We start from the raw sequence: 55,008 nt of genomic DNA on the forward strand, positions 1-55,008 counted from the left end.
GATCAACACGGCGTTCCAGACAATCGTCGGCGCCCTCTAGGGATCACTCACCACATAGGGGCGGCCCTGGCCGGTGACGCAACCTACCGTTGCCGCCGCCAGTGCCGCCCTCCTGTGTTTGCGAATGTCTGGGCTAATTCATTTAGGAGTCATCATGTTCGGTCTCATTTTGCCGCTGGTCAGGCGCGGCTCCAGCAAGCCACATTGTCCCCCGAGGTTCCGCGCCAATGAAGCAGGCGCGACTGCGGTGGAATACAGCCTGCTTCTAGCATTCATCGCCGCCGTGATCTTCGCTACGGTCGCCCTGATTGGCCCTGCGCTGCTGCCCGGATTTCAAACTGTCACTGCTGGATTGTAGGAGATTCCAATGGCAGCCAAAAGGAAACCGAAATCAGAGGCGGGGGCCGTCGCAGTTGAATTTGCGCTCATCATCCCCATCTTCCTGGTGCTGGTTCTCGGCATTATGGAATTCGGACGTGCCTTCAACATTCAGGTTTCGCTCTCTGAGGCCGCCCGCGAGGCCTCCCGCTATGCGGCAGTCAACTGTCCCAAGGCCGAGTACGACCCCGCAGATGCCAAGGCGGCTGCTCTGGCCGCCGCCCCTTCGGTGCCGCTCACTGTTAGCGACGTGAATATTCAGTACTCCGGCAGCGGCGTGTGCTCCGCGGTGAACAACGTTGTTGTGACCGTCAGTTACAACACTTCCTATATGACAGGCCTACCGGGACTGGTGCCCGGAATGCCGGCTGGCCTGAGTATCACGAGTAAAGGAGTTATGCGATGTGGAGGTTAGAGCAGGATGATCCCGAGCGCGGGGTTGTTGCACCGTTGACGGCGTTGCTACTCGTCGGCGTTCTGGGTATGACTGCCTTTGCTGTGGACGCAGCAACGATGTACTCAGAGCATTCACAGCTACAAAATGGGGCCGACGCCTCAGCTCTGGCCATAGCCCAGGCCTGCGCGGCTACTCCGCCAGGTCCCGATTGCTCAACTCCAAAGGCGGCTGCCGGCACAATGAGTAACGGCAACGCCTTGGACGGCCACAGCAACGCCCTCACGGCTACAGTGAGCGGCAGCGTTGTGGACGTGACCGTCCAGTCGCAGGATCCAGGGGGAAACAATCACTTTTCACTGGTATTCGCGCGGGTGCTGGGCATTGACATAGCCGACATTCGTGCGAGCGCCCGGGCCGAGTTCGGGCCGTATAGCGCAATCGACGGCGTTCCCCTGACCTTCTCGCAATGCGAATCCGACCCAACCTTCTTCAAAGGACTGCAATTCTTTCCCACCCACGGTTCAGGTCTCTCGCAGGATCCTGCCTACGCCTGTGAGCATCAGTCTTCGTCCGGGCATGAACTGCCTGGGGGTTTCGGTTGGTTGAAGGATCCCGATGGTGGCTGCAAGATGCACCTCGACATCAACGATCCTTGGGTGGAGGCCAAGCCGGGTAACAGCGTTGATTCAGCTTGCGACTCCCTGTTTGCCGATTGGAAGACTGAGCTGGAGGCCGGCGGGACGGTCGAGGTCCTCATTCCGATTTTCGACACGGCGTGTCCGAGCAAGGGCACCGGAACAGATCCTTGCGCGGACGCGCCTGCTGGCAAGTACTTCCGTATTGAGGCCTTCGCTCAGATTTCCATTCGGGGCTGGCATTTCAACGGCGGCGGAACCACATACTTCACGCCTGAGGCCGCGGCACTCAAGAAGGGGCTGAAGCTGAAAAACGATGACGAAGGTCTCTACGGAGAATTCGTCAAGAAAGTCACGCTTGCCGAGGCCGCAACTCTGGGCGGTCCGGGAACATACGGCGACATGGGCGTCCAACTGACCAAGTAGTCGAACAGGACTACTACCAAGCAATTCTCTAGCTAAGGAGAAAGAAGTGAAAACTCGCCTACTGGGAGGCATCGTCGCACTAGTGCTCGCCGTCGTTGGCAGCCTACTGCTCGTTTCATATGTACAGGGGGCAGAAGCCAGGGCACAAAAGGACCTGGCTCCGGTCGAAGTACTCGTAGTGCAAGCTCAGGTTCCCGAGGGGGCTGATCTTGAAAAGGTCAGGGCAGCAACGCAAGTGAAGACCCTGCCGGCGGCCTCAGTGCCGAACGGGGCGCTCAAGAACCTCGACGGCCAGGACGGCAAGGTCACCTCCGTTGCACTAATGCCGGGCGAAGTCGTGCTCGGCGGGCGCTTGGTGGAACCGTCCAGCCTCGCCGCCCCGGGGTCAGTTCCTGTCCCTGAAGGAATGCAGGAAGTCTCCGTCCAATTGGATGCACAGCGCGTTGTCGGTGGCCGGCTGTCGGCTGGTGACACGGTGGGCATAGTTCTGATGGCTGAAGGCACCGACGGGGCTCAAACTGCCCAGCAGGTGTTCCACCAAGTCCTCGTTACAAGCGTCCAGCGAGCCGAGTCCAAGTCCACCAACGGCACAGCTGAGCAGCAGGATCCGACCGCCAAGGCAAACACTCAGTTGCCCACCGGCGCCTTCATTGTGACCTTCGCTCGCACTGACATCGACGCGGCAAAGATTGCCTTCGCGGCGAAGTATGGCGATCTGTGGCTTACGAAGGAACCGGCTACTGCGACCGTGAGCGGGCCCCTGGTCATCAAGAATGCGGAGCTGTTCCGATGAGCCGCTTCGTAGTCATCACTCCCGACGCCGACTTCGGACACAGGGTTCGTCAAGCCACCTCTGGCATGCATGGGGGTGTTCAAGTCATTCAAGCCGACTACCTGCCGCCTAGTCCCGACGATGTCCTCAGGACGCTCTCGGGAGAGCTTGTTGAGGTGCTACTCCTCGGTCCAGGCCTCAACCTGGACACATCTATCGAAATGGCGAGTCTCTTCGATCTCCAATACCCCGAAGTCAGCGTGGTCCTTGTCACGAATGGGAGCGCAGACATTGCCCTTCCTGCCATGCGGGCGGGCATCAGGGACCTGCTGTCTCCAGACGCGGATGTGGATGCCATCAGGATAATGATGGAGCGGGCCAGCCTCGCTGCAGCAAGCCGGCGCCGAGGCCTTGGAGGCTCGGTGGAAGGGGGATCGCACAGTGGAAGAATCATCGCCGTCATGTCCCCAAAGGGCGGAGTCGGAAAGACCACTGTCTCAACGAATATCGCCGTCGGGTTGGCCAAGTTCGCCACAATGGGCGTAGTGGTAGTCGATCTGGACCTGCAGTTCGGCGACGTCGCTTCCGGGCTCATGCTTGAACCCGAGAAGACGATCGCTGATGCCGTGGTCGGTGCGGCAGCCCAGGACAGTATGGTCCTCAAGTCGTATTTGTCCGTGCACCCTGCTGGTATCTACGCGCTGTGTGCGCCGCTCAATCCCGCCCAAATTGAAAACATCTCCGCAGACCAGATAGGGCATCTTCTTGACCAGCTGGCCAACGAGTTTGAGTTCGTTGTGGTCGATACTGCTCCAGGCCTGGGAGATCACGTGCTCGCGACCCTTGACCGTGCAACAGACGCGGTATGGGTCTGCGGGATGGATATCCCCAGCATTCGCGGACTCAGGACCGGCTTGGGAATCTTGAATGAAGTTGGGCTGGTGCCTAGTAATCGACACGTCGTACTCAACTTCGCCGACAGGAAGAGCGGGCTTTCCCTGCAAGATGTCGAGGCCACAATCGGCTGTCCGGTGGACATCACCTTGCCGCGGTCCAGAACCCTGCCCTTCTCCACGAACAAAGGGGTCCCCCTCCTGCAAGAGGGGACAAAGGACCCCGCGACGAAGGGTCTCCGATCACTGGTTGAGCGCTTCCAGCCGGGTTGGGATTCCCGCCCGCATAAGAAACTTCACAGAAGGGCGGTAGTCTAATGAGCCTGTCAAAGCGACTAGCTGGCATCTCCGGGACAGAGGCGTCAACAGCGCGGAATACCTCCGGGACGGAACCCACAAATCCATCTCCGAACGCCCCTGTCTCTGAACCTGCAATGCGGCTTCGGAGCGTCACCGACGGCGACCCCTGGGCCGCCGCCAATACCAGTTCCAACACGTCCGTCCAGGAGGGTCTTGGTGCGCCGTCAGATGCCAGCCAAGCCATGACGGCCGTCAAGGAACGGGCCAGCGTTGCTCTTTATGAGCGAATGGGGTCGCGCATGACTGAATCGAGCATGGACGAACTGGAGCTTCACCAGTATGTGAGGGACGAGCTTCGTAGCATCATCGAAGAAGACGATATTCCCCTGTCCGCCGCGGAGCGAACACGCCTCGTCCAGGAAATCATTGACGATGTGATAGGACTCGGACCCCTTCAGAGGTTCCTGGAAGATGACAGTCTCACGGAAGTCATGGTCAATGGCCATGAAAGGATTTATGTCGAACGCGAAGGCAAGCTCCTTCTCACCAATGTCCGCTTCTCGTCCGAGGAGCACCTGCGAAAGATCATTGAGCGAATCGTTACTAAGGTCGGTCGCCGGATCGATGAATCATCTCCGCTCGTTGACGCCCGTTTGGCTGACGGTTCCCGTGTCAATGCCATCATCCCGCCTCTCGCTGTCGGCGGGTCATCTCTGACAATTCGTAAATTCGGCAAGACGCCGCTGACTATCAATAAGCTGATGTCCCTCGGCACAATCACTCCGGAAATGGCCGAACTACTACAGGCCTGCGTACGTGCACGGCTCAACATCATTGTGTCCGGCGGTACTGGAACGGGTAAGACGACGCTGCTGAACGTCCTCAGTTCCTTCATTCCTACCGACGAGCGAATTATCACGGTGGAAGACGCTGTTGAGCTTCAGTTGCAGCAGGACCACGTTGTGCGGTTGGAGAGCCGTCCCCGGAACATTGAGGGGAAGGGCGAAGTCCCTATCCGCGAACTAGTCCGCAACTCACTGCGTATGCGTCCGGACCGGATTGTGGTGGGAGAAGTTCGTGGCGGGGAATGTCTGGACATGCTTCAAGCCATGAACACTGGCCACGACGGATCTATTTCGACCGTACACGCCAACAGCCCTCGAGACGCCATATCTCGACTGGAGACCTTGGTCCTTATGGCCGGCATGGACCTTCCATTAAGGGCTATCAGGGAGCAGGTGGCGTCCGCCGTTAACCTCATCGTCCAAATTTCCCGCTTGCGGGATGGAACTCGGCGTATCACCCATGTCACTGAAGTCCAGGGCATGGAAGGGGAGATCGTCACGCTCCAGGATGCGTTCGTTTTCGATTACAGCGCAGGTGTGGACTCCGAAGGACGTTTCCTTGGCAAGCCCATACCCACTGGTGTTCGGCCGCGCTTCGTGGATCGCTTTGCCGAGCTCGGCATTCCGATTTCACCCGCAGTCTTCGGCGCAAGCTTCGGAGGAGGAGGTTACCGATGATCTCTTCAGGTCCTCTGTTCCTGGCCTTAGGACTGGGATTATGTTTCATCGCCGTCGGCATTGTCGTGGTGGTCTTGCCCGTGGGTCGCTCAGGCATTGCCCTCTCACGCAGACGGCCTGGTGCCGTAGAAAGCCCGAACGTCCTCACCAAAGTCGCAAACTCTGCTTCCGGCCTGATGGATCGGGCAGTCGGAGACAAGGCGAACTTCGGGCGGCGGGATGCGCTGGAGCAGGCTGGGATCAAGATGGGGCGAGCGGAGTTCAACCTGCTCATACTTTGCGCCTCCGTGCTGGCGGGGCTCATTGGTTTTCTCCTTGCGGGGATACTTGTGGGAATCCTCTTCCTGGTGCTGGGTCCCTTGGGAGCCATTATCATCGTCAAGATCTTGACGGGCCGCAGGAGGGCCAAGTTCGACCGGCAACTGGGCGATACGTTGCAAATGTTGTCCGGCGGCCTGCGAGCCGGACATAGTCTGCTTCGTTCCATCGACGCCGTCTCGATGGAAGCAGAGTCACCTACCTCTGAGGAATTTGCTCGCGTCATCGCCGAAAATCGTCTAGGGCGCGATCTGAAGGACTCTCTCGCCGACACCGCGCAACGGCTCCAGTGCGAAGACTTCGACTGGACCGCCCAAGCTATTGAAATTCATCGCGAAGTCGGAGGCGATCTTGCGGAGGTTCTCGATCACGTGGCCGGGACCATCAGGGAACGTGCCCAAATCAAGGGCCAGGTTAGGGCGCTGAGTGCGGAAGGACGGCTATCCGCCTATATCCTCATTGGGCTTCCCATCGGCATGTTCTTCTTTCTCCAATTCGCCAATCCGAGCTACCTCGGGGTTCTCTTCACGACTCTTCCCGGTTGGATTATGACGATTGTTGGGATCGTGGAACTCGCGCTCGGTTGGTTCTGGCTCAGCCGCGTTATCAAGATCAAGTTTTAGGGGGATGCAATGTCTATGATCGCATGGCTCTGTGTGGCTATGGTTGTTGTTCCCATCGCGGGACTTGTTTGGTCTCTCATTTCCGTCGACCGTGCCGGCCTCGCTGCCGTCAGATTGAACCTCACGAGGAGCAAGGGCGTCCAGACTGTTCGCCCAGCCGACTCGGAGCACTTCCGGTTTACCGAAATGGGAGAAAGGCTCGCTCCCAAGGGCTACACCTCCTGGCTTGACAAGCTTCTGGCTCGTGCAGGTCGGCCTGTGGGCATGCCACTTGCCCGCTTACTCGTCATCAAGCCTGCCTTGGCTCTTGTGGCCGCACTCCTCGGCTTGATGTTCGTTCTGGGCTCGCCCTCCGTCGGGAACTTCCTCTTGGCGCTATTCGTGACGGCACTTGCCTACATGATCCCTGACGTGCTGGTCCACAGCCGTGGTGCCACTCGGCAGAAGCAAATCGAGCTCGAGCTACCAAACATGCTTGATCAGCTGTTGATTTCCGTCGAAGCCGGACTCGGCTTTGAGGCTGCTATGTCAAGGGTCGGCAAGAACGGCAAAGGCCCCCTGGCTGCGGAAATCGTCCGCACCCTTCAGGACATGCAGGCAGGGCGAAGCCGTAAGGAATCCTACATAGCGATGTCACAACGCGTGGAAGTCCCGGACCTGCGTAGTTTCGTCCGGGCCATTGTTCAGGCTGATACCTATGGCATTGCTATCGCCTCAGTCCTCCGCGTCCAGGCGAAGCAGATGCGTATTAAGCGCCGGCAACGAGCCGAAGAGAAAGCCATGAAGCTTCCCGTGAAGGTCCTCTTTCCCTTGATCTTTTGCATCCTTCCGGCTTTGTTCATCGTAATCATCGGTCCGGCCGCTATTAATGTCGTGAGAAACTTCATGGGCAATTTTTAGCATGCCCCTCTAGACTGGGCCGCCCTCTTGGTACCCAGAGCCTTGGACGGCCCAAAGGGGCTCCCTTCCGGAACCCAGAGCCGGAAGGGAGCCGTCTAAAAACTCAATAGTTCCAACTCGAACTCCCGGCTTCGGTCTGGGAGTTCGAGGCGTTTAAGTGGGCTGATGTTGCGGGCGAAAAACGCAAGATAGACGCAGCGTTTCCTCAAGAAAAGCGCAGGTTCCCGAGACTTCACACAGGATGTGCCAAGGACCGGCCAGCGGAGTATTTGGCGTTGTTATGTTTTTTTACGAGCTGGTGCAGGACCAGCCCAATCCCCTCCCAACTCGCTCAGGAGTTTCAAATGCTTTCTCTCGTCGCAAATGTCCAGACTTTCGGGTTCTCGCTCTTGAACCGTCTTCGTGAAGAACGCGGTGCCACCGCCGTCGAATATGGCATCATGGTCGGCCTCATCGCCGTCGTCATCATCGTCGCCGTCACCCTCCTCGGCGGCACGCTTGACGACATGTTCACCCAGGTCCAGTGCTCCATCAGGGGCAAGGCGTACACAGCAGGTGCGTCGGCGGGCCTCGGTACCTGCGCGGCATAAGCACAGCGATCCGGATCGGCTGCCTACTCCCTTCACCCTCGCTCAGGAGTTTCAAATGCTTACGTTCTTCTCCAATATCGCATCCCACCTCCGCCGTGAGGAAACCGGCGCCACAGCGGTCGAATACGGCATCATGGTCGGCCTCATCGCCGTCGTAATCATCGTCGCCGTGACGCTCCTCGGAGGAACCTTGGACGACATGTTCACCCAGGTCCAATGCTCCATCAGCGGCAAGGTCTATACAGCGGGCGCGACGGCGGGTGCCGGTACCTGCGCTGCAGCTGGCAGCCCGTAGTACAAAACACGACACAAGCAGTCCGTCCTTTTGATGTGGCGGCAGGCAAATCTGCCGCCACATCTCGGAACAGCCAAACGCATTATTTGAAAGGCAGCACAATGCCCAGGGCATCAGAACGAGGAGCCGTAGCGGTCGAGTTTGCGATCCTGGCACCCCTCCTCGTCACGCTGCTACTGGGCATCATGGAGTTCGGCAATGCCTACAACGCCCAGATCTCCCTCACCAACGCGGCCCGCGAAGGGGTTCGCGTCATGGCCATCTCGAACGACAAGACGGCGGCGCGAACCGCAGCCAAAAACGCCGCCGTCTCACTCAACCCCAAGTTGACTGACGGGAACATCAGCTTCGGCGGGGCTTTTTGCGCGCCCGGTTCACAGATCGCGCTGACCATCAGCTACAACCTGCCCACCCTCACGGGAATCGCGGGCCCATTCACCATGACCGGTAAAGGAGTAATGCTATGCGGCGGCTAAGGGCTGACCATGGCTCCGAGCTCCCCGGTTCTGAACATGGCGGCATTGCAGTAATTGTCGCCCTCCTTATGGTTGTTCTCCTGGCTTTCGGTGCCATTGCAGTCGACGTCGGCACACTCTATGCCGAGCGCGCGCAGCTCCGGAATAGTGCAGATTCCGCCGCGCTGGCAATGGCGCAGAAATGCGCCAAGAACACCAACGACGTTGATTGCTCCACTAGCTCTGCGCTTGCCCGAAGCTTCGCCAACGGCAACGCCAACGATGGCCTGAGCAACATCAAGTCCATCTCCCTGGACAAAACCAATCGCTCAGTATCTGTCACCGCAGGAGCCCAGGAAGCGGGCAGGACCCCAAATGAAGTGTCCCTCTTCTTTGCCCGTGCTATGGGAATAGGCACGTCTGAAGTCACTGCACCATCCACCGTCCGTTGGGGAAGCCCCCTTGCCGGGCGTACCGCCTTCCCCCTCACTTTCTCCATCTGCCAGGTCAAAGACAACATAGGTGGAAGCCTGCAGCTCCTTCAGGACCACGGCCTAAACCAGAACGCCGATTGTATGTATGGACCCTCAGGGGCTGCAGTAGCAGGCGGTTTCGGTTGGTTGGTCCAGGACCCCGGAGTGTGCGGTGGGACCATCGACCTGTCTATCAACGAGGGCGGTAGCGACCCCGGCAACAACGCCCCCGGCAACTGCTCTACGATCTTGCAAAAGTGGGCAGATGAAATCAATGCCGGCCGTGACGTCACTGTCCTTCTTCCCATCTTCGACGCCGTCAGCGGTACGGGTAACGGCGCGAGCTACCACATGATTTCCTTCGCGGCCTTCAAGGTCAAGGGCTGGAAGTTCAGCGGTGGCAGCGACCTCCCCTATACCTTCCAAAACAAGGCTCCGCACGTCAGTTCGGCGTTGACGTGCGATGGCAACTGCCGCGGTATTATCGGCAGCTTCGTCAAGTACACCTCCTTGGCAGACGGCTACAGCCTCGGGCCAGTGGACCCCTACGGCGCCACCATCGTCCGTCTTTCGAACTAAACCTCACGCAAATTACAGGAGCAGCAATGAAGTCACGACTCGTGGCCGGCCTGGCGGCCGTTCTCTTGGCCGTCGTCGGCGCAGTAATGACTTTTTCCTACGCGCAAGGAGCCGACCAGCGGGCCGTCAAGGACCTGCAGCCCAAGGGCGTCCTCGTAGTTACCAAGGCCATCCCCGCAGGCACCCCGGTGGAATCGATGACGGCTTCCCTGGCTACCGAGCAGCTCCCTGGTACCGCCGTCGCAAAAACCGCCCTCGCCACGGTTGACGGCGAAGCTGGCAAGGTCGCCGCGGTCGATCTCGTGCCGGGCGAGCAGCTGGTGTCCGAAAGACTGGTTGCCCCTGCCGAGCTAAAGGCTCCCGGCGCGGTAGAGGTGCCGGCCGGCCTGCAAGAAGTTTCCTTTCAGGTGGAGCCGGTACGCGTGGTGGGCGGTCGACTCACTCCGGGTGACCACGTTGGCATCTTCATCTCCATGGAAAAGGGCGGCATCGAAGCCAAAGCCGACAAGGAAACTACGCAGCTTGCCATCAGGAAAGTCCTCGTGACGGCGGTCCAGCGTGCCCCCCAAGCGGCCGCTGCCCAGCCAACTCCCAGCGCCAGCCCAACTGACCCGGCAGCCAACCCCCAGGACACCACCCTCCCCACGGGATCCCTGCTCCTGACAGTCGCGGTCAAGGACACAGACGCCGCCAAGATCGTCTTCGCCTCCGAGTACGCCAGCATCTGGCTCAGCAAGGAACCCCTCGACGCCGCCGACAACGGCCGTGGCATCGTGACTCGACCGGATCTGTACAAATGAGCCGCTTCATCCTGATCACCCCTAACACCGATTTCGACTCCCGGCTTCGCCAGGCTGTGGCCGGCCTCTACGGCAACGTCCAGACCTACTTCACCAACATGCTTCCCGACGACCCCAGTGTGCTATTCGCCCAGCCGGATCCGGAGCAGCCGGAGGTCCTGATCCTTGGTCCAGAGGTTCCCGTGGAGGAAGCCCTTCGCCTGGCAATGGTCCTGGATGTCCAATTTCCTGAACTGAGTGTTGTCCTGGTCGGCGACCCGGATCCTTCCTTCGTCCTTCAGATCATGCGGACCGGCATTCGCGAGATCCTCAGCCCCTCAGCCGACCCAGCCCAGATCCGCGTTCTGCTGGAGCGGGCCTGCCAGTACCATGCGAGCCGTCGTCGCGTTCCCGCTGCCGCCCAGCCAGCAGCCGAAAGCCGCAAGGGCATGGTGATAGGCGTCTTCTCCCCCAAGGGCGGCGTGGGCAAGACGACCATTGCAACGAACATTGCGGTTGGGCTCGGCCAAATCGCGCCCATGAGCGTGGTGATCGTGGACCTGGATCTCCAGTTTGGCGACGTCGCGTCTGGCCTGTACCTGAACCCGGAACACACTGTCACCGACGCCGTCACCCCCGCCGCGAGCCGCGACACCCTCGTCCTCAAGGCCTTCCTTACTGTCCACCCCGCCAGCATCTATGCGCTCTGCGCGCCCAAGACCCCGGTGGACGCAGACAGCATCAGCGCAGATCAGATCACCCGTTTGCTGGAACAACTCGCCGACGAATTCCAGTACGTAGTGGTGGACACAGCCCCCGGCCTTCCCGAGGTCGGCCTGGCCGCCCTCGAGCAATGCACGGACGTGGTGTGGGTCAGCGGCATGGACGTTCCGGGGATTCGAGGTCTGCGTTCGGGCCTGGATGTTCTGCGACAACTAGAAATCCTGCCCGAAAGCCGGCACGTGGTGCTCAATATGGCGGACACGAAATTGGGACTCAGCGTCCAGGATGTGGAAGCGACCATTGGCGCACCGGTGGATATTAGCATTCCACGCTCCCGCGCGGTGGCACTGTCCACCAATCGGGGCGTTCCGCTGCTTCAGGAGTCGCCGAAGGATCCCGCAGTCAAGAGCCTCCAAGGCCTGGTCCAGCGCTTCAACCCTGCCTGGCGCTCCACAACCCAACGAAAACTACACCGACGGGTGGTCATCTAGTGAAGCTCTCCGAGAGAATCCATGCGGTGCAGGAAAAGGCCCACCCCGCGCCTACCGTACCTACAACGGCGCCTTCCCAGGCGTCCGCCGTCGGGGTTCTGGAGCGGCAGCCGGAGCATGGCGCCTTCCCCGGTGCCGGCTTCCCGACGTCGGCCTTCCCCAATCCGGAGGAGCAGTCAAAGACCAAAGCGGCCAGGCCGATCGATGCCTTCGCGACGCTCAAAGAGCGTGCTGCAACAGCATTGTTCGAGCGGATGGGCACCCGGTTCAGTGATTCCGCCGTTACGGAGCAGGAGCTCAGGACGGCGGCCCGGGAAGAGCTGAGCCGCTTCATCGACGCCGAACAGGTCCCTCTCTCCCCCGAAGAACGGGTGCGACTGGTCCAGGACGTGGCAGATGACGTGCTCGGGTACGGCCCGCTGCAGCGGCTGCTGGATGATAACGACGTCACTGAAATCATGGTGAACCGCATGGACCAGATCTATGTGGAGCGCAAAGGAAAGCTCACCCTCAGCGATTCCAGGTTCAGCTCCGAGGAACACCTCCGCAAGGTCATTGAGCGCATCGTCTCCAAGGTGGGACGCCGCATCGATGAGTCCTCGCCGCTGGTGGATGCGCGCCTGGAAGACGGCTCGCGTGTCAACGCCGTCATTCCGCCGCTGGCCGTGGGTGGATCCTCGCTGACGATCAGGAAGTTCAGCAAGACGCCACTCACGGTCCGCAACCTGATCGACTTTGGCACGCTGACTCCGGAGATGGCCGAACTTCTCAACGCCTGCGTCAAAGCCAAGCTCAACATCATCGTCTCGGGCGGTACCGGCACCGGCAAGACCACCCTCCTTAACGTCCTCTCCTCCTTCCTTCCCACCAATGAACGCATTGTCACCATCGAAGACGCGGTGGAACTGCAGATCCAGCAGGAGCACGTAGTGCGGTTGGAGAGCCGGCCGCCGAACACGGAAGGCAAGGGCGAGGTCACCATTCGCGAATTGCTCCGGAACTCGCTGCGTATGCGCCCAGACCGCATCGTGGTAGGTGAGGTCCGTGGTGGCGAGTCCCTGGACATGCTCCAAGCCATGAACACCGGCCATGATGGCTCGCTCTCGACGGTCCACTCCAACTCGCCCCGCGACGCCGTCGCCCGTCTGGAGACCCTGGTGCTCATGGCTGGCATGGACCTGCCGCTGCGCGCCATCCGGGAGCAGATCGCGTCCGCCGTGAACCTGATCGTCCAGATCTCGCGCCTGCGGGACGGTACCCGCCGCATCACGCATGTTACCGAAGTGCAGGGCATGGAGGGCGACGTCGTCACCCTCCAGGATGCTTTCGTCTTCGACTACTCCGCCGGCGTTGATGCCCACGGCCGCTTCCTTGGAAAACCTGTTGCCACTGGCATCCGTCCCCGCTTCATCGACCGCTTCGAAGACCTCGGCATCCACGTGTCGCCGGCAGTCTTCGCCACGCCACCATCAGCCGCACAAGCACCCGCCGGAAAGGCGTGAACCCTGATGCTCCTCGTTATCGCTCTCGCGCTTTCCCTCTCGGCCGCGGTCCTGCTGGGGTTCGCCTTTCTCGTTCCGGGAACCCCTGACGTTCCGCTAGACCGCCGACGGCCCTTTGAATTGGATCCGCCGTCGAAGCTGACACAACTGGCCGGTTCCACCGTCGGGGCCTTAGACCGCTTCCTCTCTGCCCGGACGCTCCGCCTGTTCAACCAGGAGGCACTGGAGCAGGCCGGACTGAAGATGCGGCAAGCGGAGTTCATGGTCCTCGTGCTGGCGGGTGCCGTCGTCGGGGCCCTTGCGGGCCTGCTTGTGGCCGGGATCCCCCTGGCCCTGATCCTGTTCGTGCTCTCCCCATTCGTGGCGCGCATTGTGCTGAATGTCCGAGCCGGAAAACGGCGGTCCAAATTCGATGAGCAGCTTGGCGACACACTTCAGCTGCTCGCAGGGGGTCTTCGCGCGGGTCACAGTATCCTTCGAGCCATCGACGCCGCTGCGGCCGAATCCCAGAGCCCCACGTCGGAGGAGATGCGGCGCGTCATTACGGAGACCAGCCTGGGCCGCGACATGCTGGCCTCGTTGAATGACACAGCTGAACGCATGAAGAACGAGGACTTTGTCTGGATTGGCCAAGCCATCCAAATTAACCGTGAAGTCGGTGGCAACCTCGCCGAAGTGCTTGATCAGGTCAATGAAACCATTCGCGAGCGCAGTGAGATCAAGGGACACATCAAGGCCCTTGCAGCCGAAGGCAAATTCTCCGCCTACATCCTCATCGCGCTGCCCATCGGCATCGTCGTCATGCTCATGACGGTCAACCCGGGATACATGAATGTAATGTTCACGCATCCGCTTGGATGGATCATGATCGGAGCTTCTGTTGTCCTCATGGCCATCGGAAGTCTCTGGATGCGCAAAATCATCAACCTGAAGTTCTGAGCCGATCATGAATCCGCTGATTCTCGCCTCCCTCCTCCTGGTATCCGTTCCAGTGGGCTATCTGGGATGGGCCATCCTGACCGTCGACCGCAAAACCCGCAGCGCGGCCCAGGACCTGCTCGCGCTTGGTCGTCCCGTCGTCGAGGTCAAGGAGCAGAAGTCCGGCGGCATCTTCGAGAAGATCGGCTATGCGCTCACTCCGCCCGCTTACGCCCGGAAACTGGACCGGCTGCTGTCGCTGGCAGGGCGTCCTCCCGCGTTTCCCCTGGGGCGCGTCCTCGCCGCCAAGCCAGTCCTCGGGGTGATCGGCGCCGTGCTCGGCCTGCTGATCAACACCGCCAGTCCGCAGCCGATCATCAAGCTCGTTGGCCTGTTTGTCATCGTCCTGGGATACTTCCTGCCGGACCTTCTGATGTACAGCAAGGGAAGCGAGCGCCAGAAGGCCATGCAGCTCGAACTGGCGAACACCCTGGACCAGATGCTCATCTCGGTCGAGGCAGGGCTGGGCTTCGAAGGTGCCATGGCAAGGGCAGGTGAAAACGGGAAGGGTCCCCTAGCGGAGGAGATCGTCCGCACCCTGCAGGATATGCAAGTGGGCAGGAGTCGCAAGGAGTCTTACCTGGCCCTCGCGGAGCGCACCAGCATTCCCGAGCTGCGAAGCTTTGTGCAAGCCATCGTGCAAGCCGACACCTATGGCATCGCCATCAGCCGCGTGCTTAGGGTCCAGGCAAAGGTCATGAGGGTCAAGCGGCGGCAGCGTGCCGAGGAGAAGGCGATGAAGCTTCCAGTGACGATCCTTTTTCCCCTGCTGTTCTTCATCTTTCCGGTCCTGTTCATAGCAATCCTGGGGCCGGCAGTCATCAACACCATCATGACTTTCAGTGGCCAGTGATGAACGCCGCACAGTTCGGGACCCGGGTAAACGCGAGGAATCGCCAGGCCATCAAGGTACGCTCAAGGTTTGCACAGGATCGGCTCGAGATCGGCAATTTCGGGAAAACAGAAAGTAGCCTTAAGCCATGTCCAATTCAGGCTCCAGCGAAGTTAACGACAGCGTCGACCAGAGCGTCGCGTCGATGACGACTGACAGCGCTGTGTTGCCTGACACCCAGGCAACCGAACTGCCACTTCTTGACCTTGCCGCATTCCAGATCCTCGAAGACCAGCTCGACAATCCCCTGATTGCCCGTAGCTTTGCCCGGGACTTCACCAAGCTGTGGGAGAAGCGGTACCGGACCCTGGCCGCGGCCATCGAGCTGGAGGACATCCCCGCCGCCGTAGATGCAGTGCTAAGCCTCAAGACCTCGTCCACGATGGTTGGTGGCGTCCGTCTTGCGGCCCTCGCTTCCCGCTTGGAGGACCTCATCCGGACACGCGACCTGCACGAAGCGATCCCCCTCCTTGCCTCGATCTCCGGCTGCGGAGATGCGACAGTGGAACAACTTCAGTCCAGCTACGTCCTTCGGAACGACTAGGTTCTAGTCCAGCCTCTTCGGTGCCAGCCTGTAGCCCACGCCGCGCACGGTCTGCAGGAATCGCGGTGAATTTGGATCTTCCCGGAGCTTTCGCCGAAGATTCCCGATATGCGTCTCGACTGCCCGCTCGTCGGCTTCGCTGATGTACGAATCCTGGTCGTAGAACTCTCCGCGGGCCGCCCGTACAAGATCGGCCTTGGTCCTCACTGCGCCCTTGGCACGAAGAAGATCGAACAAGAGGTCGAACTCACTCCGGGTAAGGGTCAGTACGTCCCCGCGAAGCGCCACCATGCGCGACTTGTAGTTCAGGGCAAGCCCGTTGTGCTTGAGTACCCCATCCTCAGCGTTGGAAGGGGCTGCCGGGCTGGAAGGTGCCACCGGAGCCGGGGTTTCCGGCTCGGGCTTGGCCCCAGAGACCCCGTTCCTTGGCCTCCTCATCATCGCAGTCACCCTTGCACGGAGTTCGCGCGGCAGGAACGGTTTGGTCATGTAATCATCCGCCCCTGTGAGGAAGGCGGTCAGGGTGTCTGGCTCGTCATTGCGAGCAGTCAGCATGACCACATACGCATCGCTGAATTGGCGGATACGGCGGAGAACCTCGTAGCCGTCCATGTCCGGGAGCCCGACGTCCAGGGTGATAATGCTTGCCTTTTGATGGCGCACGACCTCGACGCCGTCGCGCCCTGTCGAGGCCGAATGAACCTCAAAACCCGCGTCCTTCAGGACTGCATGCACGAGGTTTCGGACATCTTCGTCGTCCTCGATAACTACAGCGACCCCAGTCTCACTCATGGCTATCCTTATGTCCGGTGAAAACCACCGCATTGCCCAGCGCAAATGCGGGAAGCATCATCAGAATACCTAGGCTACAAGCCATAGGATCATTTAGCACCTACAATGCGAAATATGCTCCTAACTGAAGCTGCAAGTCAAATGTGCCATGCCTGCCATATTCCGTAATCCGAGGAGCATAATTGTTGCATGCGTTCGTGGTCTCAGAAATGGGCGAAACGGTACGGAGCTTCCAATTAATCGATGCAAGGGAGCGCCGTGGCTGAACAAGTACTGATGCGGGGGGCAGGCAGGTTCTTTAGGCGGCTCGGCCCCCGGGCTCAGGTAGCTCTTTGCGAGCTTCCGCTGACTCTGATTGTTGGTGGAGTGGTTATTGCCGCACCCGCTATTTGGCCCAGCGTGCTCCAGAATCCAATGTTCATCTCGGGCATTATCCTGCACGGAATCCTCTTCCTGTGCTGCCTGCTGATCCCGTGGGAACGGTTGGCTCCCCACTACACCATGGTCATCCCCATTCTGGACCTGTTTGGGATTTTCCTGACGAGAAATGGCGCCTATCCCATAATTCCCGGCTTGAGCCTGCTGGCAATCTTCCCAGTGATTTGGCTGGCAGCATCCGGTATGCTCGCCCGCACGGGCCTGATCCTGAGCCTGCTAGGGCCGTTCCTTATTTCACTCCCGCCTTTTATAGCGCATCTTCCGAATCCCACCGGCTCCGACATCTCCGGCATCCTGCTCTTGCCCCTCATGATGTTTGCAGTGGCGCTTTCCATCCGTTTTGCCAGCGCAAGCGCCAGGCTGCAGCAACGCCGGGTTAAACAGCGGGACGTTGCGCTGAGGCAATTGTTGACGGCAAGTCGCGAACGGGAAAGGCTCCTGAAAACCATTCTGGACGCCACCGACGTCGGAATTGTGGCTGTTGATCCGAACGGCAAGATCATTCGGACGAATAACCAACATAAGATCTATCAGCAAATGGCAGGCAGTGAAGAGAGCTCTGTGGATGGTGACCGGGAACTAATGGTCTTCAGCCCAGACCGGAAAAGTCCCCTTCCCCCCGAGAAAAGGCCAATCCGCCGCGCCATCAGGGGTGAGACTTTTGCGGACTATCTCGTATGGATTGCCTCCGGCCATGAACAAAGGGCATTGTCCACTGCCGCCCGCAGCATGACCGACGACGACGGGCGGTTCAGCGGTGCGGTGGTGGTCTACAGTGACATCACCAACGTAGTCGAAGCCCTCACCGCCAAGGACGAGCTGGTGTCCAACGTCTCCCACGAATTCGGCTCACCCTTGACCTCCATTCTGGGAAACCTGGACCTGGTGCTGAACGGTTCCGAGAACCTGTCTCCGGAGACGTTGCGGCACCTTGAAGTGGCCATGCGTAACGCCGAGCGGCTGCGAGCCCTGGTGTCAGACCTGCTGCTCTCGGCGGCGGCGGTCGAGAGTGTCCATCCAAGGCGAACGGACATGGCAGGCCTGGTGCAAAACAGTATGGTCAGCGCCCAGGCCCAAGCCGAGGCGGCGAACGTGGACCTCGTGGCCGACGTTCCTGCGCCCCTCTGGGCCAACGCGGATCCACTGAGGATAGGGCAGGCACTCGACAATCTGGTCTCAAACGCGATTAAGTACTCCCCCGGCGGCGGAGTCGTGAAAGTCAGCGCTCGCAGAACGGACGGCTGGGTACGCCTCGAGGTTGCCGATACCGGTATGGGAATGACTCCGGAGGAATCGTCCAGGATCTTCACCCGTTTCTTCCGGACCACTGCCGCGCGTGAGGCGGCCATTCCCGGCGTCGGCCTGGGCCTGTCCATCACGCGAAACATCGTAGAGCGCCATGGCGGAACTATTGCGTGCAGCAGCCTGCCCGGCAAAGGCAGCACCTTTACGCTCACGCTTCCCGTGGATGGGGAGAACGGCGAGTCCTGAGGATCGGATGCCCGCTGAGCAGCGCCTACTCCCTCAGCGCCCGGGTCAGCTCGGCACGGGCCAAAAGCTCGCCGTCGGAGGGGTAAGCAACTTCCTCAAGGATCAGCGGATGCGGCGCAGCCAGCACTGACTTCGCGTCTCGCACCCCGGCAGCGAGGCGCTCCGAAAGCCACTGGGGCTCCTCCAAACGCTCGCCCACGCGAAGGGCAGATCCAATCAGCGCGCGCACCATGTTGTGGCAGAAGGCATCGGCCTGGACCGTCACGTCGATGATGCCGTCAGAACCGCGGGAGAACTCGAAACGCTGGAGATCCCGTAGGGTTGTCGAACCCTCTCGAGGCTTGCAGAAGGCACGGAAATCGCGCAGGCCCAGCAAAGTGGCAGCACCTTCGTTGAGCAGCTCGACCTCAACGTGGTTCTTGTGCCACAGAGTGAGGTGCCGCAGGACCGGGTCCCACAGTTCAGGACCGTCCGCAATCCGGTAGCTGTAACGGCGCCAGAGCGCGGAGAACCGTGCGTCAAAACCCTCGGGTGCCACGGCGGCTTCGTGCACCTCGATGGCACCGGAGTTCACTCCGAGTACGCGGCTCAGCGCACCGCGCAACCGGCGGAGAAGCGCGACGGCGGGGTCCACTTCGCGTCCGCGGGCAAGGGTTTCCCACTCCTCGGGGCGGAGGTCCAGGTGCACAACTTGCCCGCGCGCGTGAACGCCGGCGTCAGTGCGCCCGGCCACCGTCACTCGAAGGGGGCGTCGCAGGATGAGTTCAAGGGCAGCTTCCAGGGATCCCTGGATCGTGAGGAGTCCGGGCTGCACGGCCCAGCCGCTAAAGGGGCCGCCGTCGTAGGACAAATCGAGGCGGATACGCAAAAACCCGCCGCCCCCCAAAATGGGGGCAGCGGGTTCCTGGTGGTTCATAGACTCAAGTCTATGTGAAGGATCTAGCGAATTACTTCGCGTCCTTGGGGGACTCTCCAGCAGCTTCCTCAGCGGCCGGAGCTTCCTCAGCCTCAGCCTCGGCGGGAGCCTCAGCTTCAGCTTCTGCAGCTTCGGTCTCTGCGGCTTCGGTCTCTGCGGCTTCAGCCTCAACGACCTCTTCCTCAGCCACAGGAGCGGCAGCCGGAGCAGCCTTCTCGGTAGCGGCGGTAGCCTCAGCCACAACAGCCTGCTTCGGGGAAACGGGCTCCAGGACCAGCTCGATGACAGCCATGGGAGCGTTGTCGCCCTTGCGGTTGCCGATCTTGGTGATGCGGGTATAGCCGCCATCGCGGTTGGCAACAGCGCCGGCGATGTCCGTGAACAGCTCGTGGACGATGCCCTTGTCACTGATCAGGCCCAGGACGCGGCGGCGGGAAGCGAGGTCGCCACGCTTGGCGAAGGTGACCAGGCGCTCTGCGTACGGCTTCAGGCGCTTGGCCTTGGTAACCGTGGTGGTGATGCGCTTGTGCTCGAAGAGCGATGCTGCCAGGTTCGCGAGCATCAGGCGCTCGTGAGCCGGACCGCCTCCGAGGCGCGGACCCTTAGTGGGGGTAGGCATAGTTATTTCTCCTGTTGTGAAGGCCGTCCTTGTCCCGGCGGGGACCAGGAGGCCAAGATCTGCTTGTTAGAGCTCGTCGTCGCTGAACGCGGCGTCGTCCTCTTCGATGGCTGCGGCGCGGGCTGCCAGGTCGAAACCGGGAGGGGAGTCCTTGAGGGACAGACCCAGTTCAACCAGCTTGGCCTTGACCTCATCGATGGACTTCGCACCGAAGTTACGGATGTCCATCAGGTCAGCCTCGGAGCGGGCAACGAGTTCACCCACGGTGTGGATGCCCTCACGCTTGAGGCAGTTGTAGGAACGGACCGTAAGGTCCAGATCCTCGATCGGCAGGGCCATGTCGGCTGCCAGGGCAGCGTCCGTTGGCGACGGGCCAATCTCGATACCTTCAGCTGCGGTGTTCAGCTCACGGGCCAGACCGAACAGTTCCACCAGGGTGGTGCCTGCGGAGGCCACTGCATCGCGCGGAGCGATGGCCGGCTTGGTCTCGACATCGACAATCAGCTTGTCGAAGTCGGTGCGCTGCTCAACACGGGTGGCTTCCACGCGGAAAGTCACCTTCAGCACCGGCGAGTAGATCGAGTCCACCGGAATGCGGCCGATCTCGGAGTCGCCGGATTTGTTCTGAGCTGCCGAAACGTAGCCGCGGCCGCGCTCGATGGTCAGTTCGAGTTCGAACTTGCCCTTCGAGTTCAGCGTGGCAATGTGCAGATCCGGGTTGTGGAATTCGACGCCGGCCGGCGGAGCGATGTCCGCGGCGGTGACGACTCCGGGGCCCTGCTTGCGCAGGTAAGCAACAACCGGCTCGTCGTGCTCAGAGGACACGGAGAGGTTCTTGATGTTCAGGATGATCTCGGTGACATCTTCCTTGACACCCGGAACCGTGGTGAACTCGTGCAGCACACCATCGATCCGGATGCTGGTTACGGCAGCACCGGGGATGGAGGAGAGCAGGGTACGGCGGAGGGAGTTGCCGAGGGTGTAACCGAAACCCGGCTCCAGCGGTTCGATGATGAAACGGGAGCGGTTCTCGGATACAACTTCTTCAGACAGGGTGGGGCGCTGTGCAATGAGCACTTAGGTTTCCTTTCAGCGAGCATCCGCTATATGACGCAACACAGGTGGTGGAAATCGGCATTGGCTTCCAGCCGGAGCAGCCGGGCCCGGCCAGGGACAGTAAAACTGTCCAGGCAGGCCCGGCCACTCAGGCACGGAAAGTCAATTAGACGCGGCGGCGCTTCGGCGGGCGGCAACCGTTGTGGGCGCTGGGGGTGACGTCCTGGATGGAGCCAACCTCGAGGCCAGCGGCCTGCAGCGAACGGATTGCGGTCTCGCGTCCGGATCCCGGGCCCTTGACGAAAACGTCAACCTTGCGCAGACCGTGCTCCTGGGCGCGCTTTGCAGCAGCCTCGGCAGCCATCTGGGCAGCGAAGGGGGTGGACTTACGGGAGCCTTTGAAGCCAACCTCACCGGCGGAAGCCCAGGAGATTACAGCACCGGTCGGGTCCGTGATGGACACGATGGTGTTGTTAAAGGTGCTCTTGATGTGCGCCTGGCCCAGCGCAATATTCTTCTTATCCTTGCGACGCGGCTTACGTACCGCTCCACGAGTCTTCGGGGGCATTATTTCTCCTACAGAAAGTTATCGGGGGAAAACCGAGCTAATCCCGGGGGATTAACGTCCGGCCTTCTTCTTGCCGGCGACGGTCCGCTTCGGACCCTTACGGGTACGTGCGTTGGTCTTCGTACGCTGACCGCGTACGGGCAGGCCCTTGCGGTGGCGCAGGCCTTCGTAGCTGCCGATCTCGACCTTGCGGCGGATGTCAGCGGCTACCTCGCGGCGAAGGTCACCCTCAACCTTGTAGTTGCCTTCAATGTAGTCACGCAGCTGGACCAGCTCGGCGTCGCTCAGGTCCTTGACGCGGATGTCAGGGCTGATGCCAGTGGCAGCCAGGGTTTCGTGTGCACGGGTCTTGCCCACGCCGTAGATGTAAGTAAGCGCAATTTCCAACCGCTTTTCGCGGGGAATGTCTACGCCAGCGAGACGAGCCATAGTGGCGGTACTCCTTGAATAAACCGGAGGTCGTAGGCAGTACACCCACACTTTCAGTGTGGCCCCAGCCTCCGACCGGGGGTTCGCTGTCCGGGCTCTATGTTGCTCAATGTCCCAGCGCAGCTTGTGCTGCCTTTATTTGCTTGCGTGGGCACAGCCCAGGTTTGCCCTTTCGGGCACTGATTCCCGGAAGGGGAATTAGCCCTGGCGCTGCTTGTGGCGCGGGTTCTCGCAGATCACCATGACCCGGCCATTACGGCGGATCACTTTGCACTTGTCGCAGATCTGCTTGACGCTCGGCTTGACCTTCATGGCATTCCTTTGCGTGTTGCAGTTGATCTGCTGGACCGGCTGAGGCATCCGCCTGAGCCGCCCAGCAATTACTTGTAGCGGTAGACGATACGACCACGGGTGAGGTCGTACGGGCTCAGCTCCACCACTACGCGGTCCTCAGGAAGAATCCTGATGTAGTGCTGACGCATCTTCCCAGAGATGTGTGCGAGAACGACGTGCTTGTTGGTCAGCTCAACACGAAACATCGCGTTGGGCAGCGCCTCAGTCACTACGCCCTCGATCTCAATGACCCCGTCCTTCTTGGCCATATCCTCCGCTAACTGTTGTTTGCCGCTTCCCTCCGGTTGGCACCGGGAAGTCAGCGGACGTTTTTTGTTTGTTTGGTCGCAGCGCTCCGTCGGAACGCCCACCGATTTGAAGATCGGTTAAATGGGCGTGGCAGGGCAGACAACCAACAGACAACACTACGCCACTTAGGCGAGAAAGTTAAATCCGCTCATGCTAACGCACGGGGTCGAGGGAAGTCACACCCTGTCGCCTGTCGGGCTGTTGAAGGCGGGAAACTCCCCGGCAGGCGTTGTGACGCTCACAGCTGCGGCGATACCGTTTCGAATCGCGGCCTCGACGGCCTCGGCCGCCGCGCTTTGCAGCGTGATGAGGCTCACCTGGCGTGCCTGGTTGCTGCTGCGATCAAGGACGACGGCGCCCGTCGCCAGCGCGAAGATCGTGTCGCCGTCGGCGAGCGTGTGGGAGGGATTCAGGGCCCGGGCGATCCCGGCGTGGGCCGCGCTTGCCGTCCGTTTGCACTCAGCAACATCCAGTACAGCATTGGTGGCGATGACGACGAGCGTTGTGTTCAGGTCCGGCGCTGCTCCCGGCGCTGCCGGTTCGTCTGAAACCCTCGGCGCGCTCGGTCGTTCCTCCCCAACGGCCCCCTCACCTCGCAAGCTCGGAGAGGGAACCCCGCCGTCGTGGGCCCAGCTTAGACGCGCGCTGCCGGGTTTCGCACTCACTGGCAACTTGGACTCGCTGCCTTCGAGCTGTTCCGCAGGGCGCCCATCAAACACAGGAAACCCCAGGGCATTGACGACGGCGAGGGCTCCGATGATCACTGGGCCCTCTTTCGAAACTGTGTCCAGGAAGATGGAGGCTGTGCCCACTCCCCCTTTGAACTGGCCCCGTCCTATGAGCGCTCCGGTGCCGGCCCCTACGTTGCCGCGATCGACGTCGTGCCCTTCCGGCTGATCGGCGGCGGCGACGGCGGCTGCATAGCCCATCGCCTCATCAGGACGGGCCGCAAAGTCTCCTCCGCGTCCGAGGTCGAAGATGGCGGCGGCTGGGACGATCGGCACCACGCCGCCCGTGACGGGAAAACCCCGCCCCTGTTCCTCGCACCAGCGCTGGACTCCGTGTGCCGTGAGCAGGCCGTAGGCGCTGCCTCCGGTGAGTACGACGGCGTCGACCGTTGGAACCAGCGTGGTGGGGTCGAGGGCGTCGGTTTCGTGTGTCCCAGGCCCTCCCCCGCGGACGTCGACGGAGCCAACCGTGCCGGGGGGTGGCAGGACCACCGACACCCCGCTCAGCCAGCCGTCGTCGGACTTCTGCGCGTGCCCAACCCGGATGCCTGGCACATCAGTGATCGATCCCATGCGTACATTGTGCCTGCGCAGGCACCCTCAGGACACGGACTACATTCCAGGACACGCAGAATCCCTGGAGACATCGGGATTCCGGTGTCTCCAGGGATTCTGCGTATCGCTGGGCCAGAGGCGCGTCTCCTCGACGTGCTACGGAATGGGAACGGGTACGACGCCGAGAGGCGCCAGCTCCGCTGCCCCGCCGTCGGGGGCGGACAGCACCCAGATACCCTTTTCGTGGACGGCGACCGAATGCTCCCACTGGCAGGAGCGCTTGCCGTCCGTGGTCACCACCGTCCAGTCGTCTTCCAGGACGGTGGTCTCGATGCTCCCGAGAACCAGCATCGGTTCGATGGCCAGGCAGAGGCCCGGACGGATCTTCGGGCCGCGGTGGTTGGTCCGGTAATTCAGGACGTCGGGGGCCATGTGCATCTCCGAACCGATGCCGTGCCCCACGTAGTCCTCGAGGATGCCGAGCTTCTTGCCGGGAACGGAGGAGACGTAGTCGTCGATTGCGTTGCCGATGTCGCCCACGAACTTGCCCTTGGCAAGGGCTGCGATACCGTGCCACATGGCCGCCTTGGTGACGTCGGAAAGCCTCTGGTCCTCGGGGTTTGCCGTGCCCACGATCACGGTACGGGCGGAATCCGAGTGCCAGCCATCCACGATGGCACCGCCGTCGATGGAAATGATGTCCCCGTCCTGGAGGACCTTGTCCCCGGGGATGCCGTGGACAACCTCTTCATTGACCGAGGTGCAGATTGTCGCCGGGAAGCCGTGGTAGCCCAGGAAGTTGGACTTGGCCCCCGCCTCATTCAGCACGCCAGCAAACACGGCGTCGAGCTCCCGTGTGGTCACGCCAGGAGCAGCCGCACTGACGGCGGTATCCAGGGCACGGTTCAGCACCAGTCCAGCCTCGTGCATCTTGCGCATCTGGGCATTGTTCTTGTATTCGATCCTGGGCTGGCCGAACGCCATCTGGTTCCTCTCGTGGTGCCGCGGCGGCGGCGGTTTCTTACGCCGTTCGAATGATCAAACGGCGAAGGCTCCTCCCGGTGGACCGGGAGGAGCCTCGTTGCAGTGCCGGCTGCCTAGACAGTCTGCCTGGCTTCAATGGCCTTGAGTACACGCTCGGTAACCTCGTCGATGGCTCCGATGCCATCGACCTGGGTGAGGATGCCGCGCTCGGCATACTTCGCCACAACTGCTTCGGTCTGCTCGTGGTACAGGTCCAGGCGGTGGCGGATGACGGCTTCGTTGTCGTCAGAGCGCCCCGTTTCCTTCGCACGGCCGAGGAGCCGGGCGACGAGTTCCTCGTCATCGGCGGTCAGCTGCAGCACGACGTCGAGCTTCTCGTCGTCGGCGGCGAGGATCTGGTCCAGGTACTCCACCTGTGCGGTGGTGCGAGGGTAGCCGTCCAGGAGGAAGCCCCTTTCGACGTCCTCCTCACTGAGGCGGTCCCGCACCATGTTGTTGGTGACGCTGTCCGGGACGAAGTCGCCGGCGTCCATGTACTTCTTGGCTTCAATGCCAAGAGGCGTCTCACCCTTGACGTTGGCACGGAAAATATCGCCGGTGGAGATGGCGACTACGCCCAGGCGTTCGGAAATCCGCTCGGCCTGGGTTCCTTTACCCGAGCCCGGGGGTCCAATGATCAACATTCTCGTCATCGCAAAAGCCCTTCGTAGTGACGTTGTTGTAGCTGCGCATCGATCTGCTTGACGGTTTCCAGCCCGACGCCGACCATGATCAGGATTGACGTCCCACCGAACGGGAAGTTCTGGTTGGCGTTGATCAGGACGAGCGCGACCAGCGGGATCAACGCCACGAAGCCCAGGTAGAGGGCTCCAGGCAGGGTGATCCTGGAAAGCACATACTGCAGGTAGTCCGCGGTCGGTTTACCCGCCCGGATGCCCGGAATAAACCCTCCGTACTTCTTCATGTTGTCCGAGACCTCTTCAGGGTTGAAGGTGATCGCGACATAGAAGTAGGTGAAGAAAACAATCATGGCGAAGTAGAGCGCCATGTAGATGGGGTGGTCGCCACGGGTGAGGTTGTTGTTGATCCACTCGACCCACGGCTGCAGCGGCTCCCCCGCGCGCGGCTGGTTGAACTGGGAAATCAGCGCCGGGAGGTACAGCATCGAGGAAGCGAAGATGACGGGAACGACGCCGGCCATGTTCACCTTGATGGGAATGTAGGTGCTGGTGCCGCCCACGGTCCGCCGGCCGATCATGCGCTTGGCGTACTGCACCGGGATGCGACGCTGCGACTGCTCGACGAACACAACGAGCGCAACCGTAACGAGGCCGATCGCCAGTACTGTGAAGAAGGTTCCCGGGCCCCTGGAGGTCCAGATGGCACCCAGGGAGGTCGGGAAGCCTGCGGCGATCGAGGTGAAGATGAGCAGGGACATGCCGTTGCCCACACCCTTTTCGGTCACGAGTTCACCCATCCACATGATGAGGCCGGTACCGGCCGTCAGCGTGATGATGATCAGGATGGTGGTGATGACGCTAGTGTCCGGAATGATGGCCAGCTGGCAGTTGGGCAACAACTGGCCGGACCTTGCCAGGGACACAAGGGTAGTCGCGTTCAGGAGGCCCAGTGCGATGGTGAGATACCGGGTGTACTGTGTCAGCTTGGACTGCCCCGAGGCGCCCTCTTCGTAGAGCTGCTGGAACCGCGGAATGACCACGCGGAGCAGCTGCACGATGATGCTGGCCGTGATGTACGGCATGATACCCAGGGCGAAAATAGACACCTGCAACAGGGCACCGCCGCTGAACAGGTTCACCAGCTGGTACAGGCCCTCTTGAGTACTGCCACTACGCAAGCATTGCTGGACGTTCTGGTAATTCACACCAGGCGAGGGGATGAAGGCTCCCAAGCGGAAGATGGTGATGATTCCCAGCGTGAACAACAACTTGCGCCGCAGATCAGGCGTCCGAAACGCACGGCCAAACGCGCTAAGCAAGCGTCCTCCTGAGTGAAAAAGTGAATGGGTGTTTTTTGGGCTGTTTACACCCGACATCCGAGTCTAACGGTTGGATGCGCCAAGCGAACAATCGACGGCGGCGCCCCGCGCGCCGGGCGGCTGGAATAAAACGCCCGGCGGATGCGAAAAACTCCCGGTGCGGAAGACCATAGGTCCCCCCGCACCGGGAGCTTTTCGTGCAACAGGTCAGAGCCCGCTGCCCCTAAAGGGCAGTGGTGCTACCGCCTGCGGCTGCGATCTTCTCTGCGGCACTGGCCGAGAATGCGTGGGCGGTGACGTCAACCTTGACGGTGATGTCGCCGGTGCCCAGCACCTTGACGGGCTGGTTCTTGCGAACGGCGCCCTTCTCAACCAGGGATTCGACGCTGACAGCGCCACCTTCCGGGTAGAGCTCGTTGAGCCTGTCCAGGTTCACAACCTGGAACTCAACCCGGAACGGGTTCTTGAAGCCGCGCAGCTTCGGCAGGCGCATGTGCAGCGGCAGCTGGCCGCCGGCAAAGCCAGCCTTCACCTGGTAGCGGGCCTTCGTACCCTTGGTACCGCGACCGGCGGTCTTACCCTTGGAGCCTTCACCACGACCAACACGGGTCTTGGTGGTCTTGGCACCCTGGGCGGGACGCAGGTGGTGGACCTTCAGGGCGTTCTGCTTCTCAGCCTGCTCGCCCTTGGACTCGGTCTTGTTCTCTGCCATTAGTTCGCCTCCTCTACCTTCACGAGGTGCGGAACCGTGTTGAGCATGCCCACGGTCACGGCGTCGGCGGTACGGACAACGGTGTGTCCGATGCGCTTCAGGCCGAGGGACCGAAGGGTCTCGCGCTGGTTCTGCTTGGCGCCGATGACGCCCTTAATCTGGGTGATCTCCAACGTGGCGTCGGAGGGAGTCAGGTTCTTGGCCATGACTTACACACCTGCCTTCTGGTTCTGGAGTGCGCGCACCAGGGCAATCGGAGCAATCTCGTCCAGCGGCAGGCCACGGCGGGCTGCCACGGAAACGGGCTCTTCCAGCCGCTTCAGTGCGTCAACAGTCGCGTGGACGATGTTGATGGCGTTGGAGGAACCGAGCGACTTGGAGAGGACGTCGTGGATACCGACGCACTCCAGTACGGCGCGGACCGGACCACCGGCGATAACACCGGTACCGGGGGAAGCCGGGCGCAGCATGACAACGCCTGCTGCGGCCTCACCCTGCACACGGTGCGGGATGCTGTTGCCAACGCGGGGAACACGGAAGAAGGACTTCTTGGCTTCTTCAACGCCCTTTGCGATAGCTGCGGGAACTTCCTTTGCCTTGCCGTAGCCCACGCCGACCAGACCGTTGCCGTCACCGACGACGACCAGTGCGGTGAAGCTGAAGCGACGACCACCCTTGACCACCTTGGCGACGCGGTTGATGGATACAACGCGCTCGACGAACTGGCTCTTCTCGGCGTCACGACCGCCGTCGCGGCCACCACGGCCACCACGGTCACCGCGGCCCTGGCCGCGCTCGCCCCGCTCGCCGCGACGTCCGCCGCGGCGGTCGTCGGTGGCAGCGGTCTCAGTTGCTTCAGCAGCTGCAGCTTCAGTCACCTGAATGTCCTTTTCGTTATTCTCAACGGTCACAGTGCCAGCCCACCTTCGCGAGCACCGTCAGCGACGGCGGCGATGCGGCCGTGGTACTTGTTACCACCGCGGTCGAAGACAACAGCTTCGATGCCGGCAGCCTTGGCACGCTCGGCGACCAGTTCACCAACGCGCTTGGCCTTGGCGGTCTTGTCGCCGTCCAGTGCGCGCAGGTCCGCTTCCAGGGTGGAAGCGTAGGCCACGGTTACGCCCTTGCTGTCATCGACAACCTGGACGAATACGTGGCGTGCCGAACGGTTGACGACCAGGCGAGGACGTACAGCCGTACCGACGATGCGCTTGCGGATGCGAAGCTGGCGACGGCTGCGGGCAGCCGACTTGCTCTTGTTCGAACGCTTCTTGTTAATGGCGATGGCCATGATTACTTACCAGCCTTTCCGACCTTGCGGCGGATGACTTCGCCGGCGTAACGGATGCCCTTGCCCTTGTACGGGTCGGGCTTGCGCAGCTTGCGAATGTTGGCTGCAACCTCGCCGACCTGCTGCTTGTCAATGCCGGAGACGGAGAGCTTGGTGGGGCCCTCAACGGCAAAGGTGATGCCTTCCGGTGCGGTTACGTTGACCGGGTGGCTGTAGCCCAGAGCGAACTCCAGGTCCGAGCCCTTGGCCTGGACACGGTAACCGGTACCGACGATCTCGAGCTTCTTCTCGTAGCCCTTGGTCACGCCCTCGATCATGTTCGAGATCAGGGTGCGGGTCAGGCCGTGGAGCGAACGCGAAGTGCGCTCGTCGTTCGGGCGGGTAACGCTGAGGGTGCTCTCTTCAAGAGAGACCTCGATCGGGCTGGCAACAGTGTGGCTCAGCTCGCCCTTGGAACCCTTGACGCTGACGACGGAGCCGTCGAGCTTGACCTCAACGCCGGCGGGAACGGTGATGGGGAGACGTCCAATACGTGACATTATTCTCTTCCTTTCCCGTTACCAGACGTACGCGAGGACTTCGCCGCCCACGCCCTTCTTGCCGGCCTGCTTATCAGTCAGGAGGCCGGAAGAGGTGGACAGGATTGCGATACCCAGGCCACCCAGCACGTGAGGCAGGTTAGTGGACTTCGCGTAAACGCGGAGACCCGGCTTGGAGATACGGCGGACGCCAGCGATGGAACGCTCGCGGTTCGGACCGAACTTCAGCTCGATGGTCAGCTTCTTGCCGACCTCGGCGTCCTCTTCCTTCCAGCTGGCGATGTAGCCTTCTGCCTTCAGGATGTCAGCGACGCGCGCCTTGAGCTTGCTGTACGGCATGGTCACGGAGTCGTGGTATGCCGAGTTTGCGTTGCGCAGACGAGTAAGCATGTCTGCGACAGGATCTGTCATAGTCATTTGGGCTCTAGCCCTTCCTCGTAACGGTTTCCCGTTCCGGGCTCCTCACCGGCAAGCCGGTGAGACCTGGAACTGGACCTTTTACGTAGTTAGTTTTCGGTCTTGAACGGGAAACCAAGCGCCTTGAGCAGCGCGCGGCCTTCGTCGTCGGTCTTGGCAGTGGTGACGACCGTGATGTCCATACCGCGAACGCGGTCGATCTTGTCCTGGTCGATCTCGTGGAACATAACCTGCTCGGTCAGACCGAAGGTGTAGTTGCCGTTGCCATCGAACTGCTTGCCGTTGAGGCCGCGGAAGTCACGGATACGCGGCAGTGCCAGCGTGACCAGACGGTCCACGAATTCCCACATACGGTCGCCACGCAGGGTAGCGTGTGCACCGATCGGCATGCCTTCACGCAGCTTGAACTGTGCGATCGACTTGCGGGCCTTGGTTACCTGCGGCTTCTGGCCGGTGATCTGGGTGAGGTCGCGGACGGCGCCGTCGATCAGCTTGGAGTCCTTGGCGGCATCTCCAACACCCATGTTCACAACAACCTTGACCAGGCGGGGAACCTGGTTCACGTTCTCGTAGTTGAACTCGTCCTGCAGGGACTTCTTGATGGTCTCTGCGTACTTCGTCTTCAGACGCGGAACGATCTTCACTGGAGTCTCGAGAGTCTCAGTCATCAGATGTCCTTCCCGGTGGCCTTGGACACACGGACGCGGACGGTCTTCTGGACGCCGTCCTTCTCAACGGTGTCGAGGCGGAAACCGACGCGGGTCGGCTTCTTGGTCGACGGGTCAACCAAAGCAACGTTGGAGAGGTGGATCGGGGCCTCAACGACCTCAATGCCGCCGGTCTTGGTGCCGCGCTGCGACTGACCGACCTTGGTGTGCTTGGTAACGCGGTTGATACCCTCAACCAACACGCGGTTGGCGTCCGGGAAAACGCGAAGAACCTTGCCCTGCTTGCCGCGGTCGCCGCCGCGTTCCTGCTTGGCGCCGGTGATGACCTGAACGAGGTCACCCTTCTTGATCTTAGCCATGGACTAAAGCACCTCCGGGGCCAACGAAACGATCTTCATGAACTTCTTGTCACGGAGTTCACGGCCAACCGGGCCGAAGATACGGGTACCGCGGGGGTCACCGTCGTTCTTCAGGATCACAGCTGCGTTCTCGTCAAACTTGATGTAGGAACCATCCGCACGACGGCGTTCCTTCTTGGTACGGACGACGACAGCCTTGACGACGTCGCCCTTCTTTACGTTGCCGCCCGGGATTGCATCCTTGACGGTTGCGACGATGACGTCGCCAATGCCTGCGTAACGACGGCCGGATCCACCGAGAACGCGAATGGTAAGGATTTCCTTAGCACCCGTGTTGTCGGCGACCTTCAGTCGCGACTCCTGCTGAATCAATTTTTACTCCTTGCGTCGCGCTGGTTCTCAGACCGAAAACATGCATACGGAATGAGCCTTGCGGAACGGTTGATCGGGGTGTCTCTCGACCTGCCTGGATTTTGCCAGTGCAGGCCTAAACGCCCGTGCCAAAAACATCAGCTTCCCTTGCCGGGGAAACCGGCGCGGGGCAGTATGCCGTGGCACGATTGTTTACGAGGTGGTTGACGGCACACATAAGGCGCCATACAAACTCAATATCCTAGCATGTTTTGCCCGCTCCCCCATACCACGGACGACGGCGTGAGGGAAAGCAGGAAACCCCCGCTCCGAAAGGAGCGGGGGTTTCCGATAGCTGGCAGCAGATGCTACTTGGCCTTCTCGATGATCTCCACGAGCCGCCAGTTCTTGGTGGCGGACAGCGGGCGGGTCTCGGCGATCAGAACGAGGTCGCCGATGCCGGCGGTGTTCTGCTCGTCGTGAGCCTTGACCTTGGAGGTGCGGCGAATGACCTTGCCGTAAAGTGCGTGCTTCACGCGGTCTTCAACCTGGACAACGATGGTCTTTTCCATCTTGTCCGAGACCACGTAGCCGCGACGCGTCTTACGGTAACCACGCTGCTTAGCGCCGGCCTCTACTGCAGACACAGTTTCGGTCACCTTGGATTCCTTCTGTTCGCTCACTTGGCGTCCTCTCCAGCCTCAGTCTCGGCCGGTTCGGCCTTGGCTTCTGCCTTCTTGGACTTCTTCTCTTCCTTGGCTTCCACAACCGGTGCGGCAACCTCGGCACGAATGCCCAGCTCGCGCTCACGGAGAACGGTGTAGATGCGTGCGATGTCCTTCTTTACCGCGCGCAGGCGACCGTGGTTCTCCAGCTGGCCGGTGGCGGACTGGAAACGCAGGTTGAACAGCTCTTCCTTGGACTTGCGGAGTTCTTCAACGAGACGCTCGTTGTCGAAAGTGTCCAGCTGTGCGGGTGCGAGATCCTTCGACCCTACTGCCATTTCTATTCACCACCTTCGCGACGCACAATGCGTGCCTTCAACGGCAGCTTGTGGATCGCCAGGCGCAGTGCCTCGCGAGCTACCTCTTCATTGACACCGGAGAGTTCGAAGAGAACCCGGCCCGGCTTGACGTTTGCAACCCACCACTCCGGCGAACCCTTACCGGAACCCATGCGGGTTTCGGCAGGCTTCTTGGTCAGCGGACGGTCCGGGTAGATGTTGATCCAGACCTTACCGCCACGCTTGATGTGGCGGGTCATTGCAATACGGGCGGATTCGATCTGACGGTTCGTCACGTATGCCGGGCTCAGGGCCTGGATACCGTACTCACCGAAAGTGACCTTGGTGCCACCCGTAGCAGCGCCGGAACGACCCGGGTGGTGCTGCTTACGGTGCTTGACTCGACGTGGGATAAGCATTTAAGCCTCTCCTCCTTCTGCTGCGGGAGCAGCAGCTTCAGCTGCCGGAGCCTCAGCAGCAGCGGGTGCTGCTTCAGCGGCCGGACGGTCGGTACGACGGCGGCGGTCACCACGGTCGGCTCCACCCGGGCGGCCCGGACGGTCGCCGGCACCGCGGCCACGGGACGGAGCAGCAGCCTGCTGCTGAGCCAGTTCCTTGGAGGTGACGTCACCCTTGTAGATCCAGACCTTCACGCCGATACGGCCGAAGGTGGTCTTGGCCTCGTAGAAGCCGTAGTCGATGTTCGCGCGGAGGGTGTGCAGGGGCACACGGCCTTCGCGGTAGAACTCCGAGCGGGACATTTCTGCGCCACCCAGTCGACCCGAGCAAGCAACACGGATACCCTTGGCACCCGCACGCTGTGCGGACTGCATGGCCTTCTTCATCGCGCGGCGGAAAGCCACGCGGGAAGTCAGCTGCTCTGCGATGCCCTGGGCTACCAGCTGTGCTTCCATCTCGGGGTTCTTGACCTCGAGGATGTTCAGCTGGACCTGCTTGCCGGTCAGCTTTTCGAGCTCGCCGCGGATGCGGTCTGCCTCGGCGCCGCGGCGGCCGATAACGATACCCGGACGTGCCGTGTGGATGTCCACGCGGACGCGGTCACGGGTGCGCTCGATCTCGACCTTGGCGATGCCGGCGCGCTCCATGCCGGTGGACATGAGCTGGCGGATCTTGACGTCCTCGCGAACGTAGTCCTTGTAGCGCTGTCCGGGCTTGTTGCTGTCAGCAAACCAGTGCGAAACGTGATCGGTGGTAATGCCGAGTCGGAACCCGTGCGGGTTTACTTTCTGTCCCACTTAGCGAGCCTCCTCTTTCTCCGGGGTAGCGACTACCACGGTGATGTGGCTGGTCCGCTTCTTGATGCGGTAGGCGCGGCCCTGGGCACGCGGCTGGAACCGCTTCATGGTCGGGCCTTCATCAACGAATGCTTCGCTGATGATGAGGTCTCCCTCGTCAAAGGCAACGCCGTCGCGGTCTGCGAGAACGCGGGCGTTGGCCATTGCCGACTGAACTACCTTGAATACCGGCTCCGAAGCTGCCTGCTGGGCAAACTTCAGAATTGCCAGAGCCTCATTCGCTTGCTTACCACGAACAAGGTTGACGACGCGCCGGGCCTTCATAGGCGTTACGCGGATGTGACGCGCAATAGCCTTGGCTTCCATTGCTTTCCTTCTCTCGTCTATGCCGTAGAACGAGCGCCTAGCGGCGCTTGCCCTTACGGTCGTCCTTGACATGGCCGCGGAATGTCCGCGTGGGAGCGAATTCGCCGAGCTTGTGCCCGACCATCGACTCAGTGACAAACACCGGAATGTGCTTGCGTCCGTCGTGAACGGCGATCGTGTGACCGAGCATGTCGGGGATGATCATCGAACGGCGGGACCAGGTCTTGATGACGTTCTTGGTGCCCTTTTCGTTTTCCCTGGCGACCTTCACAAAGAGGTGCTGGTCAACGAAAGGACCTTTTTTCAGGCTGCGTGGCATGTGTCCAGGCTCCTATCGCTTGTTCTTGCCAGTACGACGGCGACGAACAATAAGCTTGTCGCTCTCTTTGTTGGGTCGGCGGGTGCGGCCCTCGGCCTTGCCGTTGGGGTTGACCGGGTGACGTCCACCGGAGGTCTTGCCTTCACCACCACCGTGCGGGTGGTCGACCGGGTTCATGGCGACACCGCGGACGGTCGGGCGAACGCCCTTCCAGCGCATACGGCCGGCCTTGCCCCAGTTGATGTTCGACTGCTCGGCGTTGCCGACCTCGCCGACGGTTGCGCGGCAGCGCACATCGACGTTGCGGACTTCACCGGAGGGCAGGCGCAGCTGGGCGAAACGGCCTTCCTTTGCGACGAGCTGAACCGAAGCACCTGCGGAACGGGCCATCTTGGCGCCGCCACCCGGACGCAGTTCAACTGCGTGGATAACGGTACCGACGGGGATGTTGCGCAGCGGCAGGTTGTTGCCCGGCTTGATGTCAGCGTTGGGGCCAGCCTCAACGAAGTCACCCTGGGACAGCTTGTTCGGGGCGATGATGTAACGCTTGGTGCCATCAACGTAGTGCAGGAGGGCGATGCGAGCCGTGCGGTTCGGATCGTACTCGATTTCGGCAACGCGGGCGTTCACGCCGTCCTTGTCGTGACGACGGAAGTCGATCAGACGGTACTGGCGCTTGTGGCCACCACCCTTGTGACGGGTGGTGATCTTACCGGTGTTGTTACGGCCGCCGGTCTTGTGCAGCGGACGCAGCAGAGACTTTTCCGGAGTCGACCGCGTGATTTCGGTGAAGTCGGCTACGCTCGAGCCACGACGGCCCGGGGTAGTCGGCTTGTAATTACGGATTCCCATTATTCATTTCCTCGTTAAAGTGGTCTCCGCTACGCGAGCGGACCGCCGAAGATGTCGATAGTGCCTTCCTTCAGGGTGACAATCGCACGCTTGGTGCTCTTGCGCTGTCCCCATCCGAACTTGGTGCGCTTGCGCTTACCGGCACGGTTGATGGTGTTGATCGATTCGACCTTGACGGAGAAGATCTTCTCCACGGCCAGCTTGATCTCGGTCTTGTTCGAGCGGGGGTCCACCAGGAAGGTGTACTTGCCCTCGTCGATCAGGCCGTAGCTCTTTTCCGAAACGACGGGTGCAAGCACGACGTCGCGCGGGTCTTTGATGGTGGCTGCACTCACTTGGCATCCTCCTCGTTCTTAGCCTTGTCAGCGACGAACGCTTCGAAAGCAGCCTTGGTGAAGACCACGTCGTCCGAAATCAGCACGTCGTAGGTGTTCAGCTGGTCTGCGTACAGAACGTGAATATCTGCGAGGTTGCGCACGGACAGTGCTGCAACATCGTTGGCGCGCTCGATGACAACGAGCAGGTTCTTGCGCTCGGAGACTCCGCGCAGCGTTGCAAGTGCTTCCTTGGCGGACGGCTTGGAGCCGGCAACCAGTTCGGCGACAACGTGGATGCGGCCGTTGCGGGCGCGGTCAGACAGGGCACCGCGGAGGGCGGCGGCCTTCATCTTCTTGGGGGTCCGCTGGCTGTAGTCACGCGGTGTCGGGCCGTGGACAACGCCACCACCGGTCATGTGAGGAGCACGGATGGAACCCTGACGGGCGCGGCCGGTGCCCTTCTGCTTGAACGGCTTGCGGCCGGCACCGGAAACTTCGGCGCGGGTCTTGGTCTTGTGGGTACCCTGGCGTGCAGCAGCAAGCTGTGCGACGACGACCTGGTGCAGCAGCGGCACGTTGGTCTGGACGTCGAAAATCTCTGCAGGCAGGTCAACCTGGACGGTGTTAGCCATTGAACTAGGCTCCCTTCACGGCGTTGCGTACGAGTACGACCGAGCCGCGGGCGCCGGGAACGGCACCCTTGATAAGGAGCAGCGACTTCTCGACGTCAACAGCGTGAACGGTGAGGTTCAGCGTGGTGTGACGCTCAGCGCCCATGCGGCCGGCCATTTTCAGACCCTTGAAGACGCGGCTCGGGGTGGATGCGCCACCGATGGAGCCAGGCTTACGGTGGTTCTTGTGGGCACCGTGGGAGGCACCAACACCGGAGAAGCCGTGACGCTTCATAACACCGGCGAAGCCCTTACCCTTGGTGGTGCCGACGACGTCGATCTTCTGGCCGGCTTCGAAGAGCTCTACAGAGAGTTCCTGGCCCAGCTCGTAGGATGCGGCGTCTGCAGTGCGCAGTTCGACGACGTGGCGGCGAGGAGTGACGCCTGCCTTCTCAAAGTGACCAGCCAGCGGCTTGGTGACCTTGCGGGGGTCGATCTGGCCGTAGCCGATCTGAACGGCCACATAGCCATCAGCCTCAGCGTTGCGCAGCTGGGTGACGACGTTGGAGTCAGCCTGGACGACGGTGACAGGAATGAGCTTGTTGTTCTCGTCCCAGACCTGGGTCATGCCGAGCTTCGTGCCCAGCAGGCCCTTTACGTTACGGGTTGCGGTCATAGTCTCTCAGCACCTCCCTAAAGCTTGATTTCGATGTTCACGTCTGCCGGCAGGTCGAGACGCATGAGCGAGTCAACAGCCTTGGGCGTGGGGTCGATGATGTCGATCAGACGCTTGTGAGTACGCATTTCGAAGTGCTCACGGCTGTCCTTGTACTTGTGGGGAGAGCGGATAACGCAGTACACGTTCTTCTCCGTCGGCAGCGGCACGGGGCCCACTACCGTTGCGCCTGCGCGCGTGACCGTCTCAACGATCTTCCGCGCTGAAACATCAATGACCTCGTGGTCATATGACTTCAGCCGGATGCGGATTTTTTGTCCCGCCATGTCGCCTGACTCTCTTTCAGTCTGTGCTTCCCTTGATTAGGGCTGCCCTGTTCACTTACGTGTTGCATGTGGCTGCCGAGGCATTTGAAGTAGGACTACCACCCGCCGCACAAGCTGAATCCGGATGATCCCGGGTTCCTCAACCTGTCGACGTAACCGACCCCCGCGGTCGGGCGTGTCGCGCTTCGCACACGCACGGATCCGCATTTCCTTGGGGCTGGGTTATGTTTGGGCTCCAGCTTGGACCCTGACACCCGGCATTATCCGGATCGGGACGCGAAGAAGCGCTTGAACAACTCATCTAGTATGCCGGATATTGTGCCCAGAAGCGAATCGGCTTGTCGCCAGGCCGTTGCCATCGTCCTGCAGCGACTGGAGGATAGGAGCATGACTCTCCAGTCTGCGTCCGCCGCGGAGGATCTGGCCCGCCGTCTCCGACCCGGCTTCACCCTCGGCGTCGCAGCCGCAGCCTTCCAAATCGAGGGGGCGCTGGCCGCAGATGGCCGCGGTCCCTCCAGTTGGGACGCCTTCGCGGAGAAGCCCGGGGCGATCGTCGACGGCGACTCCCCCGCCGTCGCCTGCGACCATTACAATCGGACCGACGAAGACATCGCCCTTATGCGGGAACTGGGCGTGGACTCGTACCGCTTCTCACTGTCGTGGCCGCGGATCCAGCCCGACGGCAAGGGCACCATCAATTCCCAGGGGCTGGACTTCTATGACCAGCTGATCGACAAGCTCCTGGCGGCCGGCATCTCGCCGATGGTGACGCTGTTCCATTGGGATACACCCCTTCCGCTTGAGCACGACGGCGGCTGGCTGAGGCGACCTACGGCGGAACGGTTTGCCGGGTATGCGGCAGCTGTGGGGGACCGTTTTGGCGACAGGGTGACCCACTGGGTCACGTTGAATGAGCCGGTTTCGGTGGCGCTGCAGGGCTATGCGCTTGGCGTTCATGCGCCCGGCCATCGCCTGCTCTTCGACGCACTTCCCGCAGCACACCACCAACTGCTCGGCCACGGCCTTGCTGTCCAGGCCCTCAGGGCCGCCGGAGTGACGGGCGCCGTCGGGGTTTCCAATTTGCACTCCCCCGTACGCCCCGCCAGCAACAGGTTCATGGACGGGCTTATGGGGCAGGCCTTCGATCTGATCCTCAACCGCGTCTATGCGGATCCCATCCTGCTGGGCCGCTACCCGAAGCCCCCAGTACAGGTGAAACCATGGTTCCGTGCGTTAGGAAACGTACCCGATTCGGACCTCCAGACGATCCATCAGCCGCTGGACTTCTACGGCCTCAACTACTACTACCCGATTAAGGTCGCGTCCGGCAGCGGAGAGGGCGACGCTCCCAGTGGCCAGGCGTCGATCATGGCTCGGCTGCCGTTCCATTTGGCGGCGTTCCCGGAGTACGAATCCACCGGCTTCGGCTGGCCTGTGGCACCGGAGCACCTGGGGATCCTCCTGCGGGAACTGAAGGACCGCTATGGCGACGCACTGCCACCGATCCATATCACTGAGAGCGGGGCCAGCTTCCCCGAGCCCGGCCATGTCTCCGGACCACTGCACGACTCAAACCGGATCGACTACCTCGCTTCGCACCTTGAACAGGCGCTTCGGGCCACGGCCCCGGGCGGCCTGGCACACGACGTCGAACTCCTCGGCTACTACGTCTGGACGCTCATGGACAACTTCGAATGGGCCGCCGGGTACTCCCAGCGCTTCGGCCTGGTCCACGTGGACTTCGACACCCTGGAGCGGACACCCAAAAAGTCGTTCTACTGGTATCAGGCCCTGGCAAAGGCGCGCCGGCACTGACGCGTCACCCTGCTAAATCACTTGTTCTTGTTTGCCCGGTTGATCCGCTTGGCGCGATCGATCTCGTGGCGGAAGTACTTTCTGCCCCACACGACCGCACCCACTCCAGCCGCGACAATGGTCAGGAAAATCAGGAACTCCATCTGCTTTGCTCCTTTCGTCGAAAGCAACAGTATCAGGCACTTTCAAGAACGATCGACAGCGCTTCCTCGGCAAAAAAAGAAGAACCCCACCGCAGCGATGGGGTTCTTCTGTGGATAGCTGCAGCCGACATGCGGCCATTAGCCTCCCGATCTACAAGCAGGTGCTACTTGACGATCTTGGTAACACGTCCCGAACCAACGGTGCGGCCACCTTCACGGATTGCGAAGCCGAGGCCCTCTTCCATAGCGATCGGCTGGATGAGCTCAACGCTCATCTCAGTGTTGTCGCCAGGCATAACCATTTCGGTGCCTTCCGGCAGCGTGATAACGCCGGTGACGTCCGTGGTACGGAAATAGAACTGCGGGCGGTAGTTCGAGTAGAACGGGTTGTGACGGCCGCCTTCGTCCTTGGACAGGATGTAGACGTTAGCCTCGAAGTCGGTGTGCGGGGTGATGGAACCCGGCTTGACAACAACCTGGCCACGCTCGACGTCGTCGCGCTTCAGACCGCGAAGCAGCAGGCCACAGTTCTCGCCAGCCCAAGCTTCGTCGAGCTGCTTGTGGAACATCTCGATACCGGTAACGGTGGTCTTCTGGATCGGGCGGATACCGACGATCTCAACCTCAGAGTTGATGGCGAGGGTGCCACGCTCGGCGCGGCCCGTAACAACGGTTCCACGGCCGGTGATGGTGAAGACGTCCTCGATCGGCATCAGGAACGGCTTGTCGCGGTCACGTACGGGGTCCGGAACGGACTCGTCGACAGCTTCCATCAGTTCCTCGATGGACTTGACCCACTCAGCGTCGCCTTCCAGGGCCTTGAGGCCCGAAACGCGGATGACCGGGGCGTTGTCGCCATCGAAGCCCTGCGAGCTCAGGAGCTCGCGAACTTCCATTTCGACGAGGTCGAGGAGTTCCTCGTCCTCAACCATGTCAGCCTTGTTCAGCGCGACCAGCAGGTAGGGGACACCAACCTGGCGGGCGAGCAGAACGTGCTCGCGGGTCTGGGCCATCGGGCCGTCAGTTGCGGCAACCACCAGGATTGCGCCGTCCATCTGGGCAGCACCGGTGATCATGTTCTTGATGTAGTCAGCGTGACCCGGAGCGTCTACGTGTGCGTAGTGGCGCTTCTCAGTCTGGTACTCCACGTGGGAGATGTTGATGGTAATACCGCGCTGACGCTCTTCGGGAGCAGAGTCGATGGACGCGAAGTCACGCTTCTCGTTGAGAGTGGGGTACTTGTCGTACAGCACCTTGGAAATGGCGGCCGTCAGCGTCGTCTTACCGTGGTCAACGTGACCAATGGTGCCGATGTTGACGTGCGGCTTAGTCCGCTCGAACTTTGCCTTTGCCACAGGTTCCTCCTAGAACGTTTTCAAATGACTTACCCTTCGACCGCGCTTGTCGCGGCAGAAACTCCAGTAAGTCTACTTGGGGGCTTGGTTTTGATGAAATTGCAGATTCAGGAACCAATAGTAGTCCCTAGAGCCTGGTCGTACAGGGGACGGGGAGCGGCCTCAACCGCTGCCCTGCCCCTGCACAGAATGCTTTCCCGATACCGGAAATGCACTCAGGTTTTTCCGAGGGAGAATTACTCGCCGCGGGTCTTCTGGATGATCTCGTCGGCTACTGCCTTCGGGACCTCCGCGTAGCTCTCGAAGGTCATCGAGTACACAGCGCGGCCCTGGGTCTTCGACCGCAGGTCGCCGATGTAACCGAACATCTCGGACAGCGGCACGTTCGCCTTGACGACCTTCACGCCAGCGGCATCCTCCATCGATTGGATCATGCCACGGCGGGAGTTCAGGTCGCCGATAACGTCACCCATGTATTCCTCAGGGGTGCGGACCTCAACGGCCATCAGCGGCTCAAGGAGAACAGGGTTGGCCTTGCGGGCACCTTCCTTGAACACCTGGGAGCCGGCGATCTTGAACGCCATTTCAGAAGAGTCAACGTCGTGGTAGGCGCCGTCAATGAGGCTTGCCTTGACGCCGACCATCGGGTAGCCGGCCAGGATGCCGAACTGCATGGCGTCCTGGATACCAGCGTCAACGGAAGGGATGTATTCACGCGGAATACGGCCACCGGTGACCTTGTTCTCGAACTCGTAGAAGGTGCCGTCCGTGGTTTCCAGGGGCTCGAAGGAGACCTGGACCTTTGCGAACTGACCGGAACCACCAGTCTGCTTCTTGTGGGTGTAGTCGACCTTCTCCACAGCTCGCTTGATGGTTTCGCGGTAGGCAACCTGCGGCTTGCCGACGTTTGCCTCGACCTTGAATTCGCGGCGCATACGGTCAACGAGGATGTCCAGGTGAAGTTCACCCATACCCGCGATGACGGTCTGGCCGGTCTCTTCGTTAAGGGACACCTGGAAGGTGGGGTCCTCAGCGGAGAGCTTCTGGATGGCCGTGGAGAGCTTCTCCTGGTCACCCTTGGTCTTCGGTTCGATTGCGACGGAGATCACGGGCTCGGGGAAGCTCATGGACTCCAGCACGATCTGGTGGGCCGGATCGCACAGGGTGTCACCCGTGGTGGTGTCCTTCAGGCCAATGGCGGCGTAGATGTGGCCGGCAGTTGCGTCGTCAACAGGCATTTCCTTGTTGGCGTGCATCTGGAACAGCTTGCCGATGCGCTCCTTCTTGCCCTTGGTGGAGTTGACAACCTGGGTGCCGGCGGAAACCTGTCCGGAGTACACACGGATGAAGGTGAGCGTACCGAAGAACGGGTGCGTTGCAACCTTGAAGGCGAGAGCGGAGAACGGCTCCTCAGCACTGGGCTTGCGGGTCAGTTCCTTCTCTTCGTCGCGGGGATCGTGACCGATCATGGCGGGGACGTCCAGCGGGTTCGGCAGGTAGTCCACAACGGCGTCAAGCATCGGCTGTACACCGCGGTTCTTGAAGGCAGAGCCACAGAACACGGGGTAAAGCTCGGAGTTGATGGTCATCTTGCGGATGCCGGCCTTGAGCTCCTCGAGGGTGAGCTCTTCACCTTCGAGGTACTTCTCCATGAACTCCTCGGAAGCCTCGGCAACAGTCTCAACGAGCTGTGCGCGGTACTCCTCGGCCTTCTCCTTGAGGTCGGCGGGGATCTCCTGGACCTCGTAGGAAGCACCCATGGTGACGTCACCCTTAGCGTCGCCGGGCCAGACCAGGGCGCGCATTTCGAGGAGGTCGACGACGCCGACGAAGTCGTTCTCGGAACCGATCGGCAACTGCATGACCAGCGGCTTGGCTCCGAGGCGGGAGATGATGGTGTCTACGGTGAAGTAGAAGTCAGCACCGAGCTTGTCCATCTTGTTGACGAAGCAGATACGCGGAACGTTGTACTTGTCAGCCTGGCGCCACACAGTCTCAGACTGCGGCTCCACGCCTTCCTTGCCGTCGAACACGGCGACGGCACCGTCGAGGACGCGCAGGGAGCGCTCAACCTCAACGGTAAAGTCCACGTGACCCGGGGTGTCGATGATGTTGATCTGGTTCTTGTTCCAGAAACAGGTCACGGCGGCAGACGTGATAGTGATGCCGCGTTCCTTTTCCTGTTCCATCCAGTCGGTCGTCGAAGCGCCGTCGTGGGTTTCGCCGATCTTGTGGTTCACACCTGTGTAGAACAGAATGCGCTCGGTGGTGGTGGTCTTGCCGGCATCGATGTGTGCCATGATGCCGATGTTGCGGACCTTGTTGAGGTCGGTAAGCACGTCCTGTGCCACGGGGTCTCCCTTTCGGATGGACTGCACGTTCGCCGCCGGCTCCATGAGCCGGCGGCGACCGGGAAGTATTACCAGCGGTAGTGTGCGAAGGCCTTGTTGGACTCGGCCATCTTGTGGGTGTCTTCGCGACGCTTCACAGCGGCACCGAGACCGTTGGAGGCATCCAGGATTTCGTTCTGGAGGCGCTCGGTCATCGTCTTCTCGCGGCGGGCCTTCGAGTAGCCGACCAGCCAGCGCAGTGCGAGGGCGGTGGAACGTCCCGGCTTGACCTCAACCGGAACCTGGTAGGTTGCGCCACCGACACGGCGGGAGCGAACCTCGAGGGAAGGCTTGACGTTGTCCATGGCCTTCTTGAGGGCGGCAACGGGGTCGCCACCGGTCTTGGCGCGTGCACCTTCGAGGGCACCGTAAACGATGCGCTCAGCGGTGGACTTCTTGCCGTCAACCAGGACCTTGTTGATCAGCTGGGTGACCAACGGGGAGCCGTAGACGGGATCTGAAACGAGCGGCCGCTTCGGGGCCGGACCCTTGCGAGGCATATTACTTCTTCTCCATCTTTGCGCCGTAGCGGCTGCGCGCCTGCTTGCGGTTCTTGACACCCTGGGTATCGAGGGCGCCACGGACGATCTTGTAACGGACACCCGGAAGGTCCTTCACACGACCACCACGAACGAGCACGATGGAGTGCTCCTGGAGGTTGTGGCCAACACCCGGGATGTAGGCGGTAACTTCAATGCCACCGGCGAGGCGCACACGTGCCACCTTACGCAGAGCCGAGTTCGGCTTCTTCGGCGTGGTGGTGTAAACGCGGGTGCAGACGCCGCGGCGCATCGGGCTGCCCTTAAGCGCAGGAGCCTTGGTCTTAGAGACCTTCGGCGAGCGGCCCTTCCGGACCAGCTGGTTAATCGTAGGCACTTTCGTGTTCTCCGTTTTATCCGGAGCGGACGTTTCCGGCCGCTCTCTTGTTGCCATGCCCCGCCGCCCGAGCTTTGAAGTAGTCTCCAGAGCAGCCGAGGCGAAGCCTTCAATAGTCGCTTCACACGCTTGGGGATGTTCCCGAAGGGTTATTGTCCATAGGCATGCAAAAATGTGGCATCTGTTGCACAGGAACCCTGCAACCCGGAAACGTCGCTCTGATTCGGTTCTTCAACCTGAAGTTGTTCAAACCTAAATCGGCGCACTCATCCACTGCCACAATAACAATTGCTCACCAGTCTAACATGAACGGCAGCAACCCCTTAATCGGCGGGGTTTTGCCGTGCCGTTTAATGAGCAACGCGTTAATGAGCAACGCGGTGTCACTCCGGGCCCAATCCAGGGTGCGGATTGGGCTGTAGGTGACCCCGCGTTGCTTTAGGAACGGTTAGCGGAAGTCGTTTCCGAGGTCGTAGTCATCCAGCGGGATGGCGTGGAACTCAGGAGCGCCGTCGCCGCCCAGTGAGTCGTACGAGAAGTCCGTGAAGGCGCTGGGGCCTGTGAACAGGCTTGCCTTTGCTTCTTCAGTGGGCTCAACGTTGACCTGGGTGTACCGGGGAAGGCCAGTACCGGCAGGGATGAGCTTACCGATAATGACGTTCTCCTTGAGGCCAAGCAGCGGGTCGCTCTTGCCTTCCATGGCCGCCTGCGTCAGGACGCGGGTGGTCTCCTGGAAGGAAGCTGCCGACAGCCAGGACTCCGTGGCCAGCGAGGCCTTTGTGATACCCATGAGCTCCGGACGGCCCGATGCCGGGGTCTTGCCCTCGGACACGACGCGACGGTTCTCGTCCTCGAAGCGGCTGCGCTCGGCGAGCTCGCCCGGGAGCAGCTCGGAGTCGCCGGATTCGATGACGGTCACGCGACGCAGCATCTGGCGGACGATAACCTCGACGTGCTTGTCGTGGATACCAATGCCCTGGCTGCGGTACACGCCCTGGACCTCGTCCACCAGGAACTTCTGGGCGGCACGGGGACCCATGATGCGCAGAACCTGCTTCGGGTCCACCGGACCGTTGATCAGCTTCTGGCCGACGCTGACGTGCTCGCCGTCCTCGATGAGGAGGCGGGAACGGCGCAGCACCGGGTAGGCGATCTCTTCGGAACCGTCGTCCGGAGTGATCACCAGGCGCATCTGGCGCTCGGACTCTTCGATGCTGATGCGACCGGCTGCCTCGGCAATCGGCGCCACACCCTTCGGAGTACGGGCTTCGAAAAGCTCCTGGATACGGGGCAGACCCTGGGTGATGTCGTCTCCACCGCTGGCCGAGACTGCACCACCGGTGTGGAACGTACGCATGGTCAGCTGGGTACCGGGCTCACCGATGGACTGGGCCGCGATGATGCCGACAGCCTCGCCGATGTCCACGGTCTTGCCCGTGGCAAGGGAGCGGCCGTAGCACAGCGCACAGGTTCCGACCTTCGACTCACAAGTGAGTACGGAGCGGACCTTGACGTCGGTGATACCGGCTGCGAGGAGCTCGCCAATGACGACGTCGCCGCAGTCGGTTCCGGCCGGTGCCAGCACGTTGCCCTTGGAGTCGACGACGTCGACAGCCAGGGTGCGTGCGTAGGCACTGTTCTCGACGTTCTCGTCCAGGACGAGCTCACCGTTGGAGTCCGGCACGGCGATCGGGGTGACCAGGCCGCGCTCGGTGCCGCAGTCCTCTTCGCGGACGATGACGTCCTGGGACACGTCCACCAGGCGACGGGTCAGGTAACCCGAGTTGGCGGTACGAAGCGCGGTGTCAGCCAGACCTTTACGGGCACCGTGCGTGGCGATGAAGTATTCCAGCACCGACAGGCCCTCACGGTAGGAGGACTTAATCGGACGCGGGATGATTTCACCCTTCGGGTTGGCCACAAGACCACGGATACCCGCGATCTGGCGGACCTGCATCCAGTTACCACGTGCACCGGAGGACACCATGCGGTTGATGGTGTTCATCGGGGACAGGCTGTCACGCATCGCCTGGGCGATCTCGTTGGTGGCCTTGTTCCAGATTTCGATCAGTTCCTGGCGACGCTCGTCGTCGTCGATCAGGCCCTTGTCATACTGGCCCTGGATCTTGGCAGCCATGGTCTCGTAGCCGGCAAGGATGCCCGGCTTCGATTCCGGAACCTCGATGTCGGAGATTGCCACGGTGACACCGGAGCGCGTTGCCCAGTAGAAACCGGCGTCCTTCAGGTTGTCCAGCGTTGCAGCCGTAACAACCTTCGGGTAACGCTCGGCGAGGTCGTTGACGATCCGGGACAGCTCGCCCTTGTCGGCAACAGCCTCGACCCACGGGTAGTCCTCAGGCAGGGTCTGGTTGAAGATGACCTGTCCCAGGGACGTCTCGACGAGAGCCGGCTGACCCGACTCCCAGCCTTCCGGAGCTTCCCAGCCGGCGTACGGCACGAAGTTCTCGAGGCGGATCTTGACCTGCGAGTTCAGGTGCAGCTCACGGGCGTCGTAGGCCATGATGGCCTCGGCAACAGAAGCGAACACACGGCCCTCACCGGTGGACCCGACACGCTTGGTAGTCAGGTGGTACAGGCCGATAATCATGTCCTGCGAAGGCAGGGTCACGGGACGGCCGTCCGACGGCTTCAGGATGTTGTTCGAGGACAGCATCAGGATGCGCGCCTCAGCCTGGGCTTCGGGGCTCAGCGGCAGGTGGACCGCCATCTGGTCGCCGTCGAAATCAGCGTTGAACGCACCACAAACCAGCGGGTGAAGCTGGATGGCCTTACCCTCAACAAGCTGCGGCTCGAACGCCTGGATACCGAGGCGGTGCAGGGTAGGTGCACGGTTGAGCAGCACCGGGTGTTCGGTGATGATCTCTTCGAGCACGTCCCAGACCTGCGGACGGTAGCGCTCGACCATACGCTTGGCCGACTTGATGTTCTGGGCGTGGTTGAGGTCAACCAAGCGCTTCATCACGAACGGCTTGAAGAGCTCCAGAGCCATCTGCTTGGGAAGGCCACACTGGTGCAGCTTCAGCTGCGGGCCGACGACGATGACCGAACGGCCGGAGTAGTCAACACGCTTGCCAAGGAGGTTCTGGCGGAAACGGCCTTGCTTGCCCTTGAGCATGTCGCTCAGGGACTTCAGCGGACGGTTGCCGGGTCCCGTGACGGGACGTCCGCGGCGGCCGTTGTCGAAGAGGCTGTCAACAGCTTCCTGAAGCATGCGCTTCTCGTTGTTGACGATGATCTCCGGGGCACCGAGGTCAAGCAGGCGCTTGAGGCGGTTGTTGCGGTTGATCACACGACGGTAGAGGTCGTTGAGGTCGGAGGTCGCGAAGCGGCCACCGTCCAACTGGACCATGGGGCGCAGTTCCGGCGGGATAACCGGGACGGCGTCCAGCACCATGCCGAGGGGGCTGTTGTTGGTGGTGAGGAATGCGTTGACCACCTTGAGGCGCTTCAGGGCGCGGGTCTTGCGCTGGCCCTTGCCGTTCTGGATGGTGTCGCGCAGGGCCTCGGCCTCAGCCTGCATGTCGAAGTTCTCAAGGCGCTTCTTGATGGCTTCGGCACCCATGGAGCCTTCGAAGTACATGCCGTAGCGGTCGCGCAGCTCGCGGTAGAGCCCTTCGTCGCCTTCGAGGTCTGCGACCTTGAGGTTCTTGAAGCGGTCCCAGACCTGCTCGAGGCGCTCAATGTCGGCGTCGGCACGCTTGCGGACGTTGGCCATCTGGCGGTCGGCCGAGTCGCGGGCCTTCTTCTTGTCGGCGGCCTTGGCGCCTTCGCCCTCAAGACGGGCAAGCTCGTCCTCAAGGTCGCGGGCGATCGTGGCGATGTCGCTGTCGCGGGTGTCGACGAGCTGCTTCTTCTCGAGGTCGTGCTCGACCTGGAGGTTCGGCAGTTCGGCGTGACGGTTCTCGGTGTCCACGCTGGTGATCATGTAGGCAGCGAAGTAGATGACCTTTTCGAGGTCCTTCGGTGCCAGGTCAAGAAGGTAGCCCAGGCGGGAGGGAACACCCTTGAAGTACCAGATGTGGGTAACGGGAGCAGCAAGCTCGATGTGGCCCATCCGCTCGCGGCGGACCTTGGCACGCGTGACTTCAACGCCACAACGCTCACAGATGATGCCCTTGAAGCGCACGCGCTTGTACTTGCCGCAGTAGCATTCCCAGTCGCGGGAAGGGCCGAAGATCTTCTCGCAGAAGAGGCCGTCCTTCTCGGGCTTGAGGGTGCGGTAGTTGATGGTTTCCGGCTTCTTGACCTCACCGTAGGACCAGCCGCGGATGTCTTCCGCGGTGGCGAGGCCGATCTGCATGAGGCCGAAGGAGGATTCGCTGGACATAGGGTCCCTGTTCTCTCTTGTTCTCTAAATTCTGAAGTCTTGACGGTTACGGGAAGAGGGAGGTGATGTACGACGGCGGGTCCGCACCCGCCGTCGTACGCCGCCTGCTAGACCTCTTCTACGGAACTGGGCTCTGCACGAGACAGATCGATGCCCAGTTCTTCCGCAGCCGTGAAGACTGCGTCATCAGAGTCACGCATTTCGATCGTCGTACCGTCGGTGGAGAGGACCTCCACGTTCAGGCACAGCGACTGCATTTCCTTGATCAAGACCTTGAAGGATTCGGGAACACCCGGCTCCGGAATGTTCTCGCCCTTGACAATGGCTTCGTACACCTTGACGCGGCCATGGATGTCATCCGACTTGATCGTGAGCAGTTCCTGGAGCGTGTAGGCGGCGCCATAGGCTTCGAGCGCCCACACTTCCATTTCACCGAAGCGCTGGCCACCGAACTGTGCCTTACCACCCAGCGGCTGCTGCGTGATCATGGAGTACGGGCCGGTGGACCGGGCGTGGATCTTGTCGTCCACCAGGTGGTGGAGCTTCAGGATGTACATGTAGCCGACCGAGATCGGGTCCGGGAACGGTTCGCCGGAACGGCCGTCGAACAGACGGGTCTTTCCGGAGGAGTCGATCAGGCGGTCGCCGTCGCGGGTCACGTTGGTGGAATCCAGCAGGCCCGAGATTTCCTCTTCGCGGGCGCCGTCGAACACCGGCGTGGCAACGGTGGTCTGGCCGGTCTCACGAGGCAGGTTGGGCAGGTTCTTGACCCACTCCGGCTCGCCTTCGATCTTCCAGCCGGTCTTGGCAACCCAGCCGAGGTGGGTTTCCAGGACCTGGCCAACGTTCATACGACCCGGAACACCCAGGGGGTTCAGGACGATGTCAACAGGCGTGCCGTCCTCGAGGAACGGCATGTCCTCGACGGGCAGGATCTTGGAGATGACACCCTTGTTGCCGTGACGGCCGGCGAGCTTGTCGCCATCGGTGATCTTGCGCTTGGCAGCAACGTAGACGCGGACCAGCTGGTTCACGCCCGGCGGCAGCTCGTCGTCGTTGTCGCGGTCGAAGACGCGAACGCCGATGACCGTACCGGACTCGCCGTGGGGAACCTTCAGGGAGGTGTCACGCACTTCGCGGGACTTCTCGCCGAAGATGGCGCGCAACAGGCGCTCTTCCGGGGTCAGCTCGGTTTCACCCTTCGGGGTGACCTTTCCGACCAGGATGTCTCCTGCTTCGACCTCGGCCCCGATGTGGATGATGCCACGCTCGTCCAGGCCGGCGAGGACTTCCTCGGACACGTTGGGGATGTCACGGGTGATTTCCTCGGCACCAAGCTTGGTGTCGCGGGCATCGATCTCGTGCTCCTCGATGTGGATGGAGGAAAGGACGTCCTCTGCCACAATGCGCTGGGACAGGATGATGGCGTCCTCGAAGTTGTGGCCTTCCCATGACATGAATGCCACGAGCAGGTTCTTTCCGAGGGCAAGTTCACCCTGGTCCGTCGCCGGGCCGTCGGCGATGATGCCGCCGACTTCCAGGCGCTGGCCTTCGCTGACCAGGACGCGGTGGTTATAGCAGTTGCCCTGGTTGGAGCGGGCGAACTTGTTGATGCGGTAGTTGGTCTCGGTGCCGTCGTCGTTGAGCATGACGACGAGCTCTGCGGAAACCTCAGTGACCACACCTGCTTTCTTGGCGATGACAACGTCACCGGCGTCGACAGCTGCAGCGCGCTCCATGCCGGTACCCACGAACGGGGCCTCGGAACGGACCAGCGGCACAGCCTGGCGCTGCATGTTCGCACCCATGAGGGCGCGGTTGGCGTCATCGTGCTCGAGGAACGGAATCAGGGCCGTAGCCACGGACACCATCTGGCGCGGCGAAACGTCCATGAACTGGACGTCCTGGGCGGACACGAGGACTGGCTCGCCTCCACCACCACGCGCACGGACCAGGACGGTCTCTTCCGCGAACCTGTTGTTCTCGTCAAGCGGAGCGTTCGCCTGGGCGATGAGGACTTCGGCCTCGTCGTCGGCGGTCAGGTACTGGACGTCGTCCGAAACTACCCCATTGGACACGAGGCGGTAAGGCGTCTCGATGAAACCGAACGGGTTGATGCGGCCGTAAGAAGCCAGCGAACCGATCAGGCCAATGTTCGGGCCTTCAGGGGTTTCGATGGGGCACATGCGGCCGTAGTGCGACGGATGGACGTCACGGACTTCCATGCCGGCACGGTCACGGGACAGACCGCCGGGGCCAAGGGCCGACAGGCGGCGCTTGTGGGTGAGGCCCGACAGCGGGTTGTTCTGGTCCATGAACTGCGACAGCTGGGACGTTCCGAAGAACTCCTTGATGGCCGCCACGACAGGGCGAATGTTGATCAGCGTCTGCGGCGTGATGGCTTCGACGTCCTGCGTGGTCATGCGTTCGCGGACGACGCGCTCCATACGGGACAGGCCGGTGCGGACCTGGTTCTCGATCAGTTCGCCGACGGCGCGGATGCGGCGGTTGCCGAAGTGGTCGATGTCATCGATCTCGACGCGGAGCTCGTGGTCTTCGCCGTCGCGCTTGCCCGGGAGGGTCTTCTCACCGGCGTGCAGGGCGACGAGGAACTTGATCATCGCGACGATGTCTTCCACGTGCAGGACCGAAGCTTCCTTGTCGCCAAGGGAGCGGTCGATGCCAAGCTTGCGGTTGATCTTGTACCGGCCGACCTTAGCCAGGTCGTAGCGCTTCGGGTTGAAGTAGAGGTTGTCCAGCAGCGACTGGGCGGCCTCGACTGTGGGGGGCTCGCCCGGACGGAGCTTGCGGTAGATGTCCAGGAGGGCGTCTTCGCGGGTCTCCGTGGCGTCCTTCTCGAGCGTGGCGCGCATGGAGTCATACTGGCCGAACTCTTCGAGGATCTGGCCTTCGGTCCAGCCGAGGGCCTTCAGCAGAACGGTGACCGACTGCTTGCGCTTACGGTCAAGGCGCACGCCGACCTGGTCGCGCTTGTCGATTTCCAGCTCGAACCAGGCACCGCGGGACGGGATGATCTTCGCAGTGAAGATGTCCTTGTCGCTGGTCTTGTCGGCAGTGCGCTCGAAGTAGGCGCCCGGCGAACGGACCAGCTGGGAGACGACGACACGCTCGGTGCCGTTGACAACGAAGGTGCCCTTCTCCGTCATCAGCGGGAAGTCACCCATGAACACGGTCTGCTGCTTGATTTCACCCGTGTTGTTGTTCATGAACTCGGCCTTGACATACAGCGGCGCCGAGTAGGTGGCATCACGGTCTTTGCATTCGGCCATGGTGTACTTCGGATCAGCGAACTCCGGCTCGGAGAAGCTCAGGGACATGGTGCCCTGGAAGTCCTCGATTGGGGAGATCTCTTCGAAGATGTCAGCGAGTCCGGAGGTGGTGGCGACGCTGAGGTCGCCTTCCTCGACAGCCTTCGCAACGCGCGCCTGCCAGCGTTCATTTCCGACCAGCCAGTCGAAGCTGTCCGTCTGCAGGGCGAGGAGATTCGGAACATCAAGGGGTTCGTGAATCTTTGCGAATGAGAGCCGGCGAGTCGCACCATCGGTGCTTGCCGTGTTAGCGGTTTCGTTATTAGAGGTGCTCGAGGCGACCAAGAGGGATCCTTCCACAGACCTTCAGGCGTTTTCAGATCTCCCCCGTTTGCACCCTGCGGATTGAATCCGCAGCGTACCAATCCGGTTCCGCTATATGACCCGGGGCCTGGGCTGACCATCGCTGTGCACGTTCTAAACGGCACGTCAAATGGAGCAGCTGAGAGGCAAAGCCCACCGCTATATGAAGGCTGAAGGTTAACAGGGAAGACGCAAATATCTACGATACGGCAAACCAACCGTCCTGTCTACCCCACTTCCAGCTCGAATGCAAGGACCGTTGCCATGGGCACCTAAAACACGGAATTGTCTAGCCCGCTTTTGCGTTGAATGGGTAGGTAGTTTAGTGGATGGATAGGCGGCAGGCTGCGGGGTAGCCTTGGGCTGACCAGTCCAGGATGGGAAGAGGGACCATGAGCAACTCTATGGACAACAATGACGTTGTCATCCTCGCCGGCTCGCGTACGCCGCAGGGAAGGCTGAACGGGCAGCTGGCCGGCTTCACCGCCGTCGAACTTGGTGCCCATGCCATCAAGGCGGCACTTGCCGCCAGCGGCGTGGGCGCGGACAAGGTAGACGCCGTGATCATGGGCCAGGTGCTCCAGGCCGGTGCCGGGCAGAACCCCGCCAGGCAGAGCGCAATAGGCGCGGGCATCAGCTGGAATATCCCGTCCGTGACCATCAACAAGGTGTGCCTGTCGGGACTGACCGCCGTGATTGACGCCGCGCGGATGATCCGTAGCGGCGACGCCACCGTTGTGGTCGCCGGCGGCCAGGAATCCATGACGCGGGCGCCCCATCTCCTGCCCGGCTCGCGAAGGGGCTGGACCTACGGCTCGATCCAGGCACTGGACGTTGCGGCGCATGACGGCCTGACTGACGCCTTCGACGGACAGTCCATGGGCTTGTCGACCGAGAGCAAGAACCTGACGCTTGGGATCGACCGCCGCGGCCAGGATGAGGTGGCAGTGGCTTCGCATCGGCGGGCAGCGGCGGCTGCTGAACAGGGTGTGTTCGATGGCGAGATCGCTCCGATCACAGTTAAGCAACGCAAGGGAGACCCCGTGGTCCTCGCAACGGACGAGGGAGTCCGGCCACAGACCACCCTGGAAACCCTCGCCCCGTTGAAGGCCGCCTTCGCTACCGATGGAACCATCACCGCCGGTAACTCCTCTCCCCTGTCCGACGGCGCCGCAGCACTCGTGCTCACGTCCCGCCGTTATGCCGAGGAACAGGGCCTTGAGTACCTTGCGGTGGTGGGGCGCCCGGGCCAGGTGGCCGGTCCGGACAATTCACTGCACTCCCAGCCGTCCAATGCCATCAAGCGAGCCGTGGACCGTGCGGGCTGGAGCGTGGGGGACCTGGACTTTGTCGAGATCAACGAGGCATTCGGCTCGGTGGCAGTACAGTCCCTGAAGGAGTTGGGCTACCCGCTGGAGAAATGCAATCTTCATGGCGGAGCCATTGCGCTGGGCCATCCTATTGGCGCTTCCGGGGCTCGGCTGGCACTGCATGCCGCCCACGAACTGAAACGGCGCGGCACGGGCAGGGCCGCGGTGTCGCTGTGCGGCGGTGGCGGCCAGGGCGAGGCCCTGCTGCTCTATCGCGACGCGGAAAGCGACTGATGACGGGCAGAGACCGTTTCCTTGCCGATGCCGCGGCGCGCGGACTCCAGGTGGAACTGGTGGAGCGCGCCGCAGCGCGGAGCCTGGAAGAAGCGGCAGGCATCCTGGGAATCAGCCCTGCTGACATCGTCAAATCACTCGTGATCAAACATCGGAACGGAAGCTTCCTGTTTGCGCTCATTCCAGGCGACCGGCAGATCTCCTGGCCGAAGCTGCGGGCACTCGTGGGCGTCAATAAGCTGTCCCTGCCGTCGGCTGAAACGGCCTTCGAGGCAACGGGCTACGAGCGCGGCACCATCACCCCTTTGGGCAGCACCACTCAGTGGCCCGTGTATGCCGATGCCACTATTACTGGCCGGCGGATTTCCATGGGGGCCGGGGAACACGGCTACAGCGCCTTCGTCGACGCCGATGCCCTGACCTCGGCTCTGGGCGCGGTGCTTGCGGATATCAGCGAACCCAACTAGCTCGCAGTAGGTGTCGTTCTGAGCGCTCACAACGACAACAACTGCCAGCCAGTTGGGGTTAACAGCAGGAACCCCGCCCAAAGCCTGGACGGGGTTCCTGATTTTGAAGCAGGGTGATTACTTGAGGGTAACCGTTGCGCCAGCCTCTTCGAGCTGAGCCTTTGCCTTCTCTGCGGCTTCCTTGGTGGCGCCTTCGAGAACGGCCTTCGGTGCACCGTCAACCAGGTCCTTGGCTTCCTTGAGGCCGAGGGCGGTGATGGCGCGAACTTCCTTGATCACTGCGATCTTCTTGTCGCCAGCGGCTTCGAGGATGACGTCGAAGTCAGTCTTCTCTTCAACCTCTTCAGCAGCGCCGCCACCGGCGGGGCCGGCAACTGCAACAGCAGCAGCGGTAACTTCGAAGGTCTCTTCGAAGAGCTTGACGAACTCGGAGAGCTCGATGATGGTCAGTTCCTTGAAAGCTTCAATGAGCTCTTCGTTGCTGAGCTTCGCCATGATTGGCGTCCTTCCTTTAGGTGGTGCCGTAACGGGCTATCCCGCACCGCACCGGAGTTTGATTTGGGGAGAACTTAGTTCTCTTCGGTTGCTGCGTCGGCAGCGGCCTCAGCGGCGGGAGCCTCTGCGGCGGCAGGTGCTTCATCAGCAGCAGGCGCTTCTTCAGCGGCCGGAGCTTCGGCAGCAGCCGGGGCGCCGCCTTCTTCTTCCAGCTTGAGGCGCAAGGCGTCAATGATGCGTGCAGCGGCAGCAGCGGGAGCCTTGAGGACACCTGCCACCTTGGCGAGCTGCAGCTCACGGGACTCGAGGGCTGCCAGTGCGGCAACCTCTTCTGCGTTCAGTGCCTTGCCTTCGAAGTAACCGGTCTTGATGACCAGCTGCTTGTGGGCCTTGGCAAAGTCCGTCAGGCTCTTGGCAGCAGCAACAGCGTCACCCTTGATGAAGGCGATTGCAGTGGGGCCGGAGAGCTGGCCGTCGAATGCATCGACACCGGCTTCCTTGGCTGCAATGGCGCTCAGGGTGTTCTTGACGACCGAGTACTTGGTGTCCTGGCCGAGAGAAACACGCAGCTCCTTGAGCTGTGCAACAGAGAGCCCGCGGTATTCGGTCAGGACAGCGGCGTTCGATTCCTTGAAATCGTTGGTGATCTCAGCTACTGCTGAAACCTTGTTGGGCGTTGCCATAACCCTCCTTCCGGGGAATAAAGCCGGTCTTCCGGGTCCCCGCTCAGAGAGCTAAAACTAAAAACGCCCCGCGCAGATGCACGGGGCCTGGCTCGACACAACTATGTTGTGGAGACTTGCTTCGCTCACCTGCGCCGGCCGCCCTACGTTCAGGGGCCTTCGTCCGGGAGATCCACTGCTTCTTCCGCACACGGCTACAGAGTTGAGCTGCGCCCGAAAGAGTGGATTCCCATCAACCGACGGTCTTTGGTAGTTCAAGCTTACGGGAAGGCCGCTCCCGGAACCAAATCGTCAACCCTCCGAAGTCACTTTGCGCCCCAGGTCCGGCAGTTCCTTCCGCCAGATTCCGGTGACGCCCGCCGTCGTAAATCCCAACTGCTTATTCACCGTCAACAGGTACCGGTTCTCGGGCGCATTCCACGTATAGATCACCCGCGCGTCCGGGAACTGTTCG

64 protein-coding genes and 1 pseudogene (1 of these 65 only partly in view) are annotated in these 55,008 nt (G+C 61.4%); 23 read left to right on the top strand and 42 right to left on the bottom strand.

Annotated elements, in window-relative coordinates:
• The first annotated feature begins 154 nt into the window (after positions 1 to 154).
• The 19 genes and pseudogenes from J7E82_RS12735 to J7E82_RS12820 all read left to right on the top strand — a co-directional run bounded on the left by J7E82_RS12735 (position 155) and on the right by J7E82_RS12820 (position 15,466).
• Positions 155 to 358: a Flp family type IVb pilin gene (locus tag J7E82_RS12735; protein WP_214863178.1), complete on the top strand. Its 204-nt coding sequence runs from the start codon at positions 155 to 157 to the stop codon at positions 356 to 358.
• 9 nt (positions 359 to 367) lie between these two features.
• Positions 368 to 793 (top strand): TadE/TadG family type IV pilus assembly protein, encoded by a 426-nt coding sequence (locus tag J7E82_RS12740; RefSeq protein ID WP_214863180.1) that lies wholly within the window; start codon positions 368 to 370, stop codon positions 791 to 793.
• A pseudogene (locus J7E82_RS21030) lies at positions 781 to 933 on the top strand (pilus assembly protein TadG-related protein); the annotation flags it as partial. The gene J7E82_RS12740 and the pseudogene J7E82_RS21030, both read left to right, overlap by 13 nt.
• Positions 934 to 1,014: 81 nt before the next feature.
• Complete coding sequence (locus J7E82_RS12745) at positions 1,015 to 1,836, top strand: hypothetical protein (protein WP_251041865.1); 822 nt, start codon at positions 1,015 to 1,017, stop codon at positions 1,834 to 1,836.
• Positions 1,837 to 1,882: 46 nt separating this feature from the next.
• Entirely contained in the window at positions 1,883 to 2,629 is a 747-nt protein-coding gene (locus J7E82_RS12750) for an RcpC/CpaB family pilus assembly protein (RefSeq protein ID WP_308113800.1), read from the top strand.
• Positions 2,626 to 3,819, top strand: a complete 1,194-nt coding sequence (locus tag J7E82_RS12755) for an AAA family ATPase (RefSeq protein WP_214863183.1) — start codon at positions 2,626 to 2,628, stop codon at positions 3,817 to 3,819. Before J7E82_RS12750 ends, J7E82_RS12755 begins: the two co-directional genes overlap by 4 nt.
• Positions 3,819 to 5,324: a CpaF family protein gene (locus tag J7E82_RS12760; RefSeq protein ID WP_251041830.1), complete on the top strand. Its 1,506-nt coding sequence runs from the start codon at positions 3,819 to 3,821 to the stop codon at positions 5,322 to 5,324. The genes J7E82_RS12755 and J7E82_RS12760 overlap by 1 nt, the downstream gene beginning before the upstream one ends.
• Positions 5,321 to 6,265, top strand: a complete 945-nt coding sequence (locus tag J7E82_RS12765; RefSeq protein ID WP_214863187.1) for a type II secretion system F family protein — start codon at positions 5,321 to 5,323, stop codon at positions 6,263 to 6,265. The genes J7E82_RS12760 and J7E82_RS12765 overlap by 4 nt, the downstream gene beginning before the upstream one ends.
• Positions 6,266 to 6,274: 9 nt before the next feature.
• Entirely contained in the window at positions 6,275 to 7,165 is an 891-nt protein-coding gene (locus J7E82_RS12770; RefSeq protein WP_214863189.1) for a type II secretion system F family protein, read from the top strand.
• Positions 7,166 to 7,509: 344 nt separating this feature from the next.
• Positions 7,510 to 7,755: a Flp family type IVb pilin gene (locus J7E82_RS12775; protein WP_214863195.1), complete on the top strand. Its 246-nt coding sequence runs from the start codon at positions 7,510 to 7,512 to the stop codon at positions 7,753 to 7,755.
• Positions 7,756 to 7,810: 55 nt separating this feature from the next.
• Positions 7,811 to 8,050 (top strand): Flp family type IVb pilin, encoded by a 240-nt coding sequence (locus J7E82_RS12780; protein ID WP_214863197.1) that lies wholly within the window; start codon positions 7,811 to 7,813, stop codon positions 8,048 to 8,050.
• A gap of 101 nt (positions 8,051 to 8,151) precedes the next feature.
• Complete coding sequence (locus J7E82_RS12785) at positions 8,152 to 8,526, top strand: TadE/TadG family type IV pilus assembly protein (protein WP_214863198.1); 375 nt, start codon at positions 8,152 to 8,154, stop codon at positions 8,524 to 8,526.
• Entirely contained in the window at positions 8,514 to 9,557 is a 1,044-nt protein-coding gene (locus J7E82_RS12790; RefSeq protein ID WP_214863200.1) for a TadE/TadG family type IV pilus assembly protein, read from the top strand. The genes J7E82_RS12785 and J7E82_RS12790 overlap by 13 nt, the downstream gene beginning before the upstream one ends.
• A gap of 26 nt (positions 9,558 to 9,583) precedes the next feature.
• Positions 9,584 to 10,357 (top strand): Flp pilus assembly protein CpaB, encoded by a 774-nt coding sequence (locus J7E82_RS12795; RefSeq protein ID WP_214863202.1) that lies wholly within the window; start codon positions 9,584 to 9,586, stop codon positions 10,355 to 10,357.
• Positions 10,354 to 11,550 (top strand): AAA family ATPase, encoded by a 1,197-nt coding sequence (locus tag J7E82_RS12800; protein WP_214863204.1) that lies wholly within the window; start codon positions 10,354 to 10,356, stop codon positions 11,548 to 11,550. The genes J7E82_RS12795 and J7E82_RS12800 overlap by 4 nt, the downstream gene beginning before the upstream one ends.
• 26 nt (positions 11,551 to 11,576) lie before the next feature.
• On the top strand, positions 11,577 to 13,052 hold the full coding sequence (locus tag J7E82_RS12805) for a CpaF family protein (protein WP_374223612.1): 1,476 nt from the start codon (positions 11,577 to 11,579) through the stop codon (positions 13,050 to 13,052).
• Between the two features lie 6 nt (positions 13,053 to 13,058).
• A complete protein-coding gene (locus J7E82_RS12810; protein WP_214863208.1) occupies positions 13,059 to 13,991 on the top strand; it encodes a type II secretion system F family protein in 933 nt (310 codons plus the stop codon).
• 7 nt (positions 13,992 to 13,998) lie between these two features.
• The gene (locus J7E82_RS12815) at positions 13,999 to 14,883 is read left to right on the top strand and encodes a type II secretion system F family protein (RefSeq protein ID WP_214863210.1); all 885 of its coding nucleotides are present in this window, start codon (positions 13,999 to 14,001) and stop codon (positions 14,881 to 14,883) included.
• A gap of 127 nt (positions 14,884 to 15,010) precedes the next feature.
• Positions 15,011 to 15,466, top strand: coding sequence for an Hpt domain-containing protein (locus J7E82_RS12820; protein ID WP_214863212.1), 456 nt, complete (start codon positions 15,011 to 15,013; stop codon positions 15,464 to 15,466).
• Positions 15,467 to 15,469: 3 nt separating this feature from the next.
• On the opposite strand, the gene J7E82_RS12825 is transcribed toward J7E82_RS12820, so the two are convergent.
• The gene (locus J7E82_RS12825; RefSeq protein ID WP_214863214.1) at positions 15,470 to 16,258 is read right to left on the bottom strand and encodes a response regulator transcription factor; all 789 of its coding nucleotides are present in this window, start codon (positions 16,256 to 16,258) and stop codon (positions 15,470 to 15,472) included.
• A 258-nt stretch (positions 16,259 to 16,516) separates the two neighbouring features.
• Between J7E82_RS12825 and J7E82_RS12830 the strand changes: the two genes are divergently transcribed.
• Positions 16,517 to 18,187 (top strand): cell wall metabolism sensor histidine kinase WalK, encoded by a 1,671-nt coding sequence (locus J7E82_RS12830; RefSeq protein ID WP_214863215.1) that lies wholly within the window; start codon positions 16,517 to 16,519, stop codon positions 18,185 to 18,187.
• 25 nt (positions 18,188 to 18,212) lie between these two features.
• Here J7E82_RS12830 and J7E82_RS12835 read toward each other — a convergent pair whose 3' ends face one another.
• From J7E82_RS12835 to rpsJ, 31 genes are all read right to left on the bottom strand, one after another.
• Complete coding sequence (locus tag J7E82_RS12835) at positions 18,213 to 19,103, bottom strand: tRNA pseudouridine(38-40) synthase TruA (protein ID WP_214863217.1); 891 nt, start codon at positions 19,101 to 19,103, stop codon at positions 18,213 to 18,215.
• 31 nt (positions 19,104 to 19,134) lie between these two features.
• Positions 19,135 to 19,722, bottom strand: a complete 588-nt coding sequence (rplQ, locus tag J7E82_RS12840) for a 50S ribosomal protein L17 (RefSeq protein WP_214863219.1) — start codon at positions 19,720 to 19,722, stop codon at positions 19,135 to 19,137.
• A 66-nt stretch (positions 19,723 to 19,788) separates the two neighbouring features.
• Positions 19,789 to 20,799, bottom strand: a complete 1,011-nt coding sequence (locus J7E82_RS12845) for a DNA-directed RNA polymerase subunit alpha (protein ID WP_070347947.1) — start codon at positions 20,797 to 20,799, stop codon at positions 19,789 to 19,791.
• Between the two features lie 145 nt (positions 20,800 to 20,944).
• The gene (gene rpsK, locus J7E82_RS12850) at positions 20,945 to 21,346 is read right to left on the bottom strand and encodes a 30S ribosomal protein S11 (protein ID WP_021472435.1); all 402 of its coding nucleotides are present in this window, start codon (positions 21,344 to 21,346) and stop codon (positions 20,945 to 20,947) included.
• A gap of 51 nt (positions 21,347 to 21,397) precedes the next feature.
• Complete coding sequence (gene rpsM, locus J7E82_RS12855; protein WP_214863221.1) at positions 21,398 to 21,775, bottom strand: 30S ribosomal protein S13; 378 nt, start codon at positions 21,773 to 21,775, stop codon at positions 21,398 to 21,400.
• 198 nt (positions 21,776 to 21,973) lie between these two features.
• A complete protein-coding gene (gene rpmJ, locus J7E82_RS12860) occupies positions 21,974 to 22,087 on the bottom strand; it encodes a 50S ribosomal protein L36 (protein WP_011775570.1) in 114 nt (37 codons plus the stop codon).
• A gap of 68 nt (positions 22,088 to 22,155) precedes the next feature.
• On the bottom strand, positions 22,156 to 22,377 hold the full coding sequence (gene infA, locus J7E82_RS12865; protein ID WP_011775571.1) for a translation initiation factor IF-1: 222 nt from the start codon (positions 22,375 to 22,377) through the stop codon (positions 22,156 to 22,158).
• Positions 22,378 to 22,593: 216 nt separating this feature from the next.
• On the bottom strand, positions 22,594 to 23,718 hold the full coding sequence (locus tag J7E82_RS12870) for a P1 family peptidase (protein WP_214863222.1): 1,125 nt from the start codon (positions 23,716 to 23,718) through the stop codon (positions 22,594 to 22,596).
• A 138-nt stretch (positions 23,719 to 23,856) separates the two neighbouring features.
• Entirely contained in the window at positions 23,857 to 24,684 is an 828-nt protein-coding gene (map, locus tag J7E82_RS12875; protein ID WP_214863224.1) for a type I methionyl aminopeptidase, read from the bottom strand.
• 113 nt (positions 24,685 to 24,797) lie between these two features.
• Positions 24,798 to 25,367, bottom strand: a complete 570-nt coding sequence (locus J7E82_RS12880) for an adenylate kinase (protein WP_214863226.1) — start codon at positions 25,365 to 25,367, stop codon at positions 24,798 to 24,800.
• A gap of 5 nt (positions 25,368 to 25,372) precedes the next feature.
• The gene (gene secY, locus J7E82_RS12885; RefSeq protein ID WP_214863228.1) at positions 25,373 to 26,683 is read right to left on the bottom strand and encodes a preprotein translocase subunit SecY; all 1,311 of its coding nucleotides are present in this window, start codon (positions 26,681 to 26,683) and stop codon (positions 25,373 to 25,375) included.
• Between the two features lie 223 nt (positions 26,684 to 26,906).
• On the bottom strand, positions 26,907 to 27,395 hold the full coding sequence (gene rplO, locus J7E82_RS12890) for a 50S ribosomal protein L15 (RefSeq protein WP_214863230.1): 489 nt from the start codon (positions 27,393 to 27,395) through the stop codon (positions 26,907 to 26,909).
• Positions 27,395 to 27,601, bottom strand: coding sequence for a 50S ribosomal protein L30 (gene rpmD, locus J7E82_RS12895; RefSeq protein ID WP_214863232.1), 207 nt, complete (start codon positions 27,599 to 27,601; stop codon positions 27,395 to 27,397). Before rpmD ends, rplO begins: the two co-directional genes overlap by 1 nt.
• A 3-nt stretch (positions 27,602 to 27,604) precedes the next feature.
• Entirely contained in the window at positions 27,605 to 28,273 is a 669-nt protein-coding gene (rpsE, locus tag J7E82_RS12900; protein ID WP_214863234.1) for a 30S ribosomal protein S5, read from the bottom strand.
• Positions 28,274 to 28,302: 29 nt separating this feature from the next.
• A complete protein-coding gene (gene rplR / locus J7E82_RS12905; protein WP_214863236.1) occupies positions 28,303 to 28,686 on the bottom strand; it encodes a 50S ribosomal protein L18 in 384 nt (127 codons plus the stop codon).
• Between the two features lie 2 nt (positions 28,687 to 28,688).
• Positions 28,689 to 29,225, bottom strand: coding sequence for a 50S ribosomal protein L6 (rplF, locus tag J7E82_RS12910; RefSeq protein ID WP_214863238.1), 537 nt, complete (start codon positions 29,223 to 29,225; stop codon positions 28,689 to 28,691).
• An 18-nt stretch (positions 29,226 to 29,243) separates the two neighbouring features.
• Positions 29,244 to 29,642, bottom strand: coding sequence for a 30S ribosomal protein S8 (rpsH, locus tag J7E82_RS12915; protein ID WP_214863240.1), 399 nt, complete (start codon positions 29,640 to 29,642; stop codon positions 29,244 to 29,246).
• A gap of 89 nt (positions 29,643 to 29,731) precedes the next feature.
• On the bottom strand, positions 29,732 to 30,310 hold the full coding sequence (rplE, locus tag J7E82_RS12920; protein WP_214863241.1) for a 50S ribosomal protein L5: 579 nt from the start codon (positions 30,308 to 30,310) through the stop codon (positions 29,732 to 29,734).
• A complete protein-coding gene (rplX, locus tag J7E82_RS12925; protein WP_214863248.1) occupies positions 30,310 to 30,669 on the bottom strand; it encodes a 50S ribosomal protein L24 in 360 nt (119 codons plus the stop codon). The genes rplE and rplX overlap by 1 nt, the downstream gene beginning before the upstream one ends.
• Positions 30,670 to 30,672: 3 nt before the next feature.
• Positions 30,673 to 31,041 (bottom strand): 50S ribosomal protein L14, encoded by a 369-nt coding sequence (gene rplN / locus J7E82_RS12930; RefSeq protein ID WP_043119386.1) that lies wholly within the window; start codon positions 31,039 to 31,041, stop codon positions 30,673 to 30,675.
• Between the two features lie 347 nt (positions 31,042 to 31,388).
• Positions 31,389 to 31,679, bottom strand: a complete 291-nt coding sequence (rpsQ, locus tag J7E82_RS12935) for a 30S ribosomal protein S17 (protein ID WP_214863453.1) — start codon at positions 31,677 to 31,679, stop codon at positions 31,389 to 31,391.
• A 20-nt stretch (positions 31,680 to 31,699) separates the two neighbouring features.
• On the bottom strand, positions 31,700 to 32,023 hold the full coding sequence (gene rpmC / locus J7E82_RS12940; protein ID WP_214863250.1) for a 50S ribosomal protein L29: 324 nt from the start codon (positions 32,021 to 32,023) through the stop codon (positions 31,700 to 31,702).
• Positions 32,024 to 32,025: 2 nt separating this feature from the next.
• The gene (gene rplP, locus J7E82_RS12945; RefSeq protein ID WP_021472412.1) at positions 32,026 to 32,442 is read right to left on the bottom strand and encodes a 50S ribosomal protein L16; all 417 of its coding nucleotides are present in this window, start codon (positions 32,440 to 32,442) and stop codon (positions 32,026 to 32,028) included.
• The gene (gene rpsC, locus J7E82_RS12950) at positions 32,443 to 33,279 is read right to left on the bottom strand and encodes a 30S ribosomal protein S3 (protein WP_214863252.1); all 837 of its coding nucleotides are present in this window, start codon (positions 33,277 to 33,279) and stop codon (positions 32,443 to 32,445) included.
• A complete protein-coding gene (rplV, locus tag J7E82_RS12955) occupies positions 33,280 to 33,645 on the bottom strand; it encodes a 50S ribosomal protein L22 (protein ID WP_214863254.1) in 366 nt (121 codons plus the stop codon).
• A 37-nt stretch (positions 33,646 to 33,682) separates the two neighbouring features.
• On the bottom strand, positions 33,683 to 33,964 hold the full coding sequence (gene rpsS / locus J7E82_RS12960; RefSeq protein WP_003803803.1) for a 30S ribosomal protein S19: 282 nt from the start codon (positions 33,962 to 33,964) through the stop codon (positions 33,683 to 33,685).
• A gap of 12 nt (positions 33,965 to 33,976) precedes the next feature.
• The gene (rplB, locus tag J7E82_RS12965; protein WP_214863256.1) at positions 33,977 to 34,816 is read right to left on the bottom strand and encodes a 50S ribosomal protein L2; all 840 of its coding nucleotides are present in this window, start codon (positions 34,814 to 34,816) and stop codon (positions 33,977 to 33,979) included.
• Positions 34,817 to 34,845: 29 nt separating this feature from the next.
• Positions 34,846 to 35,151 carry a 50S ribosomal protein L23 gene (gene rplW, locus J7E82_RS12970; protein WP_214863258.1) on the bottom strand — a complete coding sequence of 102 codons (306 nt, stop codon included), beginning with the start codon at positions 35,149 to 35,151 and terminating at the stop codon, positions 34,846 to 34,848.
• Positions 35,148 to 35,765: a 50S ribosomal protein L4 gene (gene rplD / locus J7E82_RS12975; protein ID WP_214863260.1), complete on the bottom strand. Its 618-nt coding sequence runs from the start codon at positions 35,763 to 35,765 to the stop codon at positions 35,148 to 35,150. The genes rplW and rplD overlap by 4 nt, the downstream gene beginning before the upstream one ends.
• A 4-nt stretch (positions 35,766 to 35,769) precedes the next feature.
• Positions 35,770 to 36,420 carry a 50S ribosomal protein L3 gene (rplC, locus tag J7E82_RS12980; protein ID WP_214863262.1) on the bottom strand — a complete coding sequence of 217 codons (651 nt, stop codon included), beginning with the start codon at positions 36,418 to 36,420 and terminating at the stop codon, positions 35,770 to 35,772.
• Positions 36,421 to 36,437: 17 nt separating this feature from the next.
• A complete protein-coding gene (rpsJ, locus tag J7E82_RS12985) occupies positions 36,438 to 36,746 on the bottom strand; it encodes a 30S ribosomal protein S10 (RefSeq protein ID WP_003803825.1) in 309 nt (102 codons plus the stop codon).
• Positions 36,747 to 37,133: 387 nt separating this feature from the next.
• Here rpsJ and J7E82_RS12990 point away from each other — a divergent pair, with 387 nt between their 5' ends.
• Positions 37,134 to 38,561 (top strand): GH1 family beta-glucosidase, encoded by a 1,428-nt coding sequence (locus J7E82_RS12990; protein ID WP_214863263.1) that lies wholly within the window; start codon positions 37,134 to 37,136, stop codon positions 38,559 to 38,561.
• 17 nt (positions 38,562 to 38,578) lie between these two features.
• Here the strand turns inward: J7E82_RS12990 and J7E82_RS21035 are convergent, their stop codons facing one another.
• The 7 genes from J7E82_RS21035 to rpoB all read right to left on the bottom strand — a co-directional run bounded on the left by J7E82_RS21035 (position 38,579) and on the right by rpoB (position 51,287).
• Positions 38,579 to 38,704, bottom strand: coding sequence for a hypothetical protein (locus tag J7E82_RS21035; protein ID WP_285289730.1), 126 nt, complete (start codon positions 38,702 to 38,704; stop codon positions 38,579 to 38,581).
• 164 nt (positions 38,705 to 38,868) lie between these two features.
• Positions 38,869 to 40,059: an elongation factor Tu gene (gene tuf, locus J7E82_RS12995; RefSeq protein ID WP_214863265.1), complete on the bottom strand. Its 1,191-nt coding sequence runs from the start codon at positions 40,057 to 40,059 to the stop codon at positions 38,869 to 38,871.
• Between the two features lie 236 nt (positions 40,060 to 40,295).
• Positions 40,296 to 42,410, bottom strand: coding sequence for an elongation factor G (gene fusA, locus J7E82_RS13000; RefSeq protein WP_214863267.1), 2,115 nt, complete (start codon positions 42,408 to 42,410; stop codon positions 40,296 to 40,298).
• A 68-nt stretch (positions 42,411 to 42,478) separates the two neighbouring features.
• Entirely contained in the window at positions 42,479 to 42,949 is a 471-nt protein-coding gene (rpsG, locus tag J7E82_RS13005; RefSeq protein WP_214863269.1) for a 30S ribosomal protein S7, read from the bottom strand.
• A 1-nt stretch (position 42,950) separates the two neighbouring features.
• A complete protein-coding gene (gene rpsL / locus J7E82_RS13010; protein WP_214863271.1) occupies positions 42,951 to 43,325 on the bottom strand; it encodes a 30S ribosomal protein S12 in 375 nt (124 codons plus the stop codon).
• Positions 43,326 to 43,773: 448 nt separating this feature from the next.
• Positions 43,774 to 47,673, bottom strand: coding sequence for a DNA-directed RNA polymerase subunit beta' (locus J7E82_RS13015; RefSeq protein ID WP_214863273.1), 3,900 nt, complete (start codon positions 47,671 to 47,673; stop codon positions 43,774 to 43,776).
• A 107-nt stretch (positions 47,674 to 47,780) separates the two neighbouring features.
• Entirely contained in the window at positions 47,781 to 51,287 is a 3,507-nt protein-coding gene (gene rpoB, locus J7E82_RS13020; protein ID WP_214863275.1) for a DNA-directed RNA polymerase subunit beta, read from the bottom strand.
• 410 nt (positions 51,288 to 51,697) lie between these two features.
• Here rpoB and J7E82_RS13025 point away from each other — a divergent pair, with 410 nt between their 5' ends.
• Both J7E82_RS13025 and J7E82_RS13030 read left to right on the top strand, forming a co-directional pair.
• Positions 51,698 to 52,909 (top strand): acetyl-CoA C-acetyltransferase, encoded by a 1,212-nt coding sequence (locus tag J7E82_RS13025; RefSeq protein WP_214863277.1) that lies wholly within the window; start codon positions 51,698 to 51,700, stop codon positions 52,907 to 52,909.
• Entirely contained in the window at positions 52,909 to 53,376 is a 468-nt protein-coding gene (locus J7E82_RS13030; RefSeq protein ID WP_214863279.1) for an aminoacyl-tRNA deacylase, read from the top strand. The genes J7E82_RS13025 and J7E82_RS13030 overlap by 1 nt, the downstream gene beginning before the upstream one ends.
• 117 nt (positions 53,377 to 53,493) lie before the next feature.
• Here J7E82_RS13030 and rplL read toward each other — a convergent pair whose 3' ends face one another.
• The 3 genes from rplL to J7E82_RS13045 form a co-directional block, all read right to left on the bottom strand.
• Positions 53,494 to 53,871, bottom strand: a complete 378-nt coding sequence (rplL, locus tag J7E82_RS13035) for a 50S ribosomal protein L7/L12 (protein ID WP_214863281.1) — start codon at positions 53,869 to 53,871, stop codon at positions 53,494 to 53,496.
• 74 nt (positions 53,872 to 53,945) lie between these two features.
• Entirely contained in the window at positions 53,946 to 54,554 is a 609-nt protein-coding gene (gene rplJ / locus J7E82_RS13040; protein ID WP_214863283.1) for a 50S ribosomal protein L10, read from the bottom strand.
• Between the two features lie 291 nt (positions 54,555 to 54,845).
• On the bottom strand, positions 54,846 to 55,008 hold the end of the coding sequence (locus J7E82_RS13045) for a GNAT family N-acetyltransferase (RefSeq protein ID WP_214863285.1). 971 nt of this gene lie beyond the right edge of the window; only the last 163 of its 1,134 coding nucleotides appear in the window; the start codon falls outside the window, past its right edge; its stop codon occupies positions 54,846 to 54,848.

Origin of the sequence: Arthrobacter sp. ISL-30 (assembly GCF_018613855.1) — a bacterium.
Classification (GTDB): Bacteria; Actinomycetota; Actinomycetes; order Actinomycetales; family Micrococcaceae; genus Arthrobacter.

Excerpts from the sequence above, each read along its gene's own strand:
- J7E82_RS12735 (WP_214863178.1), top strand. The coding sequence starts at position 155 with ATGTTCGGTCTCATTTTGCCGCTGGTCAGGCGCGGCTCCAGCAAGCCA.
- J7E82_RS12740 (WP_214863180.1), top strand. The coding sequence starts at position 368 with ATGGCAGCCAAAAGGAAACCGAAATCAGAGGCGGGGGCCGTCGCAGTT.
- J7E82_RS12745 (WP_251041865.1), top strand. The coding sequence starts at position 1,015 with ATGAGTAACGGCAACGCCTTGGACGGCCACAGCAACGCCCTCACGGCT.
- J7E82_RS12755 (WP_214863183.1), top strand. The coding sequence starts at position 2,626 with ATGAGCCGCTTCGTAGTCATCACTCCCGACGCCGACTTCGGACACAGG.
- J7E82_RS12760 (WP_251041830.1), top strand. The coding sequence starts at position 3,819 with ATGAGCCTGTCAAAGCGACTAGCTGGCATCTCCGGGACAGAGGCGTCA.
- J7E82_RS12765 (WP_214863187.1), top strand. The coding sequence starts at position 5,321 with ATGATCTCTTCAGGTCCTCTGTTCCTGGCCTTAGGACTGGGATTATGT.
- J7E82_RS12770 (WP_214863189.1), top strand. The coding sequence starts at position 6,275 with ATGTCTATGATCGCATGGCTCTGTGTGGCTATGGTTGTTGTTCCCATC.
- J7E82_RS12775 (WP_214863195.1), top strand. The coding sequence starts at position 7,510 with ATGCTTTCTCTCGTCGCAAATGTCCAGACTTTCGGGTTCTCGCTCTTG.
- J7E82_RS12780 (WP_214863197.1), top strand. The coding sequence starts at position 7,811 with ATGCTTACGTTCTTCTCCAATATCGCATCCCACCTCCGCCGTGAGGAA.
- J7E82_RS12785 (WP_214863198.1), top strand. The coding sequence starts at position 8,152 with ATGCCCAGGGCATCAGAACGAGGAGCCGTAGCGGTCGAGTTTGCGATC.
- J7E82_RS12790 (WP_214863200.1), top strand. The coding sequence starts at position 8,514 with ATGCGGCGGCTAAGGGCTGACCATGGCTCCGAGCTCCCCGGTTCTGAA.
- J7E82_RS12795 (WP_214863202.1), top strand. The coding sequence starts at position 9,584 with ATGAAGTCACGACTCGTGGCCGGCCTGGCGGCCGTTCTCTTGGCCGTC.
- J7E82_RS12800 (WP_214863204.1), top strand. The coding sequence starts at position 10,354 with ATGAGCCGCTTCATCCTGATCACCCCTAACACCGATTTCGACTCCCGG.
- J7E82_RS12810 (WP_214863208.1), top strand. The coding sequence starts at position 13,059 with ATGCTCCTCGTTATCGCTCTCGCGCTTTCCCTCTCGGCCGCGGTCCTG.
- J7E82_RS12815 (WP_214863210.1), top strand. The coding sequence starts at position 13,999 with ATGAATCCGCTGATTCTCGCCTCCCTCCTCCTGGTATCCGTTCCAGTG.
- J7E82_RS12820 (WP_214863212.1), top strand. The coding sequence starts at position 15,011 with ATGTCCAATTCAGGCTCCAGCGAAGTTAACGACAGCGTCGACCAGAGC.
- J7E82_RS12825 (WP_214863214.1), bottom strand. The coding sequence starts at position 16,258 with ATGAGTGAGACTGGGGTCGCTGTAGTTATCGAGGACGACGAAGATGTC.
- J7E82_RS12835 (WP_214863217.1), bottom strand. The coding sequence starts at position 19,103 with ATGAACCACCAGGAACCCGCTGCCCCCATTTTGGGGGGCGGCGGGTTT.
- rplQ (WP_214863219.1), bottom strand. The coding sequence starts at position 19,722 with ATGCCTACCCCCACTAAGGGTCCGCGCCTCGGAGGCGGTCCGGCTCAC.
- rpsK (WP_021472435.1), bottom strand. The coding sequence starts at position 21,346 with ATGCCCCCGAAGACTCGTGGAGCGGTACGTAAGCCGCGTCGCAAGGAT.
- rpsM (WP_214863221.1), bottom strand. The coding sequence starts at position 21,775 with ATGGCTCGTCTCGCTGGCGTAGACATTCCCCGCGAAAAGCGGTTGGAA.
- rpmJ (WP_011775570.1), bottom strand. The coding sequence starts at position 22,087 with ATGAAGGTCAAGCCGAGCGTCAAGCAGATCTGCGACAAGTGCAAAGTG.
- infA (WP_011775571.1), bottom strand. The coding sequence starts at position 22,377 with ATGGCCAAGAAGGACGGGGTCATTGAGATCGAGGGCGTAGTGACTGAG.
- J7E82_RS12870 (WP_214863222.1), bottom strand. The coding sequence starts at position 23,718 with ATGGGATCGATCACTGATGTGCCAGGCATCCGGGTTGGGCACGCGCAG.
- map (WP_214863224.1), bottom strand. The coding sequence starts at position 24,684 with ATGGCGTTCGGCCAGCCCAGGATCGAATACAAGAACAATGCCCAGATG.
- J7E82_RS12880 (WP_214863226.1), bottom strand. The coding sequence starts at position 25,367 with ATGTTGATCATTGGACCCCCGGGCTCGGGTAAAGGAACCCAGGCCGAG.
- rplO (WP_214863230.1), bottom strand. The coding sequence starts at position 27,395 with ATGGCAGAGAACAAGACCGAGTCCAAGGGCGAGCAGGCTGAGAAGCAG.
- rpmD (WP_214863232.1), bottom strand. The coding sequence starts at position 27,601 with ATGGCCAAGAACCTGACTCCCTCCGACGCCACGTTGGAGATCACCCAG.
- rplR (WP_214863236.1), bottom strand. The coding sequence starts at position 28,686 with ATGGCCATCGCCATTAACAAGAAGCGTTCGAACAAGAGCAAGTCGGCT.
- rplF (WP_214863238.1), bottom strand. The coding sequence starts at position 29,225 with ATGTCACGTATTGGACGTCTCCCCATCACCGTTCCCGCCGGCGTTGAG.
- rpsH (WP_214863240.1), bottom strand. The coding sequence starts at position 29,642 with ATGACTATGACAGATCCTGTCGCAGACATGCTTACTCGTCTGCGCAAC.
- rplE (WP_214863241.1), bottom strand. The coding sequence starts at position 30,310 with ATGACTGAGACTCTCGAGACTCCAGTGAAGATCGTTCCGCGTCTGAAG.
- rplX (WP_214863248.1), bottom strand. The coding sequence starts at position 30,669 with ATGGCTAAGATCAAGAAGGGTGACCTCGTTCAGGTCATCACCGGCGCC.
- rpmC (WP_214863250.1), bottom strand. The coding sequence starts at position 32,023 with ATGGCAGTAGGGTCGAAGGATCTCGCACCCGCACAGCTGGACACTTTC.
- rplP (WP_021472412.1), bottom strand. The coding sequence starts at position 32,442 with ATGCTTATCCCACGTCGAGTCAAGCACCGTAAGCAGCACCACCCGGGT.
- rplV (WP_214863254.1), bottom strand. The coding sequence starts at position 33,645 with ATGGAAGCCAAGGCTATTGCGCGTCACATCCGCGTAACGCCTATGAAG.
- rpsS (WP_003803803.1), bottom strand. The coding sequence starts at position 33,964 with ATGCCACGCAGCCTGAAAAAAGGTCCTTTCGTTGACCAGCACCTCTTT.
- rplB (WP_214863256.1), bottom strand. The coding sequence starts at position 34,816 with ATGGGAATCCGTAATTACAAGCCGACTACCCCGGGCCGTCGTGGCTCG.
- rplD (WP_214863260.1), bottom strand. The coding sequence starts at position 35,765 with ATGGCTAACACCGTCCAGGTTGACCTGCCTGCAGAGATTTTCGACGTC.
- rplC (WP_214863262.1), bottom strand. The coding sequence starts at position 36,420 with ATGACCGCAACCCGTAACGTAAAGGGCCTGCTGGGCACGAAGCTCGGC.
- rpsJ (WP_003803825.1), bottom strand. The coding sequence starts at position 36,746 with ATGGCGGGACAAAAAATCCGCATCCGGCTGAAGTCATATGACCACGAG.
- J7E82_RS12990 (WP_214863263.1), top strand. The coding sequence starts at position 37,134 with ATGACTCTCCAGTCTGCGTCCGCCGCGGAGGATCTGGCCCGCCGTCTC.
- J7E82_RS21035 (WP_285289730.1), bottom strand. The coding sequence starts at position 38,704 with ATGGAGTTCCTGATTTTCCTGACCATTGTCGCGGCTGGAGTGGGTGCG.
- rpsG (WP_214863269.1), bottom strand. The coding sequence starts at position 42,949 with ATGCCTCGCAAGGGTCCGGCCCCGAAGCGGCCGCTCGTTTCAGATCCC.
- J7E82_RS13015 (WP_214863273.1), bottom strand. The coding sequence starts at position 47,673 with ATGTCCAGCGAATCCTCCTTCGGCCTCATGCAGATCGGCCTCGCCACC.
- J7E82_RS13025 (WP_214863277.1), top strand. The coding sequence starts at position 51,698 with ATGAGCAACTCTATGGACAACAATGACGTTGTCATCCTCGCCGGCTCG.
- J7E82_RS13030 (WP_214863279.1), top strand. The coding sequence starts at position 52,909 with ATGACGGGCAGAGACCGTTTCCTTGCCGATGCCGCGGCGCGCGGACTC.
- rplL (WP_214863281.1), bottom strand. The coding sequence starts at position 53,871 with ATGGCGAAGCTCAGCAACGAAGAGCTCATTGAAGCTTTCAAGGAACTG.
- rplJ (WP_214863283.1), bottom strand. The coding sequence starts at position 54,554 with ATGGCAACGCCCAACAAGGTTTCAGCAGTAGCTGAGATCACCAACGAT.